This window comes from Streptomyces sp. NPDC048506, from assembly GCF_040651315.1.
GTDB lineage: Bacteria > Actinomycetota > Actinomycetes > Streptomycetales > Streptomycetaceae > Streptomyces.
This window is the reverse complement of the sequence record NZ_JBEZIX010000030.1, coordinates 56,593-111,234: the sequence shown is the minus strand read 5'-3', so window position 1 is coordinate 111,234 and position 54,642 is coordinate 56,593. Positions and strand designations below refer to the sequence as shown.

Below are 54,642 nucleotides of genomic sequence, written 5' to 3'. Positions count from 1 at the left end.
TGAAGGGCCTGTGGTGGGCGCACATCGGATGGATGTTCGACGAGGAGCAGACCCCGCAGCAGAAGTACGCACCGGATCTGATCAAGGACGACGCGATCCGCATGGTCTCCCGCCAGTTCGTCCTGTGGACGACGGTGTCGCTGCTGATCCCGCCGCTGGTGGGCGGTCTGGTCACCTGGTCGTGGCAGGGTGCGCTGACCGCCTTCTTCTGGGGGTCCCTGGTCCGGGTGGCGCTGCTCCATCACGTCACGTGGTCGATCAACTCCATCTGCCATGCGGTCGGCAAGCGTCCCTTCAAGTCCCGTGACCGCTCCGGCAACGTGTGGTGGCTCGCGGTGCTCTCCTGCGGCGAGTCCTGGCACAACCTGCACCACGCGGACCCCACCTCCGCCCGGCACGGTGTGCTGAAGGGGCAGCTCGACTCCAGTGCCCGTCTGATCCGCTGGTTCGAGAAGGCGGGCTGGGCGTACGACGTCCGGTGGCCGAACGCGTCCCGTATCGACGCCCGGCGCAAGGAGGCGGCCGTGACCGCGGATGCCGCCCGGGGGTAGCCGGGGAGGGCATCATTGACGGGTGGCGATCGAGAACAGCAGCAGCGCAGGCAACAGCAAGGGCAAGCCTTCCCCGGCCGCGGGTACCCGGCGGGCCCGCAGGGTCCGGATGACCGGTGCCGAGCGCCGGGAGCAGCTGCTGGACATCGGTCGCACCCTGTTCGCCGAACGCGGCTTCGAGGGCACGTCGGTCGAGGAGATCGCCGCGAAGGCGGGGGTGTCCAAGCCCGTCGTCTACGAGCACTTCGGCGGCAAGGAAGGCCTGTACGCGGTGGTCGTGGACCGCGAGATGCGTCAGCTGTTGGACATGGTGACCGGTGCACTGACCGCCGGCCACCCCCGTGAGCTCCTCGAACAGGCCGCGTTCGCGCTGCTGGACTACATCGAGAGGTACACGGACGGTTTCCGCATCCTGGTCCGGGACTCCCCGGTGGCCCAGTCCACGGGTACGTTCGCGTCGCTCATCAGCGATATCGCGACCCAGGTCGAGGACATCCTCGGCCTGGAGTTCAAGGCCCGCGGCTTCGACCCGAAGCTGGCCCCGCTGTACGCCCAGGCCCTGGTGGGCATGGTCGCGCTGACCGGCCAGTGGTGGCTCGACGTCCGCAAGCCGAAGAAGGCCGAGGTCGCCGCCCACCTCGTCAATCTGGCCTGGCACGGCCTGGACGGTCTGGAGCAGAAGCCGCGCTTGATAGGGCACCGCAAGAACTGAACCGATGGACCACAAGATTAATCTTGTGGGACCATGTGTGCATGACTGAGATTGCCATCAGCGCCGCCCGCTCCCAGCTCGGCGACCTCGTCCGCCGCGCGGCCCACAGCCGCGAGACCATCGCCCTCACCGACCACGGCCACGTCGCCGCTCTCCTCGTATCACCGCACGTCATAGAGGATCTCGAAGACGCCCTGGCAATCGCCGACTACCAGCGACGCAAGGCCGAGGGCGCACTGGACGAGGGCATCCCGCACGAGGAGGTCGGACGCATGCTGGGGCTGCGCCCGTGACCTATCGCATCATCTGGGAACCGGGCGCTACGCACGCGGCCGTGCGTTTCCTCAAGGACGACCCGACGGGCCTGGCAGCCGTCTACGAAGCCGTCGACGCGCTCGCCGAAACTCCACGGCCCACCGGCTCCGCCGCGTACGGGTCGCAGGCCCGGCGCCTCCGCGTGGGGCCCTACCGTGTTCTCTACTTGATCGACGACGACGTGATCCGCATCCTCGTCACCCATCTGGGCCGGACGCCCTGAGCACCGGCTCCAGGAGCTCCAGCCGGTTCCCCGCCGGGTCGACGGTGTAGCAGCGGCCCGGGAGGTCGTCGTCCCAGGTGACGGGGGCACCCGCGGCGGTCAGGCGGGCGGCGAGGCCGTGGACCCGCAGGCCGAGGTGGGCCTTCGCCGAGGGGTGGTGGTCGGGGTCGATGCCCAGGTGGAGTTGGGCCGGGCCGGCCTCGAACCAGCAGCCGCCGCGCGGTGCGAGCGCCGGGGGTTCGGGGATCTCCGTCAGGCCGAGGAGGCCCCCGTAGAAGGCCCGTAGGGCGTCTTCGGTCCCGGGCTGCGCGGCGAGCTGGACGTGGTCGAGGCCGGTGATCACGGCGGTCACCTCGTAGCGGGGCTGCGGGGTGTCGGGGTCGGTATCGGTGCCACGGATCAGTGGGCGGGTTTTCGGGCCACGGCGAAGATGCGGCGGAACGGGAAGACCGTGCCGTGGCGGCCGGGCGGATAGGCCTTGCGGAGGGCGTCCCGGTACTCGGCCAGGAAGGCCTCCTGGGCGGGTGGATCGTCCTCCAGGATGGTCAGGACGGGGCGCAGCGCGGTGCCCTTGACCCAGTCGAGGACCGGGTCCTCACCGTGCAGCAGCTGGACGTAGGTGGTTTCCCAGACGTCGGTGTCGCAGCCCAGGTCGATGAGGCGTTCGAGGTAGTCGGCGGGTTCGAGGATGTGGACGAAGCGCCGGCCGTGGGGGGCGAGGCGCTCGCGCCACTGGGGGGAGTCGCACAGTTCGCCGAGGAGGGCGTGGCTGGGCGAGGTGAAGTTGCCGGGGACCTGGAAGGCGAAGGTGCCGCTGGGAGTGACGGCGTCGATCCAGCGGGCGAAGGATTCGGGGTGGTTGGGGACCCACTGAAGTGCTGCGTTGGAGACGATCAGGTCGTACCGCTCATCGGGGTCCCAGTCGCCGGCGTCGGCCGGTGCGAAGTCGAGGTGGCCGCCTCCGGGGGTGGGGCCGGCGTGGGTCTCGGCTTCCTTGAGCATCTCCGCGGAGTTGTCGTATCCGGTGATGTGCGCGTCGGGCCAGCGGGCGGCGAGTTCGGCGGTGACGTTGCCGGGTCCGCAGCCGAGGTCGCCGATGCGGGCGGGGCGACCCTGCACGGGGAGTTCTGGTATCCGGGCGAGCAGGTCGTGGAAGGGGCGGGTGCGGTGCCCGGAGTGGCGGAGGTACTGCTGCGGATCCCAGGTTGGTGCGTCGTGCATGTTCTGAACCCCTCTGCTGGTGCAGGGCTGACACAAAGCTGGCACGGTCTGGTTCGGGCCGTCGCGGCCGGAAACCGAACCTCCGCCGACGATGCCCAATAGTCCAGCCAAATATATCTCGACGTCAAGAGACTTCATGTCGACAGACCCTCTACACTGATCGTCATGGAGGACGAGGTCGACCGACTGGTTGCTGCATGGCGCCGCGAGCGCCCGGACCTCGACGTGGAACCACTTGAGGTCCTCAGCCGCGTGTCCAGGCTGGCCAGGCACCTCGACCGGGCCCGCCGCATCGCGTTCGCCGAGGTGGGGCTGGAGCCCTGGGAGTTCGACGTGCTGACGGCGCTGCGCCGCGCCGGGGCGCCGTACCAGCTCTCCCCGGGGGCGCTGCTGACCCAGACGCTGGTCACCTCCGGGACGATGACCAACCGCATCGACCGGCTGGCCAAGAAGGACCTGGTCGAGCGGCTGCCCGACCCCAGCGACCGACGAGGCGTGCTGGTCAGGCTGACCGCCGAGGGCCGGGACAAGGCCGACCAGTCGCTGGCCGGCCTGCTGGCGCAGGAGCGCGCCATCCTCGCCGAGCTCTCCCGCGACCAGCGCAGTGAACTGGCCGGACTGCTGCGGCGGTTGACCGGCCCGTTCGACAACATCCCGGGGTAGTCGGGCGCCGCGCCGGGTAGGCGATGGACAGCGCCCCGCCCCGGCACACGGCCGTCCCGACGGGCAGCGGCGGGAAAACTTTCCGAGGCGGCGGAGGGGCGCGCACTCCCGGGGCGGACGGCGCGGGCGCTGTCGGTCGAGGTCGAGCGCCGGAGGTGCGCACCTCCCGCCGAGGCTTCGCAACGGCGCGCGGCGAGTTCACGCACGCCGTATCTAGGGGCGCACAGATAAACCTCGCACGCCCCCAGAACGTCCGTACGCCCCTCCCACACCATGTCCCCTTGCCCGCCGCTCGCCTCGTGCACTTGGATCGCGCCATGAGCCAGCAGCACGCACCGCGCCCGCCGAACGGCCCGTACGGCAGGCGGTTCGAGGGCCGTACGGTCCTGGTGACCGGGGCCGCCGCCGGGATCGGGGCGGCCACCGCGCACCGGCTGGCCGCCGAGGGCGCCGGTGTCCTGTTGCTGGACATCGACGACGAGCGCGGCGAGCACCTCGCACGACGCATCCGCGCCTCCGGTGGCCGGGCCTCCTACGAGCACTGCGACGTGGCCGGCGAGGGCGACTGGCAGCGGGCGGTCGAGGCCGCGCGACAGCGCTACGGCCCGGTGGACGGGCTGGTCAGCAACGCCTACCTGCCCTATATGGCGGCCGCCGGCGAGACCGCGCTGGCGGACTGGGACCGGCAGCTCGCGGTCAATCTGACCGGCTCCTTCCTCGGCGTCCGCGCGGCCCTGCCGGATCTGCGGGCCCGCGGCGGGGCGGTGGTGCTGACCTCGTCGGTGCACGCGCTGGTGGGGATGCCGGGGCGGCCCGCCTACGCCGCCGCCAAGGCCGGACTGACCGGTCTGGGGCGTCAACTGGCCGTCGAATACGGGCCGGAGGTGCGCGTCAACAGCGTGCTGCCGGGCCCCGTGCTCACCGCGGCCTGGGAGGGCATCAGCGAGCAGCAGCGCCAGGCCAGCGCGGCGGAGACGGCCGCGCGGCGGCTGGGGCGGCCCGAGGAGATCGCCGCCGCCATCGCCTTCCTGCTCTCCGCCGAGGCGTCGTTCGTCACCGGCGCGAGCCTCGTCGTGGACGGCGGCTGGAGCGTGTACAAGAACTCTTCATGAGCCTGGGCCTGCTGACGGCGGGCCACCGCGCCCGCCCGAGCTTCGATCCGTAGGGGAATCCATGGGCATCCATTTCGGCGGCGACTACAACCCCGAGCAGTGGCCCGAGGAGGTGTGGGCCGAGGACCTGAAGCTGATGAAGGCGGCCCACGTCACCATGGTCACCGCCGGGATCTTCTCCTGGGCGAAGGTCGAACCCCGGCCCGGGGAGTGGGACTTCGGCTGGTTCGACCGCGTCATGGACGGGCTGGCGGGCGCCGGGATCGCCGTCTGCCTGGCCACCATGACCGCCTCGCCGCCGCCCTGGCTCTCCCACCGGCACCCCGAGATCCTGCCCGAGGACCCCGACGGGCAGCGTCGCTGGCCCGGCGGCCGGCAGCACTACTGCCCCTCCAGCCCCGTCTACCGCAGCCACGCGGTACGCCTCGTCGAACAGCTCGCCGCCCACTACGCCGACCACCCCGCGCTCGCCATGTGGCACGTGGGCAACGAGTTCGGCTGCCACACCCGCGCGTGCTACTGCGACGTCTCCGCCGAGGACTTCCGGTGCTGGCTGCGCACCCGGTACACCAGCATCGACGCGCTCAACGCCGCCTGGTCGACGGCCTTCTGGTCGCAAGGCTACGGCGACTTCGACGAGGTGCTGCCGCCGCGCACCGCCCCCACCTTCCCCAACCCGGCCCAGCAGCTGGACTACCTGCGCTTCGGCGACGAGGCGCTGCGCGCCTGCTACCTCGCGGAGAAGGCGGTCCTGACCCGGCTCGCGCCCGGGGTGCCGGTCACCACCAACCTGATGCCGCAGCACAAGCCGGTCGACGCCTTCGCCTGGTCGGCGCACATGGACGTGATGGCGCTGGACTTCTACCAGGACCCGCACGCCCCGGACGACCACGTCCGCGCCGGCTACGTCTTCGACCTGATGCGCTCGGCGCGCGGCGGCCGGCCCTGGCTGCTGTTGGAACAGGCACCGAGCGCGGTCAACTGGCGGCCCCGCAACGGCCCCAAGCCGCCCGGCGCGATGCGGCTGTGGAGCTGGCAGGCGGTCGCCCAGGGTGCGGACGCGGTGCTCTACTTCCAGTGGCGGCAGTCGCTGGGCGGCGCGGAGAAGTTCCACTCCGCGATGCTGCCGCACGCCGGCACCGACACCCGCGTCTTCCGTGACGTCACCGCTCTGGGGCGGGAGTTGGCATCGGTCCCGGGCATCGAGGGGACCCGGTCGCGGGCCGAGGTGGCGCTGCTGGCGGACTGGCACAGCTGGTGGGCGCTGGAGCTGGACTCCAAGCCGTCGACCGCACTGGACCACTCCCGGATCGCGCTGGACCACTACCGGCCGCTGTTCGAGGCTGGCGTGGCGTGCGACGTGGTGCCGCCGCAGCGCGAGCTGTCCGGCTACCGGCTTGTCGTCGCGCCGAACCTGTACCTGCTGACCGCGGCCGACGCGGAGCGGCTTGCGGCCTACGTCCGCGACGGCGGGCAGCTGTTGGTGTCGTTCTTCTCCGGCATCGTCGACGAGCACGACCGGGTCCATCCGGGCGGCTGTCCGGCACCGCTGCGGGAGCTGCTGGGGCTGCGGGTGGAGGAGTTCTGGCCACTGGAGGCCGGCCGCACGGTGGCGGTCGACGGGGGTACCACCCTGTTCGAGCGGAGCCGAGAGCTCGGGGGAGGGGCCGGTGCGGGGCGGGCGGACCTGTGGTCGGAGGCCATCGACCTCGAAGGGGCCGAGGCGCTGCTCCGCTTCACGGACGGCGACCTCGCCGGGCGGCCCGCCGTCACCCGGCACGGTTACGGGCGCGGCACCGTCTGGTACGTCGGCACCCGGCTCGAACCGGCGCTGATGCGGGCGCTGCTGGACGACGTGCGCGAGGCGGCGGGCGTGGCGCCCGTCCTCCCGGGGCTGCCGGCCGGCGTCCAGGCCGCCGTCCGCGAGGGCGCCGGCGGGCGGTACCTCTTCCTGCTCAACCACGGCACGCGGACGGTCGAGGTCGGGCTGCCGGGGCCGATGCGGGATGCCCTGGCGGCGGACGACGACGCGGCGTCCGGGGCCGTGGACCGGGTGGTGCTGGCGGCCCGGGGCGTGGCCGTGCTGACGGACGCCTGAGCTGACGGACCCACGCCCTACGGGCCCCTCCCCCGCGGCTACGGCACCGGCACCGAGGCCGCCGCGGCCGCCGTCTCCAGCTCGACCGGGCCCACCCCGGCCCGGCGGGCCAGCGCCACCGCCGCGAGCGTCGAGTGCACCCCCAGCTTGCCGAGCACGTTCTGCATGTGCGTGCGCACCGTGTGCGGGGAGAGGAAGAGCCGCTCGGCGACCGCCTTGCGGCCCAGGCCGGCCACCATGCAGCGGAGCACCTCGCGCTCGCGCGGCGTCAGCGACTCCACCAGCCGCTCGCTCTCCGAGCGGTGCTTGCGGGCGGCGGTCAGCTCGCGCAGCACACCGGTCAGCAGCGCGGGCGGCAGATGCGTTTCGTCACGCAGCACGCCGCGGATCACCGCGAGCAGCCGGGAGAGCGAACAGTCCTTGGCGACCCAGCCCGAGGCGCCGGCCTGGAGCGCGGCGGCCGCGCGGCGCGGGTCGTCGCGGTCGGCGAGGACGACGGTGCGCAGGTACGGGTGGCTGGTGCGCAGGCCGGAGACCAGCGCGATGCCGTCCCGTGGGCAGCTGCGCGGCACCGCCTCACGGGCCGGGCCCGGTGGTTGCGCGGGCACCGCGAGGAGCGGCGCGGCGAGGTCGGCGTCGGCGAGCAGTACGTCGAACCGTCGGCCGTCGCCGGCCGCCCGGTCGAGGCTGCGCAGGGCCGCTGGCGCGCTGCCCGCGGCCGCGACGTCCACGTCCTGTTCCGCGGCGAGCGCGGCTGCCAGGGATTCGGCGAAGATGCGGTGGTCGTCGACCACCAGAACCCGGATGCGTTGCACAGAGACCCCCTGTCTCGGTGAACGGACCATAGCGGGCACGACGCCCGGATTGAAGATCGCCTCAACCACACGGCCGCCGCCGTGCCGACATGACTACCCCCACCCGGGGCGCCGTACCCGAACGGTCTCGCCCCCTGATCAGCACCGGCCCCCACCGGTGCAGGATCTCAGAGTACGGACGGGGTGCGGTGAGGGAAGGTGATTGGCCAAACTGCTGCCCCACCCGGGCCATTTGGCGGCCGTCCGGTGGCCACGCTCCGCCCGGTGCGCCCTACTCGATCCGGTGCGCTCCCGCGCTCGGTACGGCCTCGAAGATCCGCGGGGCGGTGTGCCCGGCGGCGGCGAACGCCTCGGTGACCGCCTTGCCCACGGTGGCCGCGTCCGCCTCCTCGACGAGCACGATCGCCGAGCCGCCGAAGCCGCCGCCGGTCATCCGGGCTCCGAGGGCGCCGGCCGCGGTGGCGGTGTCGACGGCGAGGTCGAGTTCCCGGCAGGAGATCGCGAAGTCGTCGCGGAGCGAGGCGTGGCCGGCCGTCAGCAGCGGGCCGATGGCGCGGGTGCGGCCCGCGTCCAGGCATGCGATGACCTCTTCGACCCGGTGGTTCTCGGTCACGATGTGCCGGACCAGGGCTTGCAGTTGGGGCTCGTCGGCCAGGTGCGCCAGCGCGTCGGGCAGCTGTGCGGGGGACACGTCGCGCAGGGCCCGCACGCCGAGTGCCCGCGCGCCGCGTTCGCAGCCGGCGCGTCGTTCGGCGTATGCGCCGTCGCCGAGCTCGTGCTTGACGCGGGTGTCCACCACCAGGAGGCGCAGCCCCTCGCCCGCCAGGTCGAACGGGACCTGGCGGTGGGTGAGGTCACGGGTGTCCAGGAACAGGGCGTGGCCGGCGGTGCAGCAGGCCGCGGCGGTCTGGTCCATGATCCCGCAGGGCACGCCGACGAAGGCGTTCTCGGCGCGCTGGGCGAGCCGGGCCAGCCGCTGCGGCTCCAGACCGAGGGCGTAGAGGTCGTTGAGGGCGAGTGCGGTGACGACCTCCAGGGCGGCGGAGGAGGAGAGCCCGGCGCCGGTGGGCACCGTGCTGTCGTAGTGCAGGTCCGCGCCGCCGACGGGCAGACCGGCCTCCCGCATCGCCCAGACGACGCCCGCCGGGTAGGCGGCCCAGCCGCCGCTGCGCTGCGCCCCGCCCCGGCTCGCCGAGAGCGTCTCGGAGGCCGAGCCGGGCACCGGGTGCAGCGCGTCGATGCGCAGCTCGACGACCCCGCCGTCGGCGCCGCCGGAGTGCAGCCGCAGCACCCCGTCGGTGCGGGGCGCGGCGGCGGCGAGGGTGGTGTGCGGGAGGGCCAGCGGCATCACGAAGCCGTCGTTGTAATCGGTGTGTTCACCGATCAGGTTGACCCGGCCGGGCGCCGCCCAGATGCCGTGCGGCTGCGCCCCGTACACCGTGCGGAAGGCCGCCGCCGTCCGGGGTGCGCCGTGCTCCGTGTCTGTCACGCGGACTCCTTCGTCCTGTTCGTCGTGGTGCGGGCCGCGGTGTGCCCTCCCCCGGCCCGTCGGCTCTACTCGGCGCTCTCGCGGGCCTGGGCGAAGGCCCAGGCGTCGGCGACGATGCCGGCGAGGTCGGCGCGGCTGGGCTGCCAGCCGAGCCGGTCGACGGCGGTCCGCGCGGAGGCCACCAGGACGGCCGGGTCGCCGCCGCGGCGCGGGGCGGTGACCTCGGGGATGGGGTGCCCGGTGACCTTGCGGACGGTCTCGATGACCTCGCGCACGGAGAAGCCGTTGCCGTTGCCGAGGTTGCAGATCAGGTGCTCGCCGGCGGTGGCGGCATCGAGGGCGAGGAGGTGGGCCTCTGCCAGGTCGGCGACGTGGATGTAGTCGCGGATGCAGGTGCCGTCGGGGGTGGGGTAGTCGTCGCCGAAGACGGAGATCGCCTCGCGCCTGCCCTGGGCGACCTGGAGGACGAGCGGGATGAGGTGCGACTCGGGGTCGTGGCGCTCGCCGCAGGTGCCGTAGGCGCCGGCGACGTTGAAGTAGCGCAGCGAGACGGCGGCCAGCCCGTGGGCGGTGGCCTCGCCGCTGATCATGTGGTCGACGGCGAGCTTGCTGGCACCGTAGGGGGAGGTGGGGGCGGTCGGGTCGGTCTCGGTGATCGGGGTGTTCACCGGCTCGCCGTAGGTCGCCGCGGTGGAGGAGAAGACGAGCTTGCGCACGCCCGCCGAGCGCATCGCGGCGAGCAGCGCCATGGTGCCGCCGACGTTGTTGTCCCAGTACTTCTCGGGCTTGACGACGGACTCGCCGACCTGCGAGAACGCGGCGAAGTGCAGCACCGCGTCGTAGGAGGAGTCGAGCCAGGTGGCGGCGTCGCGGATGTCGCCCTCGATGAACTCGGCGCCCGCGGGGACCCCGGCCCGGAAGCCGGTCGAGAGGTTGTCCAGGACGGTCACCGCGTGGCCGGCCTCCAGCAGGTGCTGGGCCACCACGCTCCCGACGTAACCGGCCCCGCCCGTCACCACGTACTTGCTCATTGCTCGCTCGCTACCTCTCGCAGTCGCTCGGCCGCGGCTTCCGGCGGCACGTCGTTGATGAACACGTTCATGCCGGATTCGGAACCCGCGAGGAACTTCAGCTTGCCGGAAGTCCGGCGAATGGTGAAAAGCTCAAGGTGGAGCGCGAACGCGGAACGCTGCTCGGCGCGCACCGGGGCCTGGTGCCAGGCGGCGATGTACGGGGTCCGGGGCGCGCTGCCGTCCCGCCCGGACGCGCCGCCCGGTCCGGCGTCCCGCCCGGATGCGGCGTCCGGTCCGGCGAAGATCCGGTCGAACCTCCGCAGGAGTTCCAGGTAGACCCGGGGGAATTCGGCGCGTGCGGCGTCGTCGAGGGCGAGCAGGTCGGGGATCCGGCGCTTGGGGTAGAGGTGCACCTCGTAGGGCCAGTGGGCGGCGTACGGGACGAAGGCCACCCAGTGCTCGCCGTCGAGGACGACGCGGCGGCCGTCGGCGCGTTCGTCGGCGAGGACGTCGTCGAAGAGGTTGCGGCCGCCGGTGGCCTCGCGGTGGGCGGCGAGCGAGGTGAGCATCCGCTCGGTGCGCGGGGTGACGAAGGGGTAGGCGTAGATCTGGCCGTGCGGGTGGCCGAGGGTGACGCCGATCTCCTCGCCGCGGTTCTCGAAGCAGAAGACCTGTGCCACGCCCGGGAGTTGGGAGAGCTCGGCGGTGCGGTCGGTCCAGGCCGCGAGGACCAGGGCGGCCTGCTCCTCGGTGAGGTCGGCGAAGGAGGCGTCGTGGTCGGAGGTGAAGCAGACGACCTCGCAGCGGCCGTGGTCGCCGGCGAGGGAGGGGAAGCGGTTCTCGAAGACGGCGACGTCGTAGTCGGCGGCGGGGATCTCCGAGAGCCGGCCTTCGACGGAGGGGCACAGCGGGCACTCGTCGGCCGGGGGGTGGTAGGTGCGGGCCTGGCGGTGCGAGGCGATGGCCACCGCGTCGCCGAGGAGGCGGTCGTGGCGGATCTCGGCGGCGGTGGCGACCGGGGCGAGGGGGCGCCGGTCGACGGTGTCCCGTACGACGTCGGCGCGCGCGTCGTAGTAGATCAGCTCCCGGCCGTCCGCAAGCCGGGTCGTCGTCTTCTTCACCGGAGCTCCTCACCCCACCGACCAAACACAAACAAACACAATGAAGCACAACTAAACAGTTGCGTCAACGCCCCCCTCGACCAGGGCTCACATGGGGACGTAACGCGCCATACCGCAGGCGCCCATCACAATCCAACAACTCAATCGAACAAAAGTGTTCAGTTTCTCAAGGTCCAGGCGTAGCTTTTTGTGCGTTCCGTTCGCGCAAAGAAGCGGGTTCCCACCATGATCACCTTGGCTGAAGGGCTCCGGCTCCCCACCAACGGGCTCGACTACACGATCCTGGCCCTCTATTTCGTCGTCGTCCTCGGCATCGGATTCGCCGCCCGGCGCAGCGTGCGGACCAGCCTGGACTTCTTCCTCTCCGGACGGTCGTTGCCCGCCTGGGTCACCGGCCTGGCGTTCGTCGCCGCCAACCTCGGCGCCACCGAGATCCTCGGCATGGCCGCCAACGGCGCGCAGTACGGCGCCTACACGGTCCACTGGTACTGGATCGGCGCCATTCCGGCGATGGTCTTCCTCGGCCTGGTGATGATGCCGTTCTACTACGGCTCCAAGGTCCGCTCGGTGCCGGAGTTCCTGCTGCACCGCTTCGGCCCCTCCTCGCACCTGCTCTCCTCGCTCATCTTCGCCGTCTCGTCCGTACTGATCGCGGGCGTGAACCTCTACGCGATGGCGATCGTGCTCCAGGCGCTGCTCGGCTGGCCGCAGTGGGTGGCGATCGTGGTCGCCGGCTTCTTCGTCCTGGCGTACATCACCATCGGCGGCCTCTCCTCGGCGATCTACAACGAAGTGCTTCAGTTCTTCGTCATCCTGGCCGCGCTGATCCCGCTGACCATCGTCGGCCTCAAGCGCGTCGGCGGCTGGGACGGCCTGACCCACTCGCTGACCTCCTCGCACGGGGACGCGTTCCTGACCGCCTGGAAGGGCACCGGCATCGGCGAGGGCAACCCGCTCGGCGCGAACTGGCTCACCATCGTCCTCGGCCTGGGCTTCGTGATGAGCTTCGGCTACTGGACCACCAACTTCGCCGAGGTGCAGCGCGCGCTGTCCGCGAAGAACCTCTCCGCCGCCCGGCGCACCCCGCTGATCGCCGCCTTCCCCAAGATCTTCATCCCGATGGTGGTGGTCGTCCCCGGCCTGATCGCGCTGGTCATGGAGCCGACGCTGGGCAAGTCCACCGACGGCTTGCAGTACAACGACGCGATACCGGTGCTGATGCGCGACCTGCTCCCCAACGGTGTGCTGGGCATCGCGGTGACCGGTCTGCTGGCGGCCTTCATGGCCGGTATGGCGGCCAACGTCTCGTCCTTCAACACGGTCTTCACCAACGACATCTGGGCCGCGTACCTGAAGAAGGGCCGCGAGGACGCGTACCACCTCAGGACCGGACGCGTCGTCACCGCGGTCGGCGTGCTGATCGGCATGGGCACGGCCTTCATCGCCTCGTCCTTCAGCAACATCATGAACTACCTCCAGACGCTCTTCTCCTTCTTCAACGTCCCCCTGTTCGTCGTCTTCATCATCGGCATGTTCTGGAAGCGGACCAGCGCCGCGGCCGGCTTCTGGGGGCTGCTCTCCGGAACCGCGGCCGCGATGGTCAACTACTTCTGGCTCTACAAGCAGGGCGTCATCTCGATCCCCTCCGACCAGGGCGCCAACTTCGTCTCCTCCATCGTGGCGTTCGTCGTCGGCGCGCTGGTGATGGTCGCCGTCACCCTGGTCACCAAGCCCAAGCCCGCCGAGTCGCTCGCCGGTCTGGTCTACGGCACCCGGTCGCCCGGTATGGAGGAGCTGCCCGCCGAGGGCGACGACGCGTGGTACCGCAAGCCGGCCCTGCTGGGCTGGGGCGCGGTCGTGGTGGCCGCCGTCTGCTACCTCCCCTTCTCCCTCTGACCAGCCCGAACCAGCGGAGTTGACCCACCATGAGTGACTACCAGCACGAGGTCGAGGAGTTGGAGCGCACGTCGGCGACCGCCGCGCGTCTCTTCGACATACGGCGCATCATCGGCGGTCTGTTCGTCGTCTACGGCGTGATCGTCACCATCGCCGGCCTGACCGCGAGCGACGCGGACCTGAAGAAGGCCCAGGACATCAACATCAACCTGTGGACGGGCCTGGGCATGCTCGCCCTCGGCGGGTTCTTCCTCCTCTGGCAGGCCCTGCGGCCGGCCGTCCCGCCGACCGCCGCGGAACTGGCGGCCGCGGAGCCGGCTGCCGGAGCCGCGGAAGGCCCCAGGGAGGGCTGAACCGCACACCCGTTGCGGCGCCTCACTGCGGCGGGGCCGGCTCCTCCGGTCCCGCCGCCGCCCGCCGCGCGGCGGCCCGCCCGCCGCCCGCCCGGTCCAGCAGCCCGGTCCGTGCCGCCAGCGCGGCGGCCTCCAGCCGGGAGCCCACCTCCAGCTTCATCAACACCCGCTGGACGTGCGTGCGTGCCGTGCTCGGCGCGATGTCCATACCGGCCGCGATCAGCCGGGTGTCCTCACCGTCCGCGACCCGTACGAGCACCTCGACCTCGCGCGGGGTGAGCAGTTCCAACAGCCGCGCGCCCTCGTCGTCCGGCTGCTCCGCGGGGTGCAGCAGCTCCTCGAAGGCCTGCTGCAACAGCTGCGGGGAGACCGCCGACTCCCCCGCCCGCGCCTTCATCATGGCGCGCTCCACGCCCTCGATCCGCTCGTCGTTGCGGACGTAGCCGGAGGCCCCGGCCGCGAACGCCGCCGCGATCCCGCGCGGACTCGGCACCGGCCCCAGCACCACCACCGCGACCTGCGGCCGCTCCTTCTTGATCCGTACGACCGGGTCGAACGCGCCGGGCTGGGCGGGCGCCGCGGTGCCCAGCAGGCAGACTTCCGGCGCCCGGCTCACCACCAGGTCCGCGGCCCCGGCGCTGGGCGCCGCGGCCGCCAGCACACGGTGCCCGCGCAGCTTCAACGCCGAGGCGAGCGCCTCCGCGAGCAGACGGTGATCGTCGACCACCATGAGCCGCACGCCCATCGAGCAACCCCTCCACTTCGGCGGGCCCCGGCGCGGCCCGGCCGGGCCGCTCGTCCCCGGGAAGCTACACGCTCGGCTGCCGAAGCGCGCCCCCTACCGGGGAGAAGACCCCCGGAATGCTGGAATCCCGGCCAATCTGGGCCGATTGCCGCCCTCGTCGGCCGGGTGGGCGCCCGTGGAGGCGCCTGTGGAGGTGCTCGGGGAGGCGCCCGTGGGGGTGCCCGGGGAGGCGCCCATGGGGGTGCCCGCGGAGGCGTCTGTCAGACGTCCTCCGCCAGCTCCAGCCAGCGCATCTCCAGCTCCTCCCGCTCGGCGGTCAGCTCGCGCAGCCGGGCGTCGAGGTCGGCGACCTTCTCGAAGTCGGTGGCGTGCTCGGCGATCTGGGCGTGGAGGGTGCTCTCCTTGTCGCCGATCTTGTCCAACTGCCGCTCGATCTTGTTGAGTTCCTTCTGCGCCGCGCGGTTGACGGCGGCGGCCTTCTTGGGGGCGGCGGCCGGCTGTGCGGCGGCCGGCACGGCGGCCTCGATCAGCTTCTGACGGCGCTCCAGGTACTCGTCCAGTCCGCGCGGCAGCATCCGCAGCGTGGCGTCGCCGAGCAGCGCGAAGACCCGGTCGGTGGTGCGCTCGATGAAGTACCGGTCGTGGCTGATGACGATCATCGAGCCGGGCCAGCCGTCGAGCACGTCCTCCAGCTGGGTCAGGGTCTCGATGTCGAGGTCGTTGGTGGGCTCGTCGAGGAAGAGGACGTTCGGCTCATCCATCAGCAGCCGCAGGATCTGGAGCCGGCGCCGCTCACCGCCCGACAGGTCGCCGACCGGCGTCCACTGCTTCTCCTTCGTGAAGCCGAACTTCTCGCAGAGCTGGCCGGCGGTCATCTCCCGGCCCTTGCCGAGGTCGACCCGCTCACGGACCCGCTGGACCGCCTCCAACACCCGCAAGGTCGGGTCGAGTTCGCCGACCTCCTGCGAGAGGTAGGCCAGTTTGACGGTCTTGCCGACGACGATCCGACCGCCCGCGGGCTGCGCCTCACCGGCCGTGCGGGCCGCCTCGGCCAGCGCCCGCAGCAGCGAGGTCTTGCCGGCGCCGTTGACGCCGACCAGGCCGATCCGGTCGCCCGGGCCCAGCTGCCAGGTCAGGTGCTTGAGCAGCACCTTGGGCCCGGCCTGGACGCTGACGTCCTCCAGGTCGAAGACGGTCCTGCCGAGGCGGGAGCTGGCGAACTTCATCAGCTCGGCGCTGTCGCGGGGCGGCGGGACGTCGGCGATCAGCTCGTTCGCCGCCTCGATGCGGAAGCGCGGCTTGCTCGTACGGGCCGGTGCGCCACGCCGCAGCCACGCCAGCTCCTTGCGCATCAGGTTCTGCCGCTTGGCCTCCTCGCTGGCCGCGATCCGCTCCCGCTCGGCCCGGGCGAAGACGTAGTCGCTGTAGCCGCCCTCGTACTCGTGCACCGCGCCGCGCTGCACGTCCCACATCCGGGTGCAGACCTGGTCGAGGAACCAGCGGTCGTGGGTGACCACGACGAGGCCGGAGCGGCGGGCCTGGAGGTGGCGGGCCAGCCAGGAGATGCCCTCGACGTCCAGGTGGTTGGTGGGCTCGTCGAGGACGATCAGGTCCTGCTCGGCGATGAGCAGCTTGGCGAGCGCGATGCGGCGCCGCTCGCCGCCGGAGAGCGGGCCGATGACGGTGTCCAGGCCGTGGGTGAAGCCCGGCAGGTGCAGGTCCCCGAAGAGCCCCGTCAGCACGTCGCGGATCTTGGCGTTCCCCGCCCACTCATGATCGGCGAGATCACCGATCACCTCATGGCGGATGGTGGCCGCCGGGTCGAGCGAGTCGTGCTGGGTCAGCACCCCGAGCCGCAGACCGCCGGAGTGGGTCACCCGGCCGTCGTCCGCGCCCTCCAGCTTGGCGAGGATCCGGATCAGGGTGGTCTTGCCGTCGCCATTGCGTCCGACGACGCCGATCCGGTCCCCCTCGTTGACGCCGAGCGAGACGCCGTCGAGCAGGGCCCGGGTTCCGTAGACCTTGCCGACGGCTTCCAGATTGACGAGGTTGACGGCCATCTCACTCCTGCGTTTCCCATCGATGCGCTTCACATCGATCGACCGTTCCAGCGTAGTCGGCGTGCGGAAGCGTCCCGACGGAGCGGAGTCCCCACCCCGTCGGGCGACCGGCGGCCGGCACCTGAGCGAGGGGATGAATACGGGTGAGGAGGTGAGTAGCCGTACGGATGGCAGGGGCGTGCGGCGGTCCTACCGTGGGCCCCGTGCACAACGACCAGGCACCGGCCGCGCCCCCGCCGCCCAACGGCGCACGGCGCAGCGTGGGCGCCCTCATCGGCCGTATCGTTCTCGGCCTGCTCCTGCTCGCGGGCGCCGGGTTCACCGCGGTGATCGCGCCGCTGTTCACCATGGCCAGCGACAACTGCTTCGACGGCGACACCCGTCTGATCTGCACCACGGGCGGCCAGCAGACCGTCGGCTACCTGCCCGTCGTCGCCTCCCTCACCGCCGCCGCCCTCACGGTGACCGGCCTGGCCAGCCGCCGCCCGGCGGGTGTGGTCTGCCTCGTCGCCGCGCCCTTCCTCCTGGCCCTGGCCTGGGTGGTGTCGCTGACCATCGCGGGCAGCTGAGGCGCCCGGCGCCCGTTGAACTGAGCTCCCCGACGCCCCTTGGATAGCGTGCCCACCATGACATCGGACACGGGCACGGGCACGGGCACGGGCACGGCAGTGGAGACGGAACGCGGATTGGTCTACGGCCCGAGCGGCAAGCGGCTGGACCTCCACCGCCCGGAAGGCCCGGTGCGCCCGCTCCCCACCCTGCTGCTCTGGCACGGAATCGGGCCGGACGAGCGGGATGTGCTGGAGCCGCTGGCACGGACCGCGGCGGCCCGCGGCCTGCTGGTCCTGGTACCGGACTGGCGCTCGGACGCCCCGGACGGCGGCCGGTCGCAGCTGCTCCAGTCGCTGGCCTTCGTCCGCAAGGAGGCGGGCGGGCTGGGCGGCGACGGGGAGTCGTTCGTGCTGGCCGGCTGGTCGGCGGGGGCCGGGGCCGCGCTGGGGGTCGCCCAGCGACCCGAGAGCGCGGAGGGGTGGCACCCGACGGCGGTGGTCGCTGTCGCGGGCCGCTACGACCTGCCGGCGCGCACCACCGGCACCGCCCCGCTCGCCGACCTCGCCGCCGGCCTGACCCCGACCGTGCCGGTCCACCTCGTCCACGGCAGCCGGGACACCGTCGTGCCGGCCCAGCACTCCCGCGACCTGGCGGACGCGCTCCGCGCCGCGGACAACCCGGTGACGTACCAGGAGCCGGACACCGACCACGCGGGCGTGATCATGACCGTGTACGACCCGGCGGTGGACCGCTGCGTCCCGACGACCGCCGCAGACGCGGTGCGGGCGGGGCGGCTGGTGGCGGGGGTGCTGGCCGAGGCTGCTAGGGGCAGCACGCGCGGGAGTGGTCACTCGTTGTGATGACGCGAGATGGTATGGCCGTTACCGTGGACGAGCAGGCCGAAGAATCCCGTCCATGGGAGGAACCATGACCGCCGAATCCGTCGAGCAGCATCACTGGCCGATGCCCCCGCTGGACGGGTACACGGTGGACGACCTGTTCACACTGCCGGATCTCCCGCCGCACACCGAGCTGATCGACGGGAGCCTGGTCCTCGTGAGCCCGCAGCGCTACTTCCACTTCAGCGCGATCGACCTGCTGGTGAGCGGCTTGCGCCGCACCTTGCCACCTCACCTCAAAGTCGCTCGCGAGATGACCGTGGTGCTGGACCGGCGCAACGGACCCGAGCCGGATATCTCCGTCGTGAAGGCCAGCGCGAAGAAAGGAGCGCAGCAGACGCACTTCAAGGGCGAGGATGTCCTGATGGCCGTCGAGGTCATCTCTCCTGAGTCTGAGTCGCGCGACCGCCATACGAAGCCACACAAGTACGCCGCCGCAGGCATCCACCACTTCTGGCTGGTCGAGATGGCGGATCCCGACGACCGTCCGGTCATCCAGGTCTACGAGCTGGGGCAAACCACCGGCACCTATGCCTTGACCGGCATTCACCACAATCGCATCAAGGTGGACGTGCCCTACCCCATCGACATCGACCTGACCGCCATCGACGAGCTGTAGCAAGACCTCGGCTCAGGTCACCGTCGCCCACCCCCGCCGGACGACCAGGTGTTGAGCCTCCGCACCGACTCCTCCAGCTCCCGCCGCCTGGCGCCCTGATCCGCAGGGCCCTGCCACGCCTCCGGTACGCCTGAGGCCTCCGACGCCCGTACGTACGGCCGGACGAGGCGCCTGTCCTCGCCACACAGCAGGAGCAGGCCGGGCGGCACGCGGGGGACGCGTACGAGGCGGCGCCGGTCGCCGGGTTCTGCGCCTGTCATCGGGCGGCCGCCCTCCGCAGAACCTCGGCGAGCCTGCGGGCGGTGGCCGCGTTGCAGTTACCGAGGGCGACGAGCGGAACGCCGTAACTGCCCGCGAAGCCCGGCAGATCGACGCCGAGCGACGGCAGCGTGATGCCGTTGTCCTTGAGCGCGGTACGCAGCTCCTCGGCGCTGTCGTGCACGTCATCGGGGGTGGAGCGGTGGAGGGACATGGGCCTTACGCCTTCCTGTACGCATTGCGACGAACCACTCACACAGTGACGTCACGCGGCGTAGCGTGAAAGGGGGTTGGGCTCCCGATCACCGCCTGGGGAATGCGCATTGCGTAGTGGTGGAAGTGCGGGGAACCGCCGGGGCCCGCCCGCAATACCTGATACCTGCGAACCAGCTACCCGTACGGCGGTGAACCGTGGCACGACGCAAGGACATTGACGGCTCGACGGGAGTCCCCACCTTCTACGGCAAGGAACTGCGCTACCAACGGGAGCAGGCCGGACTCACCCTTCAGCAGCTGGTCGAGGGCAGCTTCTACGGCCTGAGCCACCTCAGCGAGATCGAACGCGGCGAGCGCCGGATGCCGGCGGAGCTGGCGGAGCACGTGGACCGGGTCCTGAAGACGGACGGCTTCTTCAAGCGGCGTTGCGAGGACGTGCGCAAGGCGAAGGTGAAGGGTCATGTCGGCTGGTTCGAGTACGCGTTGGAGGCCGAGAAGCGCGCTGAGGCCATTGAGGAGTGGTGCCCCAACCTCATCCCCGGCCTGTTGCAGACGGCCCCGTACGCCAGGGCAGTGGTACGGGCGACGCTTCCGCTGGCGACCGATGAGGAGGTGGAGGAGAAGATCAACGCCCGCATGGCGCGGGCCCACCTGTTCGAGGACGACCACAAGACGCCTGAGTACTGGGCGATCCTGCCCGAGAACATGTTGCGCTGCCCGATCCTCCCCCCGGAGGAGATGGCCGATCAGCTCGACCACATCGCGGCGCTCGCGAGGCGCCCCCGGATCGTTCCACAGATCCTGCCGTGGAACTGCGGACCGCACCCCCTCATGCTGGTGGGCCTGTTGCAGCTCACGACCTTCCCGGACGCTCCGCCGCTGGCCTACCTGGAATCGGAGTACAGCGGTGGCGCGATCGACGATCCGGCCATCGTGAAGAAGTACCGCAAGGCATACGATCGGCTCAGGGCCGCCGCACTGCCGCCGAAGGCGTCCCTCGCCATCATCGAGGCGGCCGCGAAGGACTATCGAAATGGCATCCAGCCGGATTGACTTGAGCGCCGCCGTCTGGCGCAAGAGCAGCTACACCAGTGGCGAAGGCGGGAACTGCGTCGAGGTGGTGGACGACCTCCCCGACATCGTCCCCGTCCGCGACTCCAAGGACCCCCACGGCCCGGCGATACTCTTCCCCACCGCCGCCTGGTCGTCCTTCGTCTCCGCCGTCAAGAACGCCGCCCTGCCGGGCATTTGAGCGCTCCCGGCGGACGGCGGCCATGGGAGTACCTCCCGCCCGCGCCCCCTGAGCCCCTCCACCCCTCTCTACCTCTTGTGGGTGACCATCCGCCCGGCGTGGCGGGGTAGGTGCGCAGTGCGGGCGAACTCCCAGCCGCGCCCTCCTGCCGCGCCGGACTGCAAATCCGGAAACCTGTCCGATTCGCCCGAACTGTGCACTCTTTGGCTATTTCTCACCTTTTGGAACGTCCGGCGAACGTAGAGAGTGGGATCTGGCCCGGTGGCGAGACGCCAGCGGCGAGCGAACCGTGACAGATAGGGAGTCTCACGCATGTCTGCGATCCCTGTACGGCCCGGCATCTACAAGATCCACGCTCACATCATCGGTCCGACCAGCCTGTTGACAGCCACCGAGTACGCCGTGAAGCACGGCGCTCCGGTCATCACCGACCGGTTCAACCCTCTCCCCATCGAGCAGGAGTGGGCCATCGAGCCGACGGAGCCGGTGCCGGGGGCGCCGTATGTGGTCCGGCTCGCTCACCAGGACCAAGCCGGCCTCGTAGTGGCCGAGGAAAAGCTCTGGGTCAACAACGTTCCGCGCGCCGAATGGGCGCAGTTCACGTTCGAAAGGGTCATCGGCGGGGTCAAGATCTTGTCGGACAAGGGGCTCGCCCTGCGCGCCGGGCACCGTGGCGCACAGATCGAACTCGTCGCGCCCAAGCCCGAATTCCAGGAGACGTGGACATTGGAGTTCATCCGCCCGATCGACGAAGAGGAGTAACGCGGGGTGGGGGCCGGGAGCAGACTCCCGGCCCCCACCTATCGCAGGACCGTCGCGCCGGGTGCCGGCGAGTCCGCGACCCGCACCGCCCGGCAGGTGCCCGACGCCAGCAGCTCCGACGCCACCTGCTGCGCCGACTCCGCGTCCTTGACCAGGAACGCCGTGGTCGGTCCCGAGCCGGAGACCAGGGCGGCCAGGGCGCCGGCCGCGGTGCCGGCGTCCAGCGTCGCGGCCAGGGTCGGGCGCAGGGAGAGCGCGGCGGGCTGGAGGTCGTTGGTGAGGGTCGCGGCGAGCGCGGTGGCGTCGCCGGAGTCCAGGGCGGCGAGCAGTTCGGGGGCCGCCTCCGGCGCGGGCACGTCCGTATCCGCCGTCAGACGGTCGAACTCGCGGTAGACGGCCGGGGTGGAGAGCCCGCCGTCGGCGACCGCGAAGACCCAGTGGAAGGTGCCGCCGACGGGGAGCGGGGTGAGCAGCTCGCCTCGGCCGCGCCCCAGGGCCGCGCCGCCGACCAGACTGAACGGCACGTCGCTGCCCAACTCGGCGCAGATGTCGAGGAGTTCGGCGCGGGAGGCGCCGGTGGACCAGAGGGCGTCGCAGGCCAGCAGGGCGCCGGCGGCGTCCGCGCTGCCGCCGGCCATGCCGCCGGCGACCGGGATGTCCTTGGTGATGTGGAGGTGGACGTTCGGCTCGATGCCGTGCCGGGCGGCGAGCAGTTCGGCGGCGCGGGCGGCCAGGTTCGTCCGGTCGAGGGGGATCTGGTCGACGTCGTGGCCCTCGGCGGTGATGCGGAGGGTGTCGGCCGGGGTGGCGGTGACCTCGTCGTAGAGGCCGACCGCGAGGAAGACGTTCGCCAGGTCGTGGAAACCGTCCGGGCGGGCGGCGCCGACCGCCAGCTGGACGTTGACCTTCGCGGGGACGCGTACCGTCACCGACTGCTTCACTTGCCCGCCTCCTTGTTCTCCGCGATCCGGGCGAACTCCTCCACCGTCAGCGCCTCACCGCGGGCCTGCGGCGAGACGCCCGCGGCGACCAGCGCGGCCTCCGCGGCGGCGGCCGAGCCGGCCCATCCGGACAGCGCGGCCCGCAGCGTCTTGCGGCGCTGGGCGAACGCGGCGTCGACGACGGCGAAGACCTCCTCGCGACTGGCCGTGGTCGCGACCGGCTTGTCGCGGCGTACGAGGGAGACCAGGCCGGAGTCGACGTTGGGCGCGGGCCAGAAGACGTTGCGGCCGATGGCCCCGGCCCGCTTGACCTCGGCGTACCAGTTGGCCTTGACCGAGGGCACGCCGTAGACCTTGTTGCCGGGGCGGGCGGCGAGCCGGTCGGCGACCTCGGACTGGACCATGACCAGGGTGCGGTCGATGGAGGGGAAGGTGGCGAGCATGTGCAGCAGCACCGGGACCGCGACGTTGTAGGGCAGGTTGGCGACCAGCGCGGTGGGGGCGGGGCCGGGCAGTTCGGTGACGTGCAGGGCGTCGCTGTGGACGAGAGCGAAGCGTTCGGCGCGGCCGGGCATCCGGTCGGCGACGGTGGACGGCAGCGCGGCGGCCAGCACGTCGTCGATCTCGACGGCGGTGACCCGGTCGGCGACCTCCAGCAGCGCCAGGGTCAGCGAGCCGAGGCCGGGGCCGATCTCGACGACGACGTCGTCGGGCCGGACATCGGCGGTCCGCACGATGCGGCGGACGGTGTTGGCGTCGATGACGAAGTTCTGGCCGCGCTGCTTGGTGGGGCGTACGCCCAGCCTTGCGGCCAGCTCGCGGATGTCGGCGGGGCCCAGGAGGGGGCCGTGGTCGTCGGTGGGGCTGTTGCTCACCCGTGAAGCTTACGGCCGCACACCGGCCAGGGGCTCGCCCCCCGCCTGACGTAGAGCTTCTTGGCGCGGAAGGTCTGCTCCTGGGCGGTCGCGTCCTGGGGGCGACCGCTGCCGCCGAGGGCGTGCCAGGTGCCGACGTCGAACTGGTAGAGGCCGCCGTAGAGGCCCGAGGAGTCGACCGCGTCCGGCCGGCCGCCCGCCTCGCACTGGGCCAGCTCCTCCCACGCGAGGTGGTCGGTGCCGCGCACGGACGTCGGCAGCGCCTGGGTGCCGATGTGCACGATCTGCGGGCGCGGCGGGTGCACCACCACGCTGTGCAGCCGCTTCGGCTTCTGCTTGACGCCGTTGACGGTGCGCAGGCGGTAGGTGACCCGCCGCACCCCGGGGCGGCCCTGCTGGACGACGGACTCGGTGCCGACGGGCAGCCCGGGGTCGATCCGCTTGACCGTACGGAACGGGACGGGCTCCTCGCGGACCTCCTTGGAGCCGGTGATCCGCAGGACGGAGACGGTCTGGCCCTCGCGCGGGAAGCTGTCCGGCGGCACCGAGGTGGTGTCCTGGCCGCGCAGGGCGAGACCGGCCTCCGCGAGGGCCTCGCGGACCGTGGCGGCGTTGGTGCGGACCCGGTAGGCGCGGCCGTCGGCGATGAAGACCACGGAGCGCTCGGTGCGTACCGCGAGCTCCATGCCGTGCCGGGCGATGCGCCGGGCGCGGGAGGTCGACAGATAGGCGCCCTCGGAGCGCACGCCGACCTCGCGGAGCGCACCGGCGACGGTGTTCTCGGTGGTCCACACCGTGCGGCGGCGGCCGTCGACGGTGAGCGCGACGGGGCGACCGTGCCGGACGACGACCTCGTCACCGCTGGCCAGGTCGGCGCCGGGGCCGGGCGCGACGATGTCGTGGTCGCCGAGGTCGAGCTGCTCGTCGGCCAGCAGGTCGTCGACGTCGTCGGCGAAGGTGTGCAGGGTGCGCGGGGTGCCGTCGACGTCGAGCCGGATCGCCTTGTCGTGCGCGATGAACGCCGTGGTGCCGCCGGCCAGGAACGCCACGACCAGGGCCCGGGGCACCAGTCTGCGCAGCGCTTCGGGGCGTTCGGCGCGGCGTCTGCGACGGCCGCGCGCGGCGCGGTGGCTGCTCGGTGACGGACTCACAGCGCACTCCCCATGCCGACGGATGCGGTGGACGGGCGGAATGTAGCGGAGGGCCGGTCACTCTCCAAAGTTCATCCGATACGGAAAGTGGTCATTTCGGGGTACCCGGGAGGGGCCGTGGGGGCGCCGGGAGGGCGCCGGTGGGCCGCCGCGGGCGGCCGGGCGCCGGCCCGGTGGCCTCAGTAGTCGAAGGCGCGCGCCGTGTTCGCCGCGACGGCCGCGGCCAGGGCGTCCTCCGTCACCCCCTTGACCTCCGCCATCGCCCGCAGGGTGACCGGAATGAGGTACGGGGCGTTGGCCCGTCCGCGGTACGGCGCGGGCGTGAGGAAGGGGGCGTCGGTCTCGACGAGAACCAGTTCCGTCGGGGCGACGGCGAGCGCGTCGCGCAGCGGCTGGGCGTTCTTGAAGGTGACGTTGCCGGCGAAGGACATGAAGTAGCCGGCCGCGGCGCAGACCTCGGCCATCGCGGCGTCGCCGGAGTAGCAGTGGAAGACGGTCCGGTCCGGCGCGCCCTCCTCGCGCAGGATCCGCAGCACGTCCTCGTGGGCCTCGCGGTCGTGGATGACGAGGGCCTTGCCGTGCCGCTTGGCGATCTCGATGTGGGCGCGGAAGGACCGTTCCTGGGCGGCCATGCCGTCGGGGCCGGTACGGAAGTAGTCCAAGCCGGTCTCGCCGACGCCGCGGACCTGCGGCAGCGCGGCGAGCCGGTCGATCTCGGCGAGGGCGGTGTCCAGGGCGGCGTCGCCGCCGGCCTCCCGCGCCCCCTGCCGCGACCAGCCGTCCGGGTCGCCCAGGACGATCCGGGGCGCCTCGTTCGGGTGCAGGGCGACGGTGGCGTGCACGCTGTCGTGGGCCGCGGCGGTGTCCGCCGCCCACTGCGAGCCCTTGATGTCACAGCCGACCTGGACGACCGTCGTCACACCCACCGAGGCGGCCTTGGCGAGCGCCGCGTCGACGGTGCCCTCCTGCATGTCCAGGTGGGTGTGCGAATCCGCGACCGCCACCCGAAGGGGTTCGGGCAGCGGCGGCGGGGTGTTCTTGTCCTGCGGTGCCATGGCCGCGATCCTACGAGGACCGCGGCCGGGGCCTCACTTGCGGTGGTGCTGAAAGGGGTGCAGCAGGTCGGACAGGTGCCAGTGGTGCTTGCCGCCCTCCGGGCGGTCCTCGGCGGTGCGGTCCGCGGAGGCCCCGGACGGCGCCGCCTTCTTCTTCCCGCCCTTCTCACCGCCGTTCTGGCGCTGGTGCATGCTCGCGATCGCATCGGACACCATGGAGACCTGGCCGGAGCGCATGATGCGTACGACGTTGCTTCCGCAGTTCAGGCAGGTGGGCCGGGTCAACGGGGACGGCACCCGCTCGCCGTCCGCGTAGTAGATGACGTGCAGCTCACCCTTGCCGTCGATCTGGTGGACTATTTCGTACGCCTGCTCCCAGCCGTGGCCGCACCGCATACACGCGAAGGAGTACGCCTCGTGGGCCGCCGGCTCGGGCCGGGGGATGGGGTGGACGCCGCTGGTGGAAACGCCAGTGGTGTTCGCCGTGGTGTTAGCGATCTCGCTCATGTGCGCTCCTCTTGTCCGCTGGACAAGGTTGTCGGGAACCGTTCGTCCCTCCCCCAGTGGACGCCTTTCCCGGCCGCAATGCAGCAAGTCCCGGATGCAATTGGCCCAGATTTGGCAGACGGTAGGAAAATCACCTCATGACTCGGCCTGCGCTTTACCTTTCCAGCCAGTCATTTACCTTCTGATGAGTCGGTTTTCGCTCTGTGCTGCGCATCATTCGTCGGCGGAGCGCTTCGCGGCGGCGTGCGTGGCCGAATCCTTCACCGCGACCTTCACCGCGTTCCACCCGGTGTTCTACTCGCCGTTCTTCCCGGCGCGCTTCCCGGCGTCCTTCTCGGCGTGCTTCGCACTGACCACCGCGTCGAAGACCTCCCGCTTGGGCAGCCCGGCCTCCACGGCGACCGCGGCGATGGCCTCCTTGCGCCGCTCCCCGGCCTCCTCGCGGACCCGCACCCGGCGCACCAGCTCCTCGGCGTCCAGCTCCTGCGGACCGCTCTCCGGAGCGCCCTCGACGACGATCGTGATCTCCCCGCGCACGCCCTCGGCCGCCCACGCCACCAGCTCGCCCAGCGGGCCGCGCTTGACCTCCTCGTACGTCTTGGTCAGCTCGCGGCAGACCGCGGCCCGCCGCTCGGCGCCGAAGACCTCGGCCATCGCGACCAGGGTGTCGTCCAGCCGGTGCGGCGACTCGAAGTAGACGAGGGTGCGCCGCTCGCCCGCGACCTCACGGAGCCGGGAGAGCCGCTCCCCGGCCTTGCGGGGCGGGAACCCCTCGAAGCAGAAGCGGTCCACCGGCAGCCCGGAGACGGCCAGTGCGGTGAGCACCGCGCTGGGGCCCGGTACCGCGGTGACCTTGATGCCGCGCTCGACCGCCGCCGCGACCAGCCGGTAGCCGGGGTCGGAGACCGACGGCATCCCCGCATCGGTGACCAGCAGCACCCGCGCGCCGCCGGACAGCGCATCGGCCAGCTCCGGCGTCCGGGCCGCCTCGTTGCCCTCGAAGTACGACACGATCCGGCCGGTCGGCTGGACGTCCAGCGCCTGGGTCAGCCGGCGCAGCCTCCGGGTGTCCTCGGCGGCGATCACATCGGCGGCCGCCAGCTCGGTGGCGAGCCGCGGCGGGGCGTCCGCGATCTCGCCGATGGGCGTCCCTGCAAGTACCAGCGTTCCAGTCACCCGCCCATCCTCCCAGGACGCCGTGGCGCACCGGCCCGGCGGCGTCCGTTGTGGCGCTCCGCACCGGTCCACAGGGCGCTTCCCTACGATGGGCCGGGTGACGAGTGACACCACCGCGACCGACGCCGCCGCGCAGCGCGCCCCGGAGCCGGCCGGAGCGCCCCCGGCGTGGCAACGACGGCTGCGCCGCTTCGGCTACCCGGTCCGCCCGCAGGCCGACGTCCGGGCGCGGCTGGTACCCGCCTTCCCGGAACCGAACGGCCGGCTGTGGATGGTGCTCGGCGCCGGCCCGGCGGCCGCCGTCCGGCTGGCCCGCTGGTCGGGCTGGATCGGCCCGCTGCTGGTGGCGCTGTTCGCGGGGGTGCTGCGGTTCTGGAACCTGGGCAGCCCGCGCAAGGTGATATTCGACGAGACGTACTACCCCAAGGACGCCTGGTCGCTGCTCCAGTACGGCTACGAGGGCACCTGGGCCAAGAACGCCAATGACGCGCTGATCGCCCACCCGCCGGAGATCCTGCTCTCGCCCGAGCACTCCTACGTCGTGCACCCGCCGATGGGCAAGTGGCTGATCGCCCTCGGCGAGTGGGCGTTCGGCATGAACCCCTTCGGCTGGCGGTTCATGGTGGCGCTGCTCGGCACGCTGTCGGTGCTGCTGGTCTGCCGGATCGGGCGGCGGCTGCTGCGCTCCACGGCGCTGGGCTGCCTCGCCGGCACCCTGCTGGCGGTGGACGGGCTGCACTTCGTGATGAGCCGCACCGCCCTGCTCGATCTGATCGTGATGTTCTGGGTGCTGGCCGGGTTCGGCTGCCTGCTGGTGGACCGGGACCGCACCCGGGCCCGGCTGGCGGCGGCGCTCCCCCTCGGCCCCGGGGGCGTCGCGCGCCCGGACGACGCGGTGGGCGACCGGCTGCGGCTCGGCTGGCGGCCCTGGCGGATCGCGGCCGGCGTGTGCCTGGGCCTGTCCGCCGCCACCAAGTGGAACGGCCTGTACTTCCTCGCGGCGTTCGCGCTGATGTCGGTGCTGTGGGACGTCGCCGGGCGCCGTACCGCCGGTGCCCGGTGGCCCTTCCGCTCGGCCCTCCGCCGTGACGTCCTGCCCGCGTTCGGCTCGACGGTCGTCGTCGCCCTCGCCACCTACCTCGCGTCCTGGTCCGGCTGGATCGCCACCAAGGGCGGCTACTACCGCGACTGGGCGACCACCCCCGAGGGCCGCACCGGTGGCTGGACCTGGCTGCCGGACTGGCTGCGCAGCCTGTGGCACTACCAGACCGAGGTCTACGCCTTCCACACCGGCCTGACCACCCCGCACACCTACCAGTCCAACCCCTGGAGCTGGCTGGTCCTGGGCCGCCCGGTCTCGTACTTCTACGAGGACCCCAAGGTCGGCCACGACGGCTGCACCGCGGCCGAGGGCTGCGCCCGCGAGGTGCTGGCACTGGGCACCCCGCTGCTGTGGTGGGCCGCCTGCTTCGCGCTGCTCTACGTCCTCTACCGCTGGCTGTTCCGGCGGGACTGGCGGGCCGGCGCCATCGCCTGCGGAGTCGCGGCCGGCTATCTGCCGTGGTTCCTCTACCAGGAGCGGACGATCTTCCTGTTCTACGCGGTGGTGTTCGTCCCGTTCCTGTGCCTGGCGCTGGCCATGATGATCGGCGCGATCATCGGACCGCCGGGCTCCACCGAGCGCCGCCGGACGATCGGCGCGGTGGGCGCCGGCGTGCTGGTGCTCCTGATCATCTGGAACTTCATCTACTTCTATCCGCTCTACACGGGCCTGCCGATCCCCAAGTCGGCCTGGCACCAACGGATGTGGTTCGACACCTGGGTGTGAGTGGAGGCCGCGTCCCGAGTTCGACAATTCTGTAACAGCCCTATGACAGCGTGTCACAGGACCGTGCCCGGATCGAGACTCGGCGTCTCCCCCGTGTCCCTTAGAGTGCGAGACACGTTCTTGTGTGCGTATTCAAGGACGAGGCTCCAGGGAGGGGATCGGTGGCAATGCGCCGAGAGGTGACGTACGGGCTGATCGGCGGATCGGTGGCCCTGGTGGCGGGAGTCGTGGGTGGCCTCGTGCTGTTCGGCGGCTCGGACGACGCCTCGCCCACAGAGGTCAGGTCGGCGGACACCAAGGCGGGCGACAGCGGGCACAAGGTGCCGACCGGTCCGCTGTCCGCCAAGGAGGTGCAGACGGCCGGGCAGGAGTTCCTCACCGCCTGGCAGTCCGGTGACACCACCAAGGCGGCCGGACTGACGGACAGCCCCGCGGCCGCCAGGACCGCCCTGGAGGACTTCGCCAAGCAGGCGAAGTTCTCGAAGGTGACGGTGACCCCGGGCACCCCGGCCGGCGGCAAGGTCCCGTACACCGTCACCACCCAGATCGACTACAAGGGCAGCAAGGCGCCCTACTCGTACCGCACCTCGGCGACCGTGCAGCGCGACAAGACCACCGGAAAGCCGCAGATCGCCTGGCAGCCGACGGTGCTACACCCGGGCCTGGCCAAGGGTGACGAGCTGCGCACCGGCGAGGCCGAGGCGCCGCCGATCAAGGCCGTGGACCGCAACGGCACCGTGCTGACCCCCGAGGCGCACCCGTCCCTGGCCTCGGTGCTGGACAGCCTGCGCGACAAGTACGGCGACAAGACCGACGGCAAGCCCGGCGTGGAGCTCTTCATCCACCGCGCCAAGAGCGCCAAGCCCTCCGACCAGCTGCCCGACAAGACGCTGAAGGTGCTCTCCAAGGGCACTCCCGGCACCCTGAAGACCACCCTGGACGCCAAGCTCCAGGCCGCTGCCGAGAAGGCCGTCGCGGGCAAGAAGTCGGCGTCCGCGGCCGCCATCAAGCCCAGCACCGGCGAGATCCTGGCGCTCGCCAACTCCCCGGCCAAGGGCTTCAACATGGCCACCCAGGGCTCGCTGGCCCCCGGCTCCACGATGAAGATCGTCACCTCGGCGCTGCTGATGGACAAGGGCCTGACCGCCCCCGACAAGAAGCAGCCCTGCCCCAAGTACGTGACCGTCGGCGGCTGGAAGTTCCAGAACCTCAACAAGTCCGAGATCAAGGACGGCACCTTCGCGCAGAGCTTCGCCGCGTCCTGCAACAACGCCTTCATCTCGCAGGCCGAGAAGCTCGACGACGGCGACCTGACCAACGAGGCCCGGGACGTCTTCGGCATCGGCCTGAACTGGCAGACCGGCATCCCCACCTTCGACGGCGCGGTGCCGGTGCAGCACGACGCCCAGATGGCGGCCTCGCTGATCGGCCAGGGCGGGGTGCGGATGAACCCGCTCAACGTCGCCACGCTCGCCGCGACGGTCCGCGCCGGCTCCTTCCACCAGCCGTACATCGTCGCCCAGTCGCTGGACAACCGGAGCTTCGCCAAGGCCGCCCGCACGATGAAGCCGTCCACCCTCAACGGCCTGAAGTCGCTGATGAAGCTGACCGCGACCTCCGGTACGGCCGCCGAGGCGATGGCCGGGGTCGGCGGTGACATCGGCGCCAAGACCGGCTCCGCCGAGGTCGACGGCCAGAAGAAGCCCAACGCCTGGTTCACCGCCTACCGCGACGACCTCGCCGCGGCCGCCGTCGTGCCGGCCAGCGGCCACGGCGGCTCCAACGCGGGCCCGGTGGTCCGCGCCATCCTCACCGCCGGCTGACCGCACGAGCGGGGACCGCCGGGTCCCCGCTCCCCGTCCCACCGGCTGGATTTCCTTCGCATGGCCCGTACACCTTTCGCTAGCGTGCGGGCCATGACCGACTCCGCGCCCGCCGCACAGAGCGGCGACTCACCGGCCCACAAACGCTTCGCCGCCGACCCGCGCAAGCGTTCCGCATGACCCCGCTCGTCGTCGCGGCCGTCCTGCTGGCCGCGCTCACCCATGCCAGTTGGAACGCCATCGCCCACGGCATCCGCGACCAACTGCTGGCCTTCACGCTGGTGGGCTGCGGCGGTGCGGTGTGCGGTGTGGTGCTGGCCGTCGTCACGCCACTGCCCGCCGCCGGCGCCTGGCCCTACCTCCTGGCCTCCGCCGTCCTGCACATCGTCTACCAGGCGCTGCTGATGCGGTCGTTCCGGCTGGGCGACTTCGGCCAGATGTACCCCATCGCCCGCGGCAGCGCCCCGCTCGTCGTCACCGTCCTCGCGGCCGTCTTCGTCCACGAGGTCCCCCACGCCTGGGCGTTGGCCGGCGTGGCGCTCGCCTCCGCGGGCCTGGTCGGCGTGGCCCTCTGGGGCATCCGCACGGGAGGCACCGAGAGCTCCCGGCCGCACTGGCCCGCCATCATCGCCGCCCTCGCCACCGGCCTGTCCATAGCCTCCTACACCACCGTCGACGGCCTCGGCGTACGCGCCTCGGGCACCCCCCTCGGCTATATCGCCTGGCTGATGATCCTCGAAAGCATCGTCATCCCCTCCTACGCGCTGGCGGTCCGCCGCCGCCAACTCCTCACCGAACTCCGCCCCATCGCGGTCCGCGGCCTCACCGGCGGCGTCCTGTCCGTCTTCGCCTACGGCCTGGTCCTGTGGGCCCAGACCCGCGCCCCACTGGCCCCCATCGCCGCACTCCGCGAGTCCTCCATCATCGTCGGCGCTGCGATCGGCACCCTCTTCTTCAAGGAACGCTTCGGCGCACCGCGGATCGCTGCGGCGGGCTTGATGGTGATCGGCATCGGCCTCATTCTTCGCAATTAGCTGCGCATGGCTGAACTCCCACGTTTTTGACTGGCCCGCCGTACGGGTTGCTGTGAGTTTTTCCCGCCTTCGGCGGAGGGGTTTGCCACCCGCTCCCGCCGAAGGCGGGGAAAAACGCACAGCAACACCCACGGCGGGTCAGCCGGCAACGTGGGCAACGGATCGCAACAGCGCCTGCGCCCGCGGATCCGCCGTGACGTTGCGCTGCATGCCGTTGGTGACGTAGCCGAACGCGACTCCGCTCTCGGGGTCCGCGCAGGCCAGCGCGCCCCCGCGGCCGGGGTGTCCGAACGAGCCGGGGGCCAGCAGCGGCGAGGCGGGGCCGTGCAGCATGAAGCCGAGGCCGAAGCGGGTGTTGAGCAGGAGGGTGCGGTCGAGGCCGGCGGACTCCTCGGTGCGGGCCAGGGTGAGGGTCGCGGGCGCGAAGAGGCGGGGGTGGTCGTCCACCGGGCCGATCAGGGACGCGTAACAGCGGGCCAGGGCGCGGGCGGTGGCGATGCCCCCGGAGGAGGGGAGTTCGGCGGCCCGGTACGCCGGGGCGTTCTCGTCCGGTGCCGGCGCTATCGCGCCGAAGGCGCGGCTGGTCAGGGACGTGGGGTCGGCGTACGCATCGGCGACCGACCGCTTCGGGCGGACGCGGAGGCCGACGGAGGCGGGTGCGGCCGGTGCCTCGGCGGCGGCGATGCGGCCCACCCGGGACCGTTCCGCCTCCGGGAGGCCGATCCACAGGTCGAGGCCGAGCGGGGTGGATATCTCCTCGGCGAGCCAGTCGCCGAGGGTGCGTCCGGTGACGCGGAGCACCAGTTCGGCGATGAGCCAGCCGTAGGTCTGCGCGTGGTAGCCGTGATCCGTACCGGGCTCCCAGGCGGGGGCCTGGGCGGCGACCGCCGCGGGCCCGCTGGCGCCGTCGATGGCCTGGGCGGGGGTGAGCGGGGTGTCCAGGACGGGCAGGCCGGCGCGGTGGGAGAGGAGGTGGCGGACGAGCACCCGCTCCTTGCCGGCGACCTTGAACTCGGGCCAGTACGTGCCGACCGGAGCGTCCAGGTCGAGCAGTCCGCGCTGGTGCAGCAGCAGCGGGACGACGGCGGCGACGCCCTTGGTCGCGGACCGGATCACCTGGGCGGTGCCGGCCTCCCACGGTGCGGTCGCGCCCTCGTCCCCGTCCTTCGTGCCGCCCCACAGGTCGACGACCTTCCGCCCGTGCCGGTAGACGGCGACCGCCGCCCCCCGCTCTCCGCGCCGCGTGAAGTTGGCTGCGAAGGCGTCCCGGACCGGCTCGAAGCCGTCCTCGACCGTGCCCTGGACGTCCACCACTGTCTCCCGCTTCCCACTCATCCGTCGCTTTCGTGACCCATCCATGGTGCAACGCGCGGATCGGTGCTGATGACCAGGGCGGCGGCCCGTGGCGTTCGTCACAGGGGAACGGGGTGGGGGCACGTCACCGGGGGACGGTCACCGACCGGGGGTCGAAGCCGAAGGGCAGCTCCAGCCGATGGCTCCGCATCAGTTCCTCGTCGCAGAGCAGGTCCTGGGTGGTGCCGTCGGCGACCAGGACGCCGCCGGAGAGCACCACCGAGCGCGGGCAGAGCTCCAGCGCGTACGGCAGGTCGTGCGTGACCATCAGCACGGTGACGTCCAACGACCGCAGGATGTCGGCGAGTTCGCGGCGGGAGGCCGGGTCGAGGTTGGAGGACGGCTCGTCCAGGACGAGGATCTCAGGGCGCATGGCCAGGACGGTGGCGACGGCCACCCGGCGGCGCTGGCCGAACGAGAGGTGGTGCGGGGGGCGGTCGGCGAAGTCCGCCATGCCGACCCGGGTGAGCGCCTCGGTGACGCGGGCGTCGAGTTCCGCTCCGCGCAGGCCGGCGGCGGCCGGCCCGAAGGCGACGTCCTCGCGGACGGTGGGCATGAACAGCTGGTCGTCGGGGTCCTGGAAGACGATGCCGACCCGGCGGCGGATCTCCGCGAGGTTCTCCTTGGCGACCGGCAGCCCGGCCACCGCGACGCTGCCGGCGCCCGCTTCGAGGATGCCGTTGAGGTGCAGCACAAGGGTGGTCTTGCCGGCGCCGTTGGGGCCGAGCAGGGCGACGCGTTCGCCACGGGCGACGGTCAGGTCGACGCCGAACAGCGCCTGGTGGCCGTCGGGGTAGGCGTAGGCGAGGCCGGAGACGGCGAGCGAGGGGGCGGGCGTGGTGGTGCTCAAAGGGTCCATCCCAGGAGGCAGACGGCGAACGCGGCGAGCGGGAGGGCGGCCGCGCGGGTCCATTGTGTGCGGGTGGCGGTGGCGACGTCGATGACGGGCATGGTGCCGGTGTAGCCGCGGCTGACCATGGCGAGGTGGACGCGCTCGCCGCGCTCGTAGGAGCGGATGAACAGCGCGCCGGCGGACTTGGCGAGCACGCCCCAGTGGCGTACACCGCGCGCCTCGAAGCCGCGGGAGAGCCGGGCGATCCGCATCCGCCGCATCTCGTCGGTGATCACGTCGCCGTAGCGGATCATGAAGGAGGCGATCTGGACGAGCAGCGGGGGCATCTTCAGCCGCTGGAGGCCGAGGAGGAGTTCGCGCAGTTCGGTGCTGGCGGCGAGCAGCACCGACGCGGCGACGCCCAGGGTGCCCTTGGCGAGGATGTTCCAGGCGCCCCAGAGGCCGGACTCGCTCAGGGCCAGGCCGAGGACGTGGACCCGCGGGCCTTCGGCGACGAACGGCATCAGGACGGCGAAGGCGACGAACGGCACCTCGATCAGCAGCCGTTTGAGGAGGAATCCGGCGGGGACGCGGGCGGCCGCGGCGGTGGCCGCGATCAGCAGTGCGTAGAGCCCGAACGCCCAGACCGCCTCGCGCGGGGTGGAGACGACGATCAGGACGAAGCAGAAGACCGCGGCGATCTTGCAGTGTGCGGGCAGCGCGTGCACCGGCGAGTGTGCGTGCCGGTAGAGCTTGTGGGCATGGCCGGCGCCCATGTCAGACGTTCTCCGCCGCGGAGGCTCCGACGGCCGGCCGCGCATCGGCGGTGCGGCGGCGGCGCAGGACGACGAAGACCCCGGTCCCGACGGCCAGCGTGGCGCCTACCCCGATGACACCGGCGAGGCCGCCGGCCAGCCGCGGATCGGCGATGTCCTTGACGCTGTAGTCGGCGAGCGGCGAGTCCTTGGTGGCGTGGCCCTTGGTCTTGGTGTCGATGCCCTGGTCGTGGGCGACCTTCTCCAGGCCGTCGGGGCTGGTGGAGGCGTAGTAGCTGATGCCGCCGGCGCACACCAGGGCGGCGGCGAGCCCGGCCAGCCAGACGCGGCGGGCGGAGCGGCGCGGGGCGGCCGGCGCGGGGGCGGCCTGCGGCGCGGCGGTGGTCGCGGCGACCGGCGCGGCGACGCCCGGGGTCGCCGGCGGTGAGGTGCGCAGCTCCAGCGGCTTGGTCAGTCCGCGGGCGCCGTGGACCAGGTCGGGTCGTACGGCGATGACGGCGCCGACGGTCAGCGCGGTGATCGCCGCCTCGCCGATGCCGATCAGCAGGTGCACGCCGACCATGGCGGTGAAGACCTTGCCGATCGGCACGTCGGTGGTCCCGCCCAGGGCGTAGATCGCGGTGAAGGCGACGGCGGCGGCCGGGACCGAGACCAGTGCGGCGACGAAGGAGGCCAGGGTGATCGAACGGCGGCGCCGCGGCAGGACCTTCACCAGTCCGCGGAAGAGGGCGTAGGCCACCACGGTCGTCACGATCGCCATGTCGGTGATGTTGACGCCCAGCGCGGTCAGCCCGCCGTCGGCGAACAGCACGCCCTGCATGAGCAGCACGACCGAGACGCAGAGCACCCCGGTGTACGGGCCGACGAGGATCGCGGCGAGCGCCCCGCCCAGCAGGTGACCGCTGGTGCCGGCGGCGACCGGGAAGTTCAGCATCTGCACGGCGAAGATGAACGCCGCGACCAGCCCGGCCAGCGGCGCCGTCCGCTCCGCGCCGGCCCCGATGCCCTGCCCCGTACCCGCCAGCTCGCGCCGGGCGCCGCGCAGGCTGACCGCGACCGCGGCGGCGGCGACCGCACCGGTCGCGACCGACACGGGCGCATTGATGAATCCATCGGGTACGTGCATCTCGGGTTCTCCGCTCCAGGCTCTGTAACCCGGCAATGGTGGGGCCTGTTGCAAGGAAGTTGCAAGAGCGCCCCACATGCGGGACCAGCGGCGCAGAGCGGTAACCACCAGGGCGCCAGCGACTGGCAGCACCCTCCATGACCTCTCCGGCCCGGACGGTGGAACGGCCGCTCGACTCGACCGGGCTACCGGGAAGACGGGTTCGTAATGCCGCGGTCGAAATTCCCCGCCCCTCCATAGCAAGAACAGGGAAACCAATCAAAGAACCATCAAGCGCAAAAAATCGGACAAACGCGCATTAATTACATTGAGCGGGCTCAAGCGGAAGACTTATCGTTTGACCATGAAAACTTTCACATGAAACACTTGTGTTCGATCCGGGGTTCAACCCGGACGTATCCGTACTCCCTCATGGGGGAAGAGAGAGGATATTTGATGCGGATATCCAAGAACGTCACTGCTCTCGCCGCGGGCGCGCTGGCGGCGCTGGCGGTCACCACCGCACCGGCGTATGCGTGGGAGTCCAACAACCATTCCTGGGGGGAAGGCAAGGAAACCCGTCGCTTCTTCGACCACCACGGGCCGGCCTGGCAACTCATCAACCTCGACGGCTGCTCCACTAATTCTGGTGGGTTCAAGTCGGCGAAAATCGCCCAGCGGAACGACGTCTCCATGGCGCCCGACCCCCTGCTCGACAGGTTCACGAACAAGTGCAACACGCACACCAGCCACTTTGCGCTGTCGCGGGACGACACGTGGTACTACGTACTTGAGAAGCTCGACAACGGCAGCACGCTGAAGATTAAGAAGCTGACGGTCATCAGCGGCCGCTGAAACACATGAGACGTGCACCGGGGAGGGTGCGGCTCGCCCGCCCTCCCCGGTCGCCGAAGAGGGCAATGAACCTGATATTCAAAGACTGCACTTTTGGTTACCGCAAGGGCAGGCCGATCTTTTCCGGTTTCGATCTGGAAATCGATCGCGACAGTTCAGTACTCCTCGGCCCCAACGGCGCAGGGAAATCGACCCTACTGAAGCTGGCCGCAGGCATCCACGCTCCATGGAGTGGCCGAATCGAATTCGGTCACATCACCACCTCCCACCGGAAGCACCGCCGGGAGTGGCGCACGCGCATCGGCTGGTTGCCGCAAGAAGTCACTCCGGTGCCCGGCCTCCGCGTTCGGGAACAGGTCGCCTATGCAGGATGGCTCAAGGGGCTCTCCAAGGCTGAGGCATGGACAGCATCCAGGTCCGCCCTGTCCCGCATGAACTTGCTGGACCTCAGCGAAAGGCCCAGCCACCAACTGTCAGGTGGCCAGCTGCGGCGGCTGGGGATATCTCAGGCACTCGTCCATCGAGCCGACATCGTTCTGCTGGATGAGCCTACGGCGGGACTCGACCCCGCCCAGCGCGGATCCTTCCGGAAAGTCATCGAAGGGCTCGCGAATGATGTTCAAGTGGTGATCTCCACGCATCAGACCGAGGATCTGGCCGATATTTTCGATTCCGTGATTGTGCTGTGTGACGGGCGACGCGTCCATCAGGACTCGGTATCGGATTTCCTGGCCCACGCGGATCCGAACACACCCGCGGAGCGTAAAGCCGAGTCCGCATACGGAAACATCATTAGCGGAGATGATTGAGACATGCCCTGGATTCGCCATATGCGCTCCTCGGCCTCGCTTTACGGCTTCATCGTGGCACTCCCGCTGGTGTTTTGGCAGGTAGAGAGCCAGCAGTTGGCTTATGTTAATGGATACTGGTCCACGAGCATCAGCAAAGCCAGCCACCTACTTTTCCTGGTAGCGCCGATATGTGCAGCCTGCGGCGCATGGGAGGGACATCGGGCGAAATCGGCCAGAACTCACGAGGGAGCGCCGGCCAGATCCGCCCTCCGCATCGCCTTTAACTCCTTGCTCCCGGTGTTTGCCGCGGGTGCGACAGGAATGGCGCTTGCGGTTCTGCTCCTCTACCCCGGATCATGGTTTCCCTTCTTTTCCAGCATTACCCTGCTCCCGGCCATGTGGCTGGTATCGATCATCGGCTACTCGTTCGGCGGATATGTACTTGGCCTCTCGCTGCCGAACGCCGTCGCGCTGCCCCTCGCCATTGCGGTGAGCTACATGGCCATGGCGTATCCGCCCGCGATGGAACCGTTCTGGCTTCGCCACCTCACCGGCGGCGGGATCAATAATTGCTGTTCGGTGAACCAGACGCTGGACATACGAGCCATCATGACGCCCATGATCCTAATGGGCTGTGTTATTCTCGCCTGTCTGCTCCTCGTTCACCTCGGTCGAAGCATCCTCACCGTGGTAATGGCACTCACCGTGATATCTGGCGGAATTTACGGTGGCGTTGCCATGGTTCACCATATGACGGCGATTCCCGGAGTGGACCGCTCCGACAGCCGGTGCGAAGGAAACGCACCCCAACTGTGCCTCTTTCCGGAGCAGGAGGACAAGCGTCAGGAAATCCTGGAGAGCGCCAGGTCGACCTATCAGGCACTGCGCACAGCCGGCCTTCACCCACCCGGCACCCTCAGCACGAGCGGCAATCCTTCGCCCTCGGTTCGACTCGACCTGGACGCTCGCACCTCGACCAGAGAGATGCCCCTCACCATCGCCGGCGGCATGATTTCCCACTCTCTGCCCCGTTGCGCTCAGGACGGGAGCTATCCGGGCGCTGACGCGTACAAACCACTCCAGGCCTGGCTGTCCCTCGCGGGAGGAATGAGTGCGCAGGAGCTCTCGCGCGGAGGCGTGGATTCCGAAGCGCTTGCCCTGGCCAGCAGCACGAGAAAACTCCCCAAACAAGATCAGCTCAGTTGGTACAGGTACAACCTGGCCAGCACTTATAGCTGTTCCACCGCGCCCTTGCTGGAACCCAAAGCTCCTTCCGCAGCCCAGATGAAGGAAGTTCCGTGAGTTGGTGGTTCCGGGTCCAATGGGTGGGTCCCTACGTGGGGATTCTCATCCTGAGCATGGGACTCGCCTTCGTATCCCATTCGTCATCCGTCCCCCTGCCAAGCTCCATAGGCGGCTACACCTTCCCGGTTCCCGTGCCGCTCCTGCTTCCTCTGGCGCCCACGATCTGCCTCTTGCTGGGGCTGGAAAGGGGGGCAAAAGCGGGCCAGGGTGTGGCGGTACGCCGTATTTCGTGGATGAACTCGGTACTCGTGGTGTGCGGCGTGGCGGCGGGCTACACATTCGGGCTGGTGCAGTACGCGTCGTACGACGATCCCTCCGGTCTCGGCCTGGCCAGAAATCTGGCGGGCTATGCAGGGCTCGCGTTGGTGATGCGCTGGGCCTTCGGTGCCCGGGTCGCGCCGATCGTGACGGTCAGCTTTCCGTTCCTGTGTACGTTCCTGGGACTGGACGCGACCGGTACGCCTCAGCCATGGGCCTGGCCGATCGACAGCGCGACCTCAACGTCGGCAGCGGTCCTGGCCCTTGCGCTACTCGGCACAGGTGTCGCCCTGTCGCATCGCGACCAGCCGAGCCGGCTGGTCGCCGGCGACGCTCACCAGTGAGCGTCGCCGCCACGGCCGAGAACCGCCAGCCCAAGTTGCCACCCCCACCTGCGCCCGAAACCATGGACGGGTGAGCGATGCACCCGAGGGCCTCGGGCCGCGCCCGGAACCGTCTGCCGCCGAGCCGACCGGACGGCTGCGCCGCATGCCGGTCGCGCCCGCTCCGCCCGGCTCGTACCTGCGATTTCCCCATCTGCACGGCGATCTGCTCTGCTTCACCGCCGAGGACGACCTGTGGGTGGCCCCGCTCGCCCCGGACGGGCAGGAGCCCGGGCGCGCCTGGCGGCTGACCGTCGACCGGACCCGGGTCGGCCACCCCCGCTTCTCCCCCGACGGCCGGCACATCGCCTTCACCAGCTGGCGCAGCCTCGACCCCGAGGTGCACCTCGCGGAGGTCGACGGCGGCCCGGCACGCCGGCTGACGTACTGGGGCAGCACGGACGCCCGGGTGTGCGGATGGACGCCGGACGGGCACATCCTGGCCGTGTCCTCGCACGGCCAGCCGTTCTCGTACTACTCGTGGGCGTACAAGCTGCCGACCGACGCCGGTCCGGGCGGGAAGCTGCCCTGGGGGCCGGTCTCCGACATCGCGGTCGCCGACGTCGACGGGGAGCACAAGACGCTGCTGCTCACCGGCAAACCGCCGCACGAACCCGCCTCCTGGAAGCGCTACCGGGGCGGCGCGATGGGCAGGATGTGGCTGCACGGGACCCGGCTGCTGCCGGATCTGCGGGGGCATCTGGACTCGGTGATGTTCGTCGACGGACGGATCGCCTTCCTGTCCGACCACGAGGGCATCGCCAATGTGTACTCCTGTCTGCCGGACGGGACCGGTCTGCGCCGGCACACCGATCACGCCGACTTCTACGCCCGGCACGCGTCGACCGACGGGGAACGCATCGTCTACCAGTGCGCCGGCGACGTCTGGTTGGTCGACGACCTGAGTCCGGGCGCGGCGCCGCGCAGGCTGGCGGTGCGGCTGGGCGGGCCGCGGACCGGCCGCCGCGGCTACCAGGTCCCGGCCGCCTCCCACGTCACCTCGCTCGCGGTGGACGCCACCGGGCGGGCCAGCGCGGTCGGCGTGCGCGGCAGCCTGTACTGGCTCACCCACCGCGACGGCCCGGCCCGGACGATCCACGACACCCCGGGCGTCCGCGTCCGGCTGCCCGAAATGCTGGGCTCCAGCGGCCGGATCGCCTACGTCACCGACGCCGAGGGCGAGGACGCCGTCGAGATCACCAATCTGCCGCGGGCCAGCGAACCGGGCGAGCCGCGCCGACTGGCGGCCGGTCGACTGGGCCGGGTCCACGAGATGGCCTCCTCGCCGGACGGGGAACGGCTGGCGGTGGCCACGCACGACGGCCGGCTGCTGCTGGTGGACGTGACCCGGCCGGACGAGGGGTCGACCGAGGAGGACCGCAGCGCGGCGGAGGACGCCGCCGGGCCCGGCGGGGTGACCGAGTTGATCCGCTCCACGAACGGGCCGGTCCGCGACCTGGCGTTCTCCCCGGACTCGCGCTGGCTGACCTGGTCGCACCCGGGCATCGGCCGGTCGCTGCGGCAGATCAAGATGGCCCGGCTCGCCGACCGGCACGTCGTGGACGTCACCAACGGGCGCTTCGAGGACGAGCAGCCGGTGTTCACGCGGGACGGGCGCTACCTGGCGTTCCTGTCGTGGCGGGGCTTCGACCCGGTCTACGACGTGCACACCGGGGACCTGTCCTTCCCGCTGGGGTGCCGCCCGCACCTCGTCCCGCTGTCGTCGGCCACCCCGTCCCCCTTCGCGCTGTCCCCGGAGGGGCGGCCCGCGGCGGGCGGCCTGGACCCCGACGAGAATCCTCCGCCGGGCGGGGAGGGGACGGTGCTGGTGGAGGTGGAGGGGCTGGAGAACCGGGTCACGCCGTTCCCCGTGGCGGCGTCCAAGTACTCCTCCCTGGAGCCGGTCAGCGGCGGTGGGCTGGTGTGGCTGCGCTGGCCGATCTCCGGCGCGCTGGGCGAGACCTTCGCCAACCCCGACAACACCTCGGGCAAGCCCACCCTCGAACACTTCGACCTGACCAAGGCGCGGCGCACCGAACTCACCAGCTCCCTGGACGGGTTCGCACTCAGCGGCGACGGCACCCGGCTGGTCGTCAACGACGAGGGCGAGCTGCGCGCGATCCCGGCGACCGAGCCGTCGGACAGCGACTCCACCGTCTACCTGGACCTGCGGCGCATCCTGCACGACGTCGATCCGGGGGCGGAGTGGCGGCAGGGGTTCGACGAGGCGGGCCGGATCATCCGGGCGTACTTCTGGGACCCGGGGATGTGCGGTATCGACTGGGACGGGGTGCTGGCCCAGTACCGGCCCCTGGTCGAACGGGTCGCCTCCCCCGACGAGTTCGCCGACCTGCTGCGCGAGGTGCTGGGCGAACTGGGCACCTCGCACGCCTACGTCGCCGGCGCCCGGCGCAACGAGGGGCCGCCGCACTACCAGCGCGCGATGGGCCTGCTCGGCGCCAACTTCGTGTGCCGGGACGGCCGTTGGATCGTCCAGCGGATCCTGCCGGGCGAGTCCTCGGACTCCAAGGCCCGCTCCCCGCTGGCCGGTACCGGCATCCGCGAGGGCTCCGCGCTCACCCATGTCGACGGCCGCCGGGTGGACCCGGCGACCGGCCCGTACCCGCTGCTGGCCGCGGCCGGCGGCACCACCGTCGAGCTGACGTTCTCCCCGCCGTCCTCGCCGGACGGCAACGGGCACGCCCGCCGGGTCGCGGTGGTCCCACTGGTCGACGAGCGGCCGCTGCGCTACCAGGACTGGGTCGCCAAACGCCGCGCCGTGGTACGGGAGTTGAGCGGCGGCAGGTGCGGCTATCTGCACATCCCCGACATGGGCGGCTCGGGCTGGGCGCAGTTCAACCGCGATCTGCGCAAGGAGGTCGCCCGGCCCGCGCTGATCGTGGACGTACGGGGCAACGCCGGCGGCAACATCTCCGAGCTGGTGATCGAGAAGCTGACCCGGACCATCATCGGCTGGGACCTGACCCGCGACGCCGAGCCGGTCTCGTACACCGGCAACGCCCCGCGCGGCCCGGTCGTCGCGGTCGCCGACGAGATGACCTCGTCCGACGGCGACATGATCACCGCGGCCTTCAAACTCCAGGGCATCGGCCCGGTGGTCGGCATGCGCACCTGGGGCGGGGTGGTCGGGATGACCGGCCGGCACCGGCTCGCCGACGGCACCACGATCACCGTGCCGATGAACGCGGCGTGGTTCCGGCTCTACGGGTGGGGCGTGGAGAACCACGGCGTCGAGGTCGACATCGAGGCGCTGCGCTCGCCGCTGCACTGGGCCGAGGGCCGGCACCCGACGCTGGGCGTGGCGGTGCGGACCGCGCTGGAGCTGCTGGAGCGGCACCCGGCGGCGACGCCTCCGGACCTGTCGGACGTGCCGGACCGGCGGCGGCCGGCGCTGCCGCCGCGCAGCGGGGGCGCGGCCGAGGCGGCCGGGGCCTGACCCTCGCGGTCTGCCCGACGAGTCAGGGTCGGACCCGGCCATGACCCCTCGGACGGACCCCGAGGCGCGGCCGGTCAGGCCGGGCCGACCAGGAACTTCTGGTCGTCCGCGCCGCTACAGGGCCGCACCAGCGCCGCGACGCCGGACCCGGCACCGCTGAGGGTGACGCACCGGGGGCGGTCGCCGTCGCCACCCGGACCGGTCAGCCGGAGCCGGTACACCGGTTGACCGGTGCCCGCCCGGCCGTCGACGGCCTCGACATGGAACAGCCCGGCCGCGGTGCAGTCGTCCCACGGCTCCAGCAGCCCCGCCACCGCCTCCTCGCGGAGCACCACCAGGCAGCCCGTGCCGTGGTCGCGATGGGTCCACTCGATGCGGTGGCGGTCGCGTCCCGCGGCGGTCAGATGGGTACGCGGCGGCACCGCCTGGGCACAGGGCCGCTGCACGGCGACCGTGCGGTACGCGTGCGCCCGCAGCACCCGGCCGTCGGTCAGGCACAGGTCGGGGGAGCGCAGCGGGCGGATGAGGACCTCGCCGGTCGGCAGCGGTGCGGCAGCAGCCGCCTCGGGCTGCCCGCTCCCGCCGTCCCCGGTCAGCAGCGGCACGCCCACGCCGAGCGCCAGCGCACCCAGCACCGCGGCCCCGGACCACACCATCCGCCTGCGGTATGGGCGGGCGCCTGCCGGGCGCGGCGCCGGGTCGCCCGGAGCGGGCCCGGCGGCCGCCTGCGGCGCCGGGCCGTCGCCCGGGGCGCCCCGGGCGATCCGCCGCCGCACGGCCAGCCACTCCGCGACCTCGCCCTCCGCGCAGCCGCACGCCCTGAGGAAGGCGGCGAGCAGCTCGGCCTTCGGCAGCGCCTGCCGGCGCAGCACGTCGGCGAGCGTGCTGCGGGCGAGCGGTTCCCCGCGCTCCGCGGCCCGCCGTTCCAGCTGACGATAGGTCAACCCCGAGTTTTCTTTGAGCCGTTGCATCAGCTCGACCAGTGCGGCCGGATCTCCCGCCGACCGCGGAGACAAACCGCCGGTTCCCCCCGTGCGCGTCATGCGCGCCATTGAACCGCCGTCCGGCGGCGACCACAACACCCCTTCCCGTCACCCCGGACGGCGGCCGGCCGGGGTCCGGACAGCGCCGGGTATCCGCCGTCCGACCTGCCCGGACAACCACGAGCCTGTCCGGGACGCCGTCTCCCCCTTGCCGGACACGGACAACCCCAGCAGTGTCGTTGCTGCCCCGGCCGGGCCGACCGAAAAGCCACCAACTACCCACACCACAACGGGAGATGCTCCGATGCGCATCCGTCACCGGATCGTTCCGCTCGCCGCCGTACTGACCCTCGCCGGCGGTATCGCCGCCTCCGAGGCCGCCCCCGCGCTGGCCGCCCACCCGGCGCCCGGGGCCGCGCAGGCCGCCGCGGCCGGCGGTACGTACCTGTACTTCAACAAGAACCAGAGCAACCCGAGCAACTCGGCGCTCTACCTGATGAAGAGCGTCCCGCACGCCCGGGACAAGGTCCTCGCCAAGTACCGCGCGGGCTCCGGCAACGGCGGCCGCAACGGCAAGAACGAGTGCGCCAGCGCGCAGGGCTGGCTGCCCAACGGCAGCTACCGGGTGGTGGGCCACACCAAGCACCACAACGGCGGGCCCCGGGGCGTCAACGGGTACGCGATCCAGCTCCAGGACAAGGTGTGCAAGAACGGCCGGACCAAGCGCACCGAGTTGTTCGTGCACAGCGAGATGAAGCCCAACGGCACCCAGGGCGCCCGGCAGCCCGGCCGGGACAACCCCTACCGCTGGGACGGTCCCAACGACTACTACTCGCTGGGCTGCATCAAGCTGACCCCGACGCACATCAAGAACCTTTTCGCCAAGGCCGGGCGCTACGGCTGGCCGACGAAGCTCAAGGTCGTCAGCTGACCCGAGCCGAAGGGGCGCACCCGGTCGACCGGGTGCGCCCCACCCGCACGGCGCGTACGTCACCGCGCGGGACGTTTCAGGACGGGCGGATCAGCTCTCGAAGCGGTCCCGCTCCTCGTGCAGCTCGTCCATCGGGTCCGGCGCGGTCCGACGACCCTGCTGCTGGCTGCGCTCGCGGTTCTGCTGGGCGCGCTCACGGGCCTGCTGGCCACGCTCGCGGGCCTCGTCGCGGCCGCGGCCGGCGGCCTGCTGCGCCTGGTCCTTGAGCTCGTTGGCCTTGTCCTGGAACTGGTCCTTGATGCCCATGCTGTTCACTCCTAGTGGGGTGTGGGGGGTTGGGCCTCGACCAGCGTGACACGCCCGGACATTGCTCGCATTTCGATCACGGATGGCTACCCTCCGTGAGGCGCGGGGTGGCGTCAACGGCCGGCGCGTGCCTTCTCGTCGGCCTCCCCGCCCGCGCCGACCAGGCCGATCCGCATCCCCTCCAACCGGTCGCCGAACCGCCGCACCTCGCGCTGCCCCACCGTCCCGATGAGCGCCGGCAGATACCCGCGCAACGACTGCATCCCGCGCAGCCACCACTGTCCGTAGACGTGCGGGGAGCGGCGCTCGATGCCCGCGACGATCCGGTCGACGGCGGGACCCAGCGGATAGGTCTTGTTCGCCGGCCAGGGCAGCCGGGCGCGCAGCTCGCGCATGATGTCGTCCCGGTCGGCGCCGCGCACCATGTCGGTGTCGGTCCAGCTGAGGTAGCCGACGCCGACCCGTACGCCCTTGTGCCCGACCTCGGCGCGCAGGCTGTGCGCGAACGCCTCGACGCCCGACTTGGACGCGCAGTACGCGGTCATCATCGGCGCCGGGGTGATCGCGGCGAGCGAGGCTATCTGGAGGAAGTAGCCTCGGGACGCCATGAGGACGGGCAGGAAGGCCCGCCCGGTGACCGCGCCGCCGATCAGATTGACCTCGATGACCCGCTTCCAGGCGACCGGATCGGAGTCGACGAACGGGCCTCCGGTCGCCACCCCGGCGTTGGCGACGACCACGTCGACCTTCCCGAAGCGGTCCTTGACCTCGCCCGCGACCCGGGCCATCGCCTCGTGGTCGGTGACGTCGGCGTGCCAGTGATGGGCCGGCCCGTGCAGGCCGGCGGCCACCTTCGCGAGTTCGTCCGGCTCCAGGCCGACCAGCGCCAGCGTCGCACCGCGCACCGAGAGCTTGCGGGCCAGCAGCGCACCGACCCCGCGCGCCGCCCCGGTGACGACGACCACCTGCCCTTGCAGGCTCCTGCTGCCACTCATGCCGTCTTCTCCTTCTTGTGCTGCTCGTCGCCCTTGTGCTGCTCGCCCCGGCGGGCCCGGGCATCGTCGTCAGGGGTCGCGCGGCCGTGGGCGGACCGTCCGCCGTCGACACCGGTCACCCGCAGATGGTCCTGGACAAGGGCGCGCAGCCGGCCGACGACCGCCTCCGGCTCCTCGATCGGCGTCATATGGCCGCGCCCCGGCAGCTCGGTCAGCCCCCGGCAGTCGGGGAGCACGGAGGCCATCCGTCGGGCGTGCACCAGCGGCGTCAGCCGGTCGGCGGTGCCCGCGATGACCGCGGTCGGCATCTCCAACCTGCCCACCCCGCCGATCAGTTCGAGGCTGTCCAGCACCCTGCCCCAGTGCGCCCGTACGCCCGTCGGGCAGGCGTGCACGATCCGGGCACAGGCCTCGACCTGCTCGGGGGTGGAACCGGCGCCCATCGTGGCGTACTTCAGCGCGCTCCTGGTGAGCGGCGAGACGGGGCCGAGCGGTGCGCGCGAGCGCAGCATCAGCCGGTGCGCGCGGCGCCGGGCGCCCGGGCTGCGGAAGGGGAACACCCGTGATTCGGCGGGGAGTTCGGAGGGGCCTGTGCTGCACAGCAGCACCGCGGCGGCCCGTGCGCGCAGCTGCGGCCGCTCGGCGGCGGCCATGATCGTCATGCCGCCCATGGAGTGGCCGCCCAGCACGGCGCGTTCACCGGGCTCAAGGGCCCCCTCCAGGACGGCGACCAGGTCGTCGGCGAGCGCATGGGTGCTGTGGCCGGCCGGCCGGACCGCCGGGCTGCGCCCGTGTCCCCGCTGGTCGTAGACGACCACCTTGTGATCGGCGGCCAGCTCGCGGACGACCGGGGCCCAGAAGGCGGTCGAGCAGGTCCAGCCGTGCGCCAGCACGACGGCCGGGGCGTCCTCGGCCCCGTGGATCTCGGTGTGGATCCGGGCGCCGTCGGCCGAGGTGACGGTCATCGTCCTGCGCGGTACCGGCGGCGCGTAGGGGCCCGTGGTGACATGGCCGGGACGGCGGGTCATGCGGCCACCTCCGCACGCGCGTCGGCGGACCTGCCGGCCGGTTCCTTCGGTGGCCGCACCACCTCGTACTCGGCGAGGTCGACCTGCCGCGTGGCCTTCCGGAACTCCGCGGTCGTCCCCGGCCAGGCGGTGGTGTTCCGCCCGTTGGCGTCCAGGTACCAGCTGTCGCAGCCGCCGGTGTTCCACACCGTCCGCTCCATCCGCCGCTGGACCGTCCGCGTCCACGCCTCCACGGCGGACTGCCGCGCGTCCAGGGCGATCTTGCCCCCCAGGGCGTCCAACTGCCGCAGGAAGTCCGCCATGTAGTTCAGCTGCGACTCGATCATCAGGATCATCGAGCTGTTCCCCAGTCCGGTGTTGGGCCCGATGATGGTCAGGAAGTTCGGGAAGCCCGCCGCGCTGGCTCCGCGCAGCGCCGCCATCCCGTCCTTCCACTCCTCCGCCAGCGTCGTCCCGTCGGCTCCGATGACGCGCTGTGCGATCGGCATGTCCGTGACGTGGAACCCGGTGCCGAAGACGATCGCGTCGACCTCGGCCTCGCTGCCGTCCGCCCCCACCAGGGTGCTGCCGCGCACCTCCTTCAGCCCGGCCGGGACGAGGTCCACGTTCGGTCGGGCCAGCGCCGGATAGTAGGTGTTGGAGAGCAGTATCCGCTTGCACCCGATGCGGTAGTCCGGCGTCAGCGCGGCCCGCATCCGGGGGTCCTTGACGGCCTTCCTGAGGTGGTTCTTCGCCAGGAGCTCGATCAACCCCAGCTCATTGGGGCGCTTGGTGAAGGCGCTGACCTGCATCTCCCTGATGCCCCACAGCAGACCCCGGCGCGCGACCCGGGTCGCCGGCACCTTGCTGTGCAGCCACTTCTCGACCGCGGTGATCCGGCGGTCGGCGCGCGGCAGCACCCACGGCGGGGTGCGCTGGAAGAGCGTGAGCCGCGCCACCTCCGGCTGGATGGCGGGCACGATCTGGATCGCCGAGGCACCCGTTCCGATCACCGCGACGCGCTTGCCGCGCAGCGCGTAGTCGTGGTCCCAGCGCGCCGAGTGGAAGACCTTCCCGGGAAACCGGTCGATCCCCGGCACGTCCGGGACCTTGGGGTCCGACAGCGGCCCGGTGGCCGACACCACCACGTCCGCGGTCAGCGCACCGCCCGTGGTGTCGATCTCCCAGTGCAGTGCGTCGCCGTCCCACCGCAGACCGCGCACCTCCGAGTTGAACCGGATGTGCGGGCGCAGCCCGAAGGTGTCCGTGACCCGCTCCAGGTAGGCGCGGATGTGCGGCTGGCCGGAGAAGTTCCGCGGCCACTCCGGATTCGGCGCGAACGAGAAGGAGTAGAGATGCGACGGCACATCGCATGCGCACCCCGGATAGCTGTTGTCCCGCCAGGTTCCGCCCACCGAGTCGGCCCGCTCCAGGACCACGAAGTCGGTGATCCCCTGACGGCGCAGCCGCACCGCCGCCCCCAGGCCACCGAAACCCGATCCGATCACCGCCACCCGCACATGTTGACGTTCGCGCTCGGCCATCCGCCGCCTCCCGAGTCCCACGCTCTCCCCTGCCCGTGCTGCCCACGGCGCACCGACAACCGTGGACCGGCCAACCGCGCCAGCAATCACTGGCACAGTTGAACACACAGGGAGAGTAGGGCAGCCACGTACCGAGCGGTAGGGGTCGGACGGCCGGAAGTTACCGCCGGTTGCACCGCGGATCGCCGTCCCGCCCCCGGCATAGGCTGACCCCGTGGCAGCGAACGAGACCTCCAGCGAGAACTCCACGGACGGGCCCGCGACCCCCGGGGACGGCCGGCGCCCCCCGCGCGAGTTCCGGATGGCCGAGCTGGCCGAGGAAGCCGGCATCACCGTCCGTACGCTGCGCTTCTACCGCGAACGCAAGCTCATTCCGCCGCCCCGCCGCGAGGGCCGGATCGCCTGGTACAACGAGCACCACCTGGCGCGCCTGCGCACCATCGGCGCCCTCCTGGAACGCGGCCACACCCTCGGCGGCATCGCCGAACTCCTCTCCGCCTTCGAAACGGGCCGCGACGTGGGCGAACTCCTCGGCCTGCACACGCCCTTGCTCCCGCCCTGGTCCGAGGAGACCCCGGTCCGCCTCACCCCGGAGCAACTCGCCGACCACTTCAGCCGGGACATCACCCCCGAGAACCTGACCACCTCGCTCGACATCGGCTATCTCGCCGTCGACGGCGACGAGTTCGTCCACATCAGCCGCCGCCTCCTGGACGCCTCCACCGACCTGGTCAACAACGGCATCCCGCTGGCCGCCGTCCTGGAGGCGGGCCGCAAGGTCCGCGCCCACGCCGACGCCCTCGCCGACATCTTCACCACGCTCATCCGCACCCACCTCTTCACCGACGCCCTCGACCCCACCGCCCCGACCACCCCCCGGGACCTGGACCGCATCGCCCGGACCGTCGAGCGGCTCCGCCCGCTCTCCAAGGGCGTGCTGGAAGCCGAACTCTCGATGGCCATGGACCGCCGGGTCCGCCGGGAACTGGAGGAATGGCTACGGGAGGGGCACGACGCGGAGCCGGTACCCGACGAGGAAGGGCCTACGACCGGATAGGCGCCGCGCCGCTACAGCTCGTACGCCACCGTCACCGGCGCATGGTCGCTCCACCGCTGGTCGTACGCCGCCGCCCGCTCCACGAACGCCTTCACCGCGCGTCGGGCCAGGCCGGGGGTGGCGAGGTGGTAGTCGATCCGCCAGCCCGCGTCGTTGTCGAAGGCGCGTCCCCGGTAGGACCACCAGGAGTACGGGCCCTCGGTGTCCGGGTGGAGGGAGCGGACGACGTCGACGTAGCCGCCGCGGTCCTCGCCGAGGACCTCGGTGAGCCAGGCGCGCTCCTCCGGGAGGAAGCCGGACTTCTTCTGGTTGGACTTCCAGTTCTTGAGGTCCGCCTCCTGGTGGGCGATGTTCCAGTCGCCGCAGACCACGACCTCGCGGCCGTCCGCCGCCGCGCGCGTGCGCAGGTCGATCAGGTACGGGAGGAACTCCGCCATGAAGCGTTCCTTCTCGTCCTGGCGCTCGGTGCCCACTTCGCCGGAGGGCAGGTAGAGGCTGGCGACGGTCACCCCGGGCAGGTCGGCCTCCACGTAGCGGCCGCTGCCGTCGAACTCCGACGAGCCGAAGCCGACCTGGACGCGGTCCGGCTCGCGGCGGGTGTAGAGCGAGACGCCGGCCCGGCCCTTGGCCGCGGCCGGGGCGTGCACGGTGTGCCAGCCGTCGGGCCGGCGCACCTCGTCCGGGAGCTGGGCGGTCTCGGCCCGTACCTCCTGAAGGCACAGCACGTCGGCCGCGGTCTCCGCCAGCCACGGGACGAAGCCCTTCTTGGCCGCGGCGCGCAGCCCGTTCACATTCACAGAGGTCACCGTGATCAAAACACTCGCCTAGCCCTTCCCGGCCTCTTGTTTGCCCTCAGGCCAGGGGTCAGGCTCCCATACCAGGTGTACGTGCACTGCGACGCCCTCGTTGTCACGGCTGAACACAACGCGGCGCGCACGTTGCTTGAGAAGATCGTTCTTCTCCTTCACGAGCAGGGTCGGCCATTCTTCCATGGTGCCGGCGATGAGAGATCTGTAGTCGGCGACGGTCGTGCAGTCGCAAGATCGGCCTTCCGGTCAGGGGCGGCACGTCGGCCGGATTCCGTGTCCGAACGCTGCGATCTGCTCGGCCTTGTCGGGTCCCGACGCCATCGTTTCCGGCTTCACGGCCACGTCAGGGGACTCGCGGACCCATGCGACAACCCTCACACCTTCGGCTCGAACAAGGCGGAAGGTTGTCCGAAATTGGGTCGTGCCAGTGATTGATCCTTTGTACCGTCAGAACGCTTCAGACCACTTCAGACCACTACTAATACGGGGGGATCTCCATGATTCGTCGTGCCTCACTGGCAGCCGCCGCGTGTGCGGCCGTCGGTTTCTCGCTTCTCACTGTTCCGGCTCACGCGGCCGGAGCAGAGGCGACGCCCACCCAGGCGTCGCAGAAGTTGGCGTCTGGGTCGGACCATGTCAAGTGCACCAGCTTGAGCAAGGGACAACTCTGCATCGTCATGAACAGCCGGCCCCAGTCCATCGATGTCATCTACACCAAAAAGGGTGGCTCGAACATCAAGGCGCAGCTCGGGTATCGCATGAGCGGTTCGTCGTCGTACGCCGGGCTGGAGACCATCAGCGACGGCGACCGGGCCACTAACACGTGGAAGATGAGCTGGCCCTGCAAGAGTGCCGTTGGCCTGATCAAGGTCCAGGGGCAAGGGACCTTCGAGACCCCGCCGGCGACGTTCCCGGGCTGCTGATAAGGCAGCACAGGACAACAAGGGGGAAGTGAGCTGAGGAGCAGGGCGGAGGATCGTCCTCGTACCGGGCGTACTCGGGCGGCTCCGACAACTCAGCGGGACACCGTGGCTGTCGTCGCGGCCCCGAGAGGATCGGCCGGACAGGGCTGGCACACGCCACCGACAGCACCACCCCAAGGGGCCCGCCAGGAGCGGGCCCCTTTCGCATGTCCGCACACGCCTGCCAGGAGCAGGCACCCACCGCACCAGGCGTGCACCCCATGAACGACACCTCGACGAGCAGCACACCGGCCGCCGCGCCGCAGGGCGCCCCGCTGACCGCGTGCCCGTACCCGCGCGCGTCGACGCTGCGTACCGCGTGGATTCGCGGCTATGCCGAGACGTGCCCTGTGTCCGCTCAGCCGGAGACGGCCGAATAGCCGCCTCTTTCGGATCATGCCCGCCACTGCCCCTTCTGGACGGGATAAAAGGGCGTCCCGTCATCACGGATCGGGGCGCCCTCTGTGTTCAGCCGACCGCGGCCGTCACCGTGGCGGCGAGATCAGTCAAGATGTCCACACCGACGTTGGTGTCGTACGTGACATTGGACGAGATGCCAGCAGGGCCCTGGACCTTGACGCCGGAGTCGGCGCTGGTCCCATTGACCGTATTTGATGCACCGATGTCGAGCAGACCTCCGACGCTGATGCCGGTGTTGGCCTTGGATTGGACCAGTGGCGAACCGGGGTCGGCCACCGCGGCAGGGCCTCCGAACAGGACGAACAGGCTTGCTGCGGCTGCGATGCCAGCCGCGTATCGAACGCGCACGGGATTCTCCCTCGGGTGGCGTGGTGTCGCGCCGATCCTTGCCGAGGTAACGGAGCATCACTCGAATGCTCGGCCTGAATACCTCAAACGAGCTAAGAGGCTCTGTAGGGAAGCGACTGCACACCCCACCGACAGCACCACCCCCACGGGACCCGACCGGCACCGCGCCGACGCCGCCCGCCCCGGCGCAGGGCGACGACACCGCCGCGACCATTGCCCGCCTCGAATCCGACCTCGCCGCCGCGCGCGCCGAGGCCGGAAAGCAGCGCGTTACCGCCGAGCAGAAGGTTGCCGACGAAGCCCGCACTCAGCTCGCCCAGCAGATCGGCCGCGCGCTCGGCCTGGTCCAGGACGACACCCCGCCGGGCCCGGCCTCGCTGACGCAGCAGCTCGCCGACGATCAGCAGCGCGCGCGACAGACGGCCGTCGAACTCGAAGGCTGTTCGGAATGCAGACCTGAGGTGATCGGATCGCCAGCTTCGGCGGACGCCAGGCGGTCAAGTACCTGTCTGATAGCACCTCTTGACGGGGCAGACTCCTCAGAGCGAGGTTCAAGCAACAAGTCGCGATGTGCTCGAAGCGGAAGAGGTAGCCATGTCACTACTGTTCTTCGGCAAGGACCCCGACACCGATGAAGATCACTGCCCCTCGGCCTGGGTGGACGAGAAGACCGCTGATCTCGTCCTTCAGGGTTGGAAGGGGGATGACATCACCCGGGCCGAGTGCCTTAAGTTCGGGTCCATCCCCGGCACCGAGGAAGTAATTCGCATCCCGGCCCGCATGGTGCCGCAGATCAGGAAGGCGTGCGATGCCGCAGAACGCGCAGCCTCGGGAGCAGGCTCCCCCGAGCTTCGCTGAGATCATCAAGGACACTGAGCGCTCGGCCGTTCACCTTGAGGCGCGTGACACCTACTTCGACAACGTGCGGTTCGACGCATGGCGCCAAGGCGCGCGAGTCAACTGGGACGATCGCGCCTCATGGTGGCGGCCGTTCCATGACCACATCACTGAGGCGGTAGCCCGTGGAGTACTGATCCGCCGGCTTCGCGTCGTGAGTGAGCCGGTATCGGAGTACATCCGCTGGGAGCACCACGTCACGCGCGGCAATGTGGAAGCAGGCGAGGCGGTTCGCTGGCTTCCCCGGCGTCGCGCCACGGACCTTGCCGTGCCTGGGAACGACTTCTGGCTGTTCGATAGCCGGCTGGCCAGGATTCACCACTTCGGCGGCGATGGCGCCCTCGTGGAAGACGAGTTCAGCACAGAGCCAACCGTGATCAAGTTCCTGGCCGAGTCCTTCGAGACTTTGTGGGAACACGGCATCCCACATGAGGCGTACCGGATCTGATCATCCACGCACCACGTCAGTCGGCCCATGGCTTCGTCTCCGTCCTCCAGCGCCCAAGCCGCTCGCGAGTCTGTATCTGCGCGGCTCAAGGAACTGCGGCTCGACGCTGGCCTGACAACGCAGGGGCTGGCTGACCGGTGTGGATGGCATAAGGCGAAGACCTCGCGCATTGAGAATACGAAGACGACACCCTCAGACACGGACATCACGGCGTGGTGCCGGGCCTGTGATTCGGAGGATCAAGCCCAAGACCTGATTTCGGCGTCGCGCTCCGCTGATTCCATGTATGTCGAGTGGCGCCGTATGCAGCGCACCGGCCTGCGACGCCTCCAAGAAGCAAGCGTTCCGCTCTACGAACGCACCAAGCTTTTCCGGGTCTACTGCTCACGCGTCATGCCCGGCCTGCTCCAGACCGAGGGCTACGCGAAAGCCCTGCTCGCCGAGATCGCCGACTTCCGCTGCCTGCCCGACGACTCCGCACGTGCGGCAGCCGCCCGTGTCGATCGCTCGAACATCATCCGAGATGGTCATCATCGCGTTGTTTTCCTCGTCGAAGAAGATGCCCTCCATCACCGCGTCGCAGATGACACCGTGATGGCCGGTCAACTTGGCTACCTGCTTACTGCCATGTCGTATCCGGCGGTCTCTCTGGGGATCATTCCGAGGTCTGCGCGCCGAGCCATGTGGGGCACGGAGACGTTCACGATGTTCGACGACCAGCGGGTACACATCGAGTTGCTAGCAGCCAAGGTGACCGTGACAACCCCAAGCGAAGTTGCCTTGTATCTACGGGCATTCGCGCGCATGGGCCAGATGGCGGTGTACGGCGCACATGCAAGAGCACGGATCAGCGCAGCAATCGACTCCCTTGGATAGTTCGCCTGCAACAGCCTGCAACGACGTGGACCCCGGGCTGCCGCTGTTCCTAGCGTTGTCGTCATCGAGACGACGCGCGAGGCGAACGGCGGAGGGGTCATGACTAGCCCGATTCGGTACAGCCAACCGCCTATTGAACTGCCTTTGGATGACTGGCTGTTGGCGGGAGAACCGGTACCGGACTGCAAGGTATGCACTGCGCTGGACGTCAAGCGGAGCCGGGCACAGAAGCGGGACGAGTGGGCGTCTGCGTGCGCTGCTGCGCGGGGAATCCGCAACCACGACCGTGGGCACGCTGAGGCGTCATGAGGGCCCAGGAGCTGGATAGGCCGAACCTCGACCGCGCCGAGGCCTGGTGGGCGCAACTCGGCGGCACCCTGGATCAGCGCTCGAACGTGGTGGTTCTACCGCAGGGAGCGAAGGTCCCACCGTGTCCGTTTCCGTGCCTGGACTGCCGATCCAAGGGGCGTCAGTGAATGCTCTGCCCCCACAGACACACCATGACTGAAGAACAGGCCGGCATGTGGGTCTGCCACATCTGCCCGGCGATAGTCGGAGCCTGAAGACTCCCGCCCCGGCGGCGGAAACCCTGGACAGGTGAGCGCCGGG

At 70.9% G+C, this 54,642-nt stretch carries 57 protein-coding genes (1 of these 57 only partly in view); 30 read left to right on the top strand and 27 right to left on the bottom strand.

The features are described from left to right. The 4 genes in view from AB0C96_RS24465 to AB0C96_RS24450 are tightly spaced (at most 41 nt apart) and all read left to right on the top strand, a layout consistent with a single transcriptional unit that may run on beyond the window. A protein-coding gene (locus AB0C96_RS24465) for a fatty acid desaturase (protein ID WP_362919852.1) crosses the window boundary here: on the top strand, positions 1–551 show its 3' portion. 463 nt of this gene lie to the left of the window's left edge; the window shows 551 of its 1,014 coding nt (coding positions 464–1,014); its start codon lies beyond the left edge, outside the window; the stop codon is at positions 549–551. A 22-nt stretch (positions 552–573) separates the two neighbouring features. Beyond that, positions 574–1,263: a TetR/AcrR family transcriptional regulator gene (locus AB0C96_RS24460; protein ID WP_362919851.1), complete on the top strand. Its 690-nt coding sequence runs from the start codon at positions 574–576 to the stop codon at positions 1,261–1,263. 41 nt (positions 1,264–1,304) lie between these two features. Further along, positions 1,305–1,556 carry a type II toxin-antitoxin system Phd/YefM family antitoxin gene (locus AB0C96_RS24455; protein ID WP_362919850.1) on the top strand — a complete coding sequence of 84 codons (252 nt, stop codon included), beginning with the start codon at positions 1,305–1,307 and terminating at the stop codon, positions 1,554–1,556. Continuing rightward, entirely contained in the window at positions 1,553–1,801 is a 249-nt protein-coding gene (locus tag AB0C96_RS24450) for a type II toxin-antitoxin system RelE/ParE family toxin (RefSeq protein ID WP_362919849.1), read from the top strand. The genes AB0C96_RS24455 and AB0C96_RS24450 overlap by 4 nt, the downstream gene beginning before the upstream one ends. On the opposite strand, the gene AB0C96_RS24445 is transcribed toward AB0C96_RS24450, so the two are convergent. After that, the gene (locus tag AB0C96_RS24445) at positions 1,776–2,144 is read right to left on the bottom strand and encodes a VOC family protein (RefSeq protein WP_362919848.1); all 369 of its coding nucleotides are present in this window, start codon (positions 2,142–2,144) and stop codon (positions 1,776–1,778) included. The two genes, AB0C96_RS24450 and AB0C96_RS24445, sit on opposite strands and share 26 nt — an antisense overlap. Positions 2,145–2,200: 56 nt before the next feature. Further along, entirely contained in the window at positions 2,201–3,022 is an 822-nt protein-coding gene (locus AB0C96_RS24440; protein ID WP_362919847.1) for a trans-aconitate 2-methyltransferase, read from the bottom strand. A 165-nt stretch (positions 3,023–3,187) separates the two neighbouring features. Here AB0C96_RS24440 and AB0C96_RS24435 point away from each other — a divergent pair, with 165 nt between their 5' ends. The 3 genes from AB0C96_RS24435 (at position 3,188) to AB0C96_RS24425 (ending at position 6,895) form a co-directional block, all read left to right on the top strand. Next, on the top strand, positions 3,188–3,685 hold the full coding sequence (locus AB0C96_RS24435) for a MarR family transcriptional regulator (protein ID WP_362919846.1): 498 nt from the start codon (positions 3,188–3,190) through the stop codon (positions 3,683–3,685). A 317-nt stretch (positions 3,686–4,002) separates the two neighbouring features. Next, a complete protein-coding gene (locus tag AB0C96_RS24430; protein WP_362919845.1) occupies positions 4,003–4,797 on the top strand; it encodes an SDR family oxidoreductase in 795 nt (264 codons plus the stop codon). A gap of 61 nt (positions 4,798–4,858) precedes the next feature. Next, a complete protein-coding gene (locus tag AB0C96_RS24425; protein WP_362919844.1) occupies positions 4,859–6,895 on the top strand; it encodes a beta-galactosidase in 2,037 nt (678 codons plus the stop codon). Between the two features lie 38 nt (positions 6,896–6,933). Here AB0C96_RS24425 and AB0C96_RS24420 read toward each other — a convergent pair whose 3' ends face one another. From AB0C96_RS24420 to galT, 4 genes are all read right to left on the bottom strand, one after another. After that, positions 6,934–7,710 carry a response regulator transcription factor gene (locus tag AB0C96_RS24420; protein WP_362919843.1) on the bottom strand — a complete coding sequence of 259 codons (777 nt, stop codon included), beginning with the start codon at positions 7,708–7,710 and terminating at the stop codon, positions 6,934–6,936. 271 nt (positions 7,711–7,981) lie between these two features. Next, complete coding sequence (gene galK, locus AB0C96_RS24415) at positions 7,982–9,199, bottom strand: galactokinase (RefSeq protein ID WP_362919842.1); 1,218 nt, start codon at positions 9,197–9,199, stop codon at positions 7,982–7,984. Between the two features lie 65 nt (positions 9,200–9,264). Next, positions 9,265–10,230: a UDP-glucose 4-epimerase GalE gene (gene galE / locus AB0C96_RS24410; RefSeq protein WP_362919841.1), complete on the bottom strand. Its 966-nt coding sequence runs from the start codon at positions 10,228–10,230 to the stop codon at positions 9,265–9,267. Beyond that, positions 10,227–11,333 (bottom strand): galactose-1-phosphate uridylyltransferase, encoded by a 1,107-nt coding sequence (gene galT / locus AB0C96_RS24405; RefSeq protein ID WP_362919840.1) that lies wholly within the window; start codon positions 11,331–11,333, stop codon positions 10,227–10,229. The genes galE and galT overlap by 4 nt, the downstream gene beginning before the upstream one ends. 225 nt (positions 11,334–11,558) lie before the next feature. Between galT and AB0C96_RS24400 the strand changes: the two genes are divergently transcribed. Both AB0C96_RS24400 and AB0C96_RS24395 read left to right on the top strand, forming a co-directional pair. After that, positions 11,559–13,229 (top strand): sodium:solute symporter family protein, encoded by a 1,671-nt coding sequence (locus AB0C96_RS24400; RefSeq protein WP_362919839.1) that lies wholly within the window; start codon positions 11,559–11,561, stop codon positions 13,227–13,229. A gap of 29 nt (positions 13,230–13,258) precedes the next feature. Continuing rightward, positions 13,259–13,582, top strand: a complete 324-nt coding sequence (locus tag AB0C96_RS24395; protein ID WP_362919838.1) for a hypothetical protein — start codon at positions 13,259–13,261, stop codon at positions 13,580–13,582. Positions 13,583–13,604: 22 nt separating this feature from the next. Here AB0C96_RS24395 and AB0C96_RS24390 read toward each other — a convergent pair whose 3' ends face one another. Together AB0C96_RS24390 and AB0C96_RS24385 are read right to left on the bottom strand one after the other, a co-directional pair. Next, the gene (locus tag AB0C96_RS24390) at positions 13,605–14,327 is read right to left on the bottom strand and encodes a LuxR C-terminal-related transcriptional regulator (protein ID WP_362919837.1); all 723 of its coding nucleotides are present in this window, start codon (positions 14,325–14,327) and stop codon (positions 13,605–13,607) included. A gap of 260 nt (positions 14,328–14,587) precedes the next feature. Further along, positions 14,588–16,387 carry an ABC-F family ATP-binding cassette domain-containing protein gene (locus tag AB0C96_RS24385; protein ID WP_362919836.1) on the bottom strand — a complete coding sequence of 600 codons (1,800 nt, stop codon included), beginning with the start codon at positions 16,385–16,387 and terminating at the stop codon, positions 14,588–14,590. Between the two features lie 203 nt (positions 16,388–16,590). On the opposite strand from AB0C96_RS24385, the gene AB0C96_RS24380 reads away from it, so the two are divergent. The 3 genes from AB0C96_RS24380 to AB0C96_RS24370 all read left to right on the top strand — a co-directional run bounded on the left by AB0C96_RS24380 (position 16,591) and on the right by AB0C96_RS24370 (position 18,457). Continuing rightward, positions 16,591–16,956 (top strand): hypothetical protein, encoded by a 366-nt coding sequence (locus tag AB0C96_RS24380; RefSeq protein WP_362919835.1) that lies wholly within the window; start codon positions 16,591–16,593, stop codon positions 16,954–16,956. Positions 16,957–17,013: 57 nt separating this feature from the next. Continuing rightward, positions 17,014–17,799, top strand: coding sequence for an alpha/beta hydrolase (locus AB0C96_RS24375; RefSeq protein ID WP_362919834.1), 786 nt, complete (start codon positions 17,014–17,016; stop codon positions 17,797–17,799). A 67-nt stretch (positions 17,800–17,866) separates the two neighbouring features. Further along, complete coding sequence (locus AB0C96_RS24370; protein ID WP_362919833.1) at positions 17,867–18,457, top strand: Uma2 family endonuclease; 591 nt, start codon at positions 17,867–17,869, stop codon at positions 18,455–18,457. A gap of 17 nt (positions 18,458–18,474) precedes the next feature. Here the strand turns inward: AB0C96_RS24370 and AB0C96_RS24365 are convergent, their stop codons facing one another. Together AB0C96_RS24365 and AB0C96_RS24360 are read right to left on the bottom strand one after the other, a co-directional pair. Then, a complete protein-coding gene (locus tag AB0C96_RS24365; protein WP_362919832.1) occupies positions 18,475–18,717 on the bottom strand; it encodes a hypothetical protein in 243 nt (80 codons plus the stop codon). Then, positions 18,714–18,929: a hypothetical protein gene (locus tag AB0C96_RS24360; RefSeq protein WP_362919831.1), complete on the bottom strand. Its 216-nt coding sequence runs from the start codon at positions 18,927–18,929 to the stop codon at positions 18,714–18,716. The genes AB0C96_RS24365 and AB0C96_RS24360 overlap by 4 nt, the downstream gene beginning before the upstream one ends. Positions 18,930–19,126: 197 nt before the next feature. Here AB0C96_RS24360 and AB0C96_RS24355 point away from each other — a divergent pair, with 197 nt between their 5' ends. From AB0C96_RS24355 to AB0C96_RS24345, 3 genes are all read left to right on the top strand, one after another. Further along, positions 19,127–19,984, top strand: coding sequence for a helix-turn-helix transcriptional regulator (locus AB0C96_RS24355; RefSeq protein ID WP_362919830.1), 858 nt, complete (start codon positions 19,127–19,129; stop codon positions 19,982–19,984). Beyond that, a complete protein-coding gene (locus AB0C96_RS24350; RefSeq protein WP_362919829.1) occupies positions 19,965–20,183 on the top strand; it encodes a DUF397 domain-containing protein in 219 nt (72 codons plus the stop codon). The genes AB0C96_RS24355 and AB0C96_RS24350 overlap by 20 nt, the downstream gene beginning before the upstream one ends. A 312-nt stretch (positions 20,184–20,495) precedes the next feature. Continuing rightward, positions 20,496–20,945 carry a hypothetical protein gene (locus tag AB0C96_RS24345; RefSeq protein WP_362919828.1) on the top strand — a complete coding sequence of 150 codons (450 nt, stop codon included), beginning with the start codon at positions 20,496–20,498 and terminating at the stop codon, positions 20,943–20,945. 38 nt (positions 20,946–20,983) lie between these two features. Here the strand turns inward: AB0C96_RS24345 and AB0C96_RS24340 are convergent, their stop codons facing one another. From AB0C96_RS24340 to rsmI, 6 genes are all read right to left on the bottom strand, one after another. Beyond that, positions 20,984–21,886 carry a 4-(cytidine 5'-diphospho)-2-C-methyl-D-erythritol kinase gene (locus AB0C96_RS24340; RefSeq protein WP_362919827.1) on the bottom strand — a complete coding sequence of 301 codons (903 nt, stop codon included), beginning with the start codon at positions 21,884–21,886 and terminating at the stop codon, positions 20,984–20,986. Beyond that, positions 21,883–22,761 (bottom strand): 16S rRNA (adenine(1518)-N(6)/adenine(1519)-N(6))-dimethyltransferase RsmA, encoded by an 879-nt coding sequence (gene rsmA / locus AB0C96_RS24335; RefSeq protein ID WP_362919826.1) that lies wholly within the window; start codon positions 22,759–22,761, stop codon positions 21,883–21,885. The genes AB0C96_RS24340 and rsmA overlap by 4 nt, the downstream gene beginning before the upstream one ends. Beyond that, entirely contained in the window at positions 22,758–23,912 is a 1,155-nt protein-coding gene (locus tag AB0C96_RS24330) for a ubiquitin-like domain-containing protein (RefSeq protein WP_362919825.1), read from the bottom strand. Before AB0C96_RS24330 ends, rsmA begins: the two co-directional genes overlap by 4 nt. A 179-nt stretch (positions 23,913–24,091) precedes the next feature. After that, entirely contained in the window at positions 24,092–24,967 is an 876-nt protein-coding gene (locus AB0C96_RS24325; protein WP_362919824.1) for a TatD family hydrolase, read from the bottom strand. 33 nt (positions 24,968–25,000) lie between these two features. After that, a complete protein-coding gene (locus tag AB0C96_RS24320; protein WP_362919823.1) occupies positions 25,001–25,474 on the bottom strand; it encodes a hypothetical protein in 474 nt (157 codons plus the stop codon). Between the two features lie 294 nt (positions 25,475–25,768). Then, positions 25,769–26,650 carry a 16S rRNA (cytidine(1402)-2'-O)-methyltransferase gene (gene rsmI, locus AB0C96_RS24315; RefSeq protein WP_362919822.1) on the bottom strand — a complete coding sequence of 294 codons (882 nt, stop codon included), beginning with the start codon at positions 26,648–26,650 and terminating at the stop codon, positions 25,769–25,771. 88 nt (positions 26,651–26,738) lie between these two features. Between rsmI and AB0C96_RS24310 the strand changes: the two genes are divergently transcribed. The 3 genes from AB0C96_RS24310 (at position 26,739) to AB0C96_RS24300 (ending at position 31,335) form a co-directional block, all read left to right on the top strand. Continuing rightward, positions 26,739–28,478: a phospholipid carrier-dependent glycosyltransferase gene (locus AB0C96_RS24310; protein WP_362919821.1), complete on the top strand. Its 1,740-nt coding sequence runs from the start codon at positions 26,739–26,741 to the stop codon at positions 28,476–28,478. A gap of 167 nt (positions 28,479–28,645) precedes the next feature. Continuing rightward, positions 28,646–30,301 (top strand): penicillin-binding transpeptidase domain-containing protein, encoded by a 1,656-nt coding sequence (locus AB0C96_RS24305; protein ID WP_362919866.1) that lies wholly within the window; start codon positions 28,646–28,648, stop codon positions 30,299–30,301. 176 nt (positions 30,302–30,477) lie between these two features. Beyond that, complete coding sequence (locus AB0C96_RS24300) at positions 30,478–31,335, top strand: DMT family transporter (protein WP_362919820.1); 858 nt, start codon at positions 30,478–30,480, stop codon at positions 31,333–31,335. A gap of 138 nt (positions 31,336–31,473) precedes the next feature. Here AB0C96_RS24300 and AB0C96_RS24295 read toward each other — a convergent pair whose 3' ends face one another. The 4 genes from AB0C96_RS24295 to AB0C96_RS24280 form a co-directional block, all read right to left on the bottom strand. Beyond that, the gene (locus AB0C96_RS24295) at positions 31,474–32,670 is read right to left on the bottom strand and encodes a serine hydrolase domain-containing protein (protein WP_362919819.1); all 1,197 of its coding nucleotides are present in this window, start codon (positions 32,668–32,670) and stop codon (positions 31,474–31,476) included. A gap of 103 nt (positions 32,671–32,773) precedes the next feature. Continuing rightward, positions 32,774–33,547, bottom strand: a complete 774-nt coding sequence (locus tag AB0C96_RS24290) for an ABC transporter ATP-binding protein (RefSeq protein ID WP_362919818.1) — start codon at positions 33,545–33,547, stop codon at positions 32,774–32,776. After that, positions 33,535–34,296 carry a cobalt ECF transporter T component CbiQ gene (cbiQ, locus tag AB0C96_RS24285; RefSeq protein WP_362919817.1) on the bottom strand — a complete coding sequence of 254 codons (762 nt, stop codon included), beginning with the start codon at positions 34,294–34,296 and terminating at the stop codon, positions 33,535–33,537. Before cbiQ ends, AB0C96_RS24290 begins: the two co-directional genes overlap by 13 nt. Position 34,297: 1 nt before the next feature. After that, positions 34,298–35,422, bottom strand: a complete 1,125-nt coding sequence (locus AB0C96_RS24280) for an energy-coupling factor ABC transporter permease (RefSeq protein ID WP_362919816.1) — start codon at positions 35,420–35,422, stop codon at positions 34,298–34,300. Positions 35,423–35,857: 435 nt separating this feature from the next. On the opposite strand from AB0C96_RS24280, the gene AB0C96_RS24275 reads away from it, so the two are divergent. The 5 genes from AB0C96_RS24275 to AB0C96_RS24255 all read left to right on the top strand — a co-directional run bounded on the left by AB0C96_RS24275 (position 35,858) and on the right by AB0C96_RS24255 (position 42,450). Next, positions 35,858–36,256, top strand: a complete 399-nt coding sequence (locus AB0C96_RS24275; protein WP_362919815.1) for a hypothetical protein — start codon at positions 35,858–35,860, stop codon at positions 36,254–36,256. 65 nt (positions 36,257–36,321) lie between these two features. Beyond that, entirely contained in the window at positions 36,322–37,065 is a 744-nt protein-coding gene (locus AB0C96_RS24270; protein ID WP_362919814.1) for an ATP-binding cassette domain-containing protein, read from the top strand. Positions 37,066–37,068: 3 nt separating this feature from the next. After that, positions 37,069–38,349: a hypothetical protein gene (locus tag AB0C96_RS24265; RefSeq protein WP_362919813.1), complete on the top strand. Its 1,281-nt coding sequence runs from the start codon at positions 37,069–37,071 to the stop codon at positions 38,347–38,349. Positions 38,350–38,405: 56 nt separating this feature from the next. Then, complete coding sequence (locus AB0C96_RS24260) at positions 38,406–38,954, top strand: hypothetical protein (RefSeq protein ID WP_362919812.1); 549 nt, start codon at positions 38,406–38,408, stop codon at positions 38,952–38,954. A gap of 145 nt (positions 38,955–39,099) precedes the next feature. Further along, positions 39,100–42,450: a S41 family peptidase gene (locus AB0C96_RS24255; RefSeq protein ID WP_362919865.1), complete on the top strand. Its 3,351-nt coding sequence runs from the start codon at positions 39,100–39,102 to the stop codon at positions 42,448–42,450. A 74-nt stretch (positions 42,451–42,524) separates the two neighbouring features. On the opposite strand, the gene AB0C96_RS24250 is transcribed toward AB0C96_RS24255, so the two are convergent. Continuing rightward, on the bottom strand, positions 42,525–43,394 hold the full coding sequence (locus tag AB0C96_RS24250; RefSeq protein ID WP_362919811.1) for an XRE family transcriptional regulator: 870 nt from the start codon (positions 43,392–43,394) through the stop codon (positions 42,525–42,527). Between the two features lie 343 nt (positions 43,395–43,737). On the opposite strand from AB0C96_RS24250, the gene AB0C96_RS24245 reads away from it, so the two are divergent. Then, positions 43,738–44,364: a hypothetical protein gene (locus tag AB0C96_RS24245; protein WP_362919810.1), complete on the top strand. Its 627-nt coding sequence runs from the start codon at positions 43,738–43,740 to the stop codon at positions 44,362–44,364. A 90-nt stretch (positions 44,365–44,454) separates the two neighbouring features. Here the strand turns inward: AB0C96_RS24245 and AB0C96_RS24240 are convergent, their stop codons facing one another. The 4 genes from AB0C96_RS24240 to AB0C96_RS24225 all read right to left on the bottom strand — a co-directional run bounded on the left by AB0C96_RS24240 (position 44,455) and on the right by AB0C96_RS24225 (position 48,216). Then, a complete protein-coding gene (locus AB0C96_RS24240; RefSeq protein ID WP_362919809.1) occupies positions 44,455–44,670 on the bottom strand; it encodes a hypothetical protein in 216 nt (71 codons plus the stop codon). A 113-nt stretch (positions 44,671–44,783) separates the two neighbouring features. Beyond that, positions 44,784–45,665 (bottom strand): SDR family oxidoreductase, encoded by an 882-nt coding sequence (locus AB0C96_RS24235; RefSeq protein WP_362919808.1) that lies wholly within the window; start codon positions 45,663–45,665, stop codon positions 44,784–44,786. Continuing rightward, complete coding sequence (locus tag AB0C96_RS24230; protein WP_362919807.1) at positions 45,662–46,693, bottom strand: alpha/beta hydrolase; 1,032 nt, start codon at positions 46,691–46,693, stop codon at positions 45,662–45,664. The genes AB0C96_RS24235 and AB0C96_RS24230 overlap by 4 nt, the downstream gene beginning before the upstream one ends. Then, positions 46,690–48,216, bottom strand: a complete 1,527-nt coding sequence (locus AB0C96_RS24225) for an NAD(P)/FAD-dependent oxidoreductase (protein ID WP_362919806.1) — start codon at positions 48,214–48,216, stop codon at positions 46,690–46,692. Before AB0C96_RS24225 ends, AB0C96_RS24230 begins: the two co-directional genes overlap by 4 nt. Positions 48,217–48,430: 214 nt before the next feature. Here AB0C96_RS24225 and AB0C96_RS24220 point away from each other — a divergent pair, with 214 nt between their 5' ends. Continuing rightward, entirely contained in the window at positions 48,431–49,273 is an 843-nt protein-coding gene (locus AB0C96_RS24220) for a MerR family transcriptional regulator (RefSeq protein WP_362919805.1), read from the top strand. Between the two features lie 11 nt (positions 49,274–49,284). Here AB0C96_RS24220 and AB0C96_RS24215 read toward each other — a convergent pair whose 3' ends face one another. Beyond that, complete coding sequence (locus tag AB0C96_RS24215) at positions 49,285–50,088, bottom strand: exodeoxyribonuclease III (RefSeq protein WP_362919804.1); 804 nt, start codon at positions 50,086–50,088, stop codon at positions 49,285–49,287. Between the two features lie 491 nt (positions 50,089–50,579). On the opposite strand from AB0C96_RS24215, the gene AB0C96_RS24210 reads away from it, so the two are divergent. Then, positions 50,580–51,005 (top strand): hypothetical protein, encoded by a 426-nt coding sequence (locus tag AB0C96_RS24210; RefSeq protein ID WP_362919803.1) that lies wholly within the window; start codon positions 50,580–50,582, stop codon positions 51,003–51,005. A 206-nt stretch (positions 51,006–51,211) separates the two neighbouring features. Further along, on the top strand, positions 51,212–51,424 hold the full coding sequence (locus tag AB0C96_RS24205; RefSeq protein WP_362919802.1) for an Rmf/CrpP fold protein: 213 nt from the start codon (positions 51,212–51,214) through the stop codon (positions 51,422–51,424). An 88-nt stretch (positions 51,425–51,512) separates the two neighbouring features. Here AB0C96_RS24205 and AB0C96_RS24200 read toward each other — a convergent pair whose 3' ends face one another. Beyond that, positions 51,513–51,812, bottom strand: a complete 300-nt coding sequence (locus tag AB0C96_RS24200; protein WP_362919801.1) for a hypothetical protein — start codon at positions 51,810–51,812, stop codon at positions 51,513–51,515. Between the two features lie 594 nt (positions 51,813–52,406). Between AB0C96_RS24200 and AB0C96_RS24195 the strand changes: the two genes are divergently transcribed. From AB0C96_RS24195 to AB0C96_RS24185, 3 genes are read left to right on the top strand one after another with little or no spacing between them, the layout of a single operon-like run. Then, positions 52,407–52,670, top strand: coding sequence for a hypothetical protein (locus AB0C96_RS24195; RefSeq protein ID WP_362919800.1), 264 nt, complete (start codon positions 52,407–52,409; stop codon positions 52,668–52,670). Then, a complete protein-coding gene (locus AB0C96_RS24190) occupies positions 52,621–53,157 on the top strand; it encodes a DUF6879 family protein (protein WP_362919799.1) in 537 nt (178 codons plus the stop codon). Before AB0C96_RS24195 ends, AB0C96_RS24190 begins: the two co-directional genes overlap by 50 nt. Before the next feature lie 27 nt (positions 53,158–53,184). Further along, positions 53,185–54,033, top strand: a complete 849-nt coding sequence (locus tag AB0C96_RS24185; RefSeq protein WP_362919798.1) for a helix-turn-helix transcriptional regulator — start codon at positions 53,185–53,187, stop codon at positions 54,031–54,033. Positions 54,034–54,642: the final 609 nt, after the last annotated feature.

Bases quoted from the DNA above. Each gene is read 5' to 3' on its own strand.
- AB0C96_RS24455 (WP_362919850.1), top strand. From the start codon at position 1,305: ATGACTGAGATTGCCATCAGCGCCGCCCGCTCCCAGCTCGGCGACCTC.
- AB0C96_RS24440 (WP_362919847.1), bottom strand. From the start codon at position 3,022: ATGCACGACGCACCAACCTGGGATCCGCAGCAGTACCTCCGCCACTCC.
- AB0C96_RS24435 (WP_362919846.1), top strand. From the start codon at position 3,188: ATGGAGGACGAGGTCGACCGACTGGTTGCTGCATGGCGCCGCGAGCGC.
- AB0C96_RS24430 (WP_362919845.1), top strand. From the start codon at position 4,003: ATGAGCCAGCAGCACGCACCGCGCCCGCCGAACGGCCCGTACGGCAGG.
- AB0C96_RS24425 (WP_362919844.1), top strand. From the start codon at position 4,859: ATGGGCATCCATTTCGGCGGCGACTACAACCCCGAGCAGTGGCCCGAG.
- galE (WP_362919841.1), bottom strand. From the start codon at position 10,230: ATGAGCAAGTACGTGGTGACGGGCGGGGCCGGTTACGTCGGGAGCGTG.
- AB0C96_RS24400 (WP_362919839.1), top strand. From the start codon at position 11,559: ATGATCACCTTGGCTGAAGGGCTCCGGCTCCCCACCAACGGGCTCGAC.
- AB0C96_RS24395 (WP_362919838.1), top strand. From the start codon at position 13,259: ATGAGTGACTACCAGCACGAGGTCGAGGAGTTGGAGCGCACGTCGGCG.
- AB0C96_RS24390 (WP_362919837.1), bottom strand. From the start codon at position 14,327: ATGGGCGTGCGGCTCATGGTGGTCGACGATCACCGTCTGCTCGCGGAG.
- AB0C96_RS24385 (WP_362919836.1), bottom strand. From the start codon at position 16,387: ATGGCCGTCAACCTCGTCAATCTGGAAGCCGTCGGCAAGGTCTACGGA.
- AB0C96_RS24375 (WP_362919834.1), top strand. From the start codon at position 17,014: ATGACATCGGACACGGGCACGGGCACGGGCACGGGCACGGCAGTGGAG.
- AB0C96_RS24370 (WP_362919833.1), top strand. From the start codon at position 17,867: ATGACCGCCGAATCCGTCGAGCAGCATCACTGGCCGATGCCCCCGCTG.
- AB0C96_RS24365 (WP_362919832.1), bottom strand. From the start codon at position 18,717: ATGACAGGCGCAGAACCCGGCGACCGGCGCCGCCTCGTACGCGTCCCC.
- AB0C96_RS24360 (WP_362919831.1), bottom strand. From the start codon at position 18,929: ATGTCCCTCCACCGCTCCACCCCCGATGACGTGCACGACAGCGCCGAG.
- AB0C96_RS24350 (WP_362919829.1), top strand. From the start codon at position 19,965: ATGGCATCCAGCCGGATTGACTTGAGCGCCGCCGTCTGGCGCAAGAGC.
- AB0C96_RS24345 (WP_362919828.1), top strand. From the start codon at position 20,496: ATGTCTGCGATCCCTGTACGGCCCGGCATCTACAAGATCCACGCTCAC.
- AB0C96_RS24325 (WP_362919824.1), bottom strand. From the start codon at position 24,967: ATGGCACCGCAGGACAAGAACACCCCGCCGCCGCTGCCCGAACCCCTT.
- AB0C96_RS24320 (WP_362919823.1), bottom strand. From the start codon at position 25,474: ATGAGCGAGATCGCTAACACCACGGCGAACACCACTGGCGTTTCCACC.
- AB0C96_RS24310 (WP_362919821.1), top strand. From the start codon at position 26,739: ATGGGCCGGGTGACGAGTGACACCACCGCGACCGACGCCGCCGCGCAG.
- AB0C96_RS24305 (WP_362919866.1), top strand. From the start codon at position 28,646: ATGCGCCGAGAGGTGACGTACGGGCTGATCGGCGGATCGGTGGCCCTG.
- AB0C96_RS24300 (WP_362919820.1), top strand. From the start codon at position 30,478: ATGACCCCGCTCGTCGTCGCGGCCGTCCTGCTGGCCGCGCTCACCCAT.
- AB0C96_RS24295 (WP_362919819.1), bottom strand. From the start codon at position 32,670: ATGAGTGGGAAGCGGGAGACAGTGGTGGACGTCCAGGGCACGGTCGAG.
- AB0C96_RS24290 (WP_362919818.1), bottom strand. From the start codon at position 33,547: ATGGACCCTTTGAGCACCACCACGCCCGCCCCCTCGCTCGCCGTCTCC.
- cbiQ (WP_362919817.1), bottom strand. From the start codon at position 34,296: ATGGGCGCCGGCCATGCCCACAAGCTCTACCGGCACGCACACTCGCCG.
- AB0C96_RS24280 (WP_362919816.1), bottom strand. From the start codon at position 35,422: ATGCACGTACCCGATGGATTCATCAATGCGCCCGTGTCGGTCGCGACC.
- AB0C96_RS24275 (WP_362919815.1), top strand. From the start codon at position 35,858: ATGCGGATATCCAAGAACGTCACTGCTCTCGCCGCGGGCGCGCTGGCG.
- AB0C96_RS24270 (WP_362919814.1), top strand. From the start codon at position 36,322: ATGAACCTGATATTCAAAGACTGCACTTTTGGTTACCGCAAGGGCAGG.
- AB0C96_RS24265 (WP_362919813.1), top strand. From the start codon at position 37,069: ATGCCCTGGATTCGCCATATGCGCTCCTCGGCCTCGCTTTACGGCTTC.
- AB0C96_RS24260 (WP_362919812.1), top strand. From the start codon at position 38,406: ATGGGACTCGCCTTCGTATCCCATTCGTCATCCGTCCCCCTGCCAAGC.
- AB0C96_RS24255 (WP_362919865.1), top strand. From the start codon at position 39,100: ATGCCGGTCGCGCCCGCTCCGCCCGGCTCGTACCTGCGATTTCCCCAT.
- AB0C96_RS24245 (WP_362919810.1), top strand. From the start codon at position 43,738: ATGCGCATCCGTCACCGGATCGTTCCGCTCGCCGCCGTACTGACCCTC.
- AB0C96_RS24240 (WP_362919809.1), bottom strand. From the start codon at position 44,670: ATGGGCATCAAGGACCAGTTCCAGGACAAGGCCAACGAGCTCAAGGAC.
- AB0C96_RS24235 (WP_362919808.1), bottom strand. From the start codon at position 45,665: ATGAGTGGCAGCAGGAGCCTGCAAGGGCAGGTGGTCGTCGTCACCGGG.
- AB0C96_RS24230 (WP_362919807.1), bottom strand. From the start codon at position 46,693: ATGACCCGCCGTCCCGGCCATGTCACCACGGGCCCCTACGCGCCGCCG.
- AB0C96_RS24225 (WP_362919806.1), bottom strand. From the start codon at position 48,216: ATGGCCGAGCGCGAACGTCAACATGTGCGGGTGGCGGTGATCGGATCG.
- AB0C96_RS24210 (WP_362919803.1), top strand. From the start codon at position 50,580: ATGATTCGTCGTGCCTCACTGGCAGCCGCCGCGTGTGCGGCCGTCGGT.
- AB0C96_RS24205 (WP_362919802.1), top strand. From the start codon at position 51,212: ATGTCCGCACACGCCTGCCAGGAGCAGGCACCCACCGCACCAGGCGTG.
- AB0C96_RS24195 (WP_362919800.1), top strand. From the start codon at position 52,407: ATGTCACTACTGTTCTTCGGCAAGGACCCCGACACCGATGAAGATCAC.
- AB0C96_RS24190 (WP_362919799.1), top strand. From the start codon at position 52,621: ATGCCGCAGAACGCGCAGCCTCGGGAGCAGGCTCCCCCGAGCTTCGCT.
- AB0C96_RS24185 (WP_362919798.1), top strand. From the start codon at position 53,185: ATGGCTTCGTCTCCGTCCTCCAGCGCCCAAGCCGCTCGCGAGTCTGTA.